The organism is Plasticicumulans acidivorans, from assembly GCF_003182095.1.
In the GTDB taxonomy this organism is placed as follows: Bacteria; Pseudomonadota; Gammaproteobacteria; order Competibacterales; family Competibacteraceae; genus Plasticicumulans; species Plasticicumulans acidivorans.
This window is the reverse complement of the sequence record NZ_QGTJ01000006.1, coordinates 169,176-225,279: the sequence shown is the minus strand read 5'-3', so window position 1 is coordinate 225,279 and position 56,104 is coordinate 169,176. Positions and strand designations below refer to the sequence as shown.

At 69.3% G+C, this 56,104-nt stretch carries 51 protein-coding genes (2 of these 51 only partly in view); 31 read left to right on the top strand and 20 right to left on the bottom strand.

Annotated features, from left to right (window positions below; translation table 11 throughout):
• The 6 genes from C7443_RS12030 to C7443_RS12010 all read left to right on the top strand — a co-directional run.
• Positions 1-1,184: the 3' portion of an eCIS core domain-containing protein gene (locus C7443_RS12030; protein WP_170123601.1), read on the top strand. The gene continues 292 nt to the left of window position 1, outside the view; the window shows 1,184 of its 1,476 coding nt (coding positions 293-1,476); its start codon lies beyond the left edge, outside the window; its stop codon occupies positions 1,182-1,184.
• 14 nt (positions 1,185-1,198) lie between these two features.
• Complete coding sequence (locus tag C7443_RS19910) at positions 1,199-1,543, top strand: hypothetical protein (protein WP_146213297.1); 345 nt, start codon at positions 1,199-1,201, stop codon at positions 1,541-1,543.
• Positions 1,544-1,604: 61 nt separating this feature from the next.
• A complete protein-coding gene (locus tag C7443_RS12025; protein ID WP_146213296.1) occupies positions 1,605-2,972 on the top strand; it encodes an eCIS core domain-containing protein in 1,368 nt (455 codons plus the stop codon).
• Between the two features lie 14 nt (positions 2,973-2,986).
• Positions 2,987-3,298, top strand: a complete 312-nt coding sequence (locus C7443_RS12020; RefSeq protein ID WP_110018862.1) for a hypothetical protein — start codon at positions 2,987-2,989, stop codon at positions 3,296-3,298.
• Between the two features lie 16 nt (positions 3,299-3,314).
• Positions 3,315-5,276, top strand: coding sequence for an eCIS core domain-containing protein (locus C7443_RS12015; RefSeq protein WP_170123600.1), 1,962 nt, complete (start codon positions 3,315-3,317; stop codon positions 5,274-5,276).
• A gap of 80 nt (positions 5,277-5,356) precedes the next feature.
• On the top strand, positions 5,357-7,078 hold the full coding sequence (locus tag C7443_RS12010) for a SulP family inorganic anion transporter (RefSeq protein ID WP_110018860.1): 1,722 nt from the start codon (positions 5,357-5,359) through the stop codon (positions 7,076-7,078).
• Positions 7,079-7,084: 6 nt separating this feature from the next.
• On the opposite strand, the gene C7443_RS12005 is transcribed toward C7443_RS12010, so the two are convergent.
• Positions 7,085-7,486, bottom strand: a complete 402-nt coding sequence (locus C7443_RS12005; RefSeq protein WP_110018859.1) for an acyl-CoA thioesterase — start codon at positions 7,484-7,486, stop codon at positions 7,085-7,087.
• A gap of 208 nt (positions 7,487-7,694) precedes the next feature.
• On the opposite strand from C7443_RS12005, the gene C7443_RS12000 reads away from it, so the two are divergent.
• Entirely contained in the window at positions 7,695-8,678 is a 984-nt protein-coding gene (locus tag C7443_RS12000; protein WP_170123599.1) for a carbon-nitrogen hydrolase family protein, read from the top strand.
• A gap of 31 nt (positions 8,679-8,709) precedes the next feature.
• On the opposite strand, the gene C7443_RS11995 is transcribed toward C7443_RS12000, so the two are convergent.
• From C7443_RS11995 to C7443_RS11985, 3 genes are all read right to left on the bottom strand, one after another.
• On the bottom strand, positions 8,710-9,300 hold the full coding sequence (locus C7443_RS11995; RefSeq protein WP_110018857.1) for an exopolysaccharide biosynthesis protein: 591 nt from the start codon (positions 9,298-9,300) through the stop codon (positions 8,710-8,712).
• 105 nt (positions 9,301-9,405) lie between these two features.
• On the bottom strand, positions 9,406-10,836 hold the full coding sequence (locus tag C7443_RS11990) for an efflux transporter outer membrane subunit (protein ID WP_170123598.1): 1,431 nt from the start codon (positions 10,834-10,836) through the stop codon (positions 9,406-9,408).
• Between the two features lie 264 nt (positions 10,837-11,100).
• Complete coding sequence (locus tag C7443_RS11985; protein ID WP_110018855.1) at positions 11,101-11,838, bottom strand: TetR/AcrR family transcriptional regulator; 738 nt, start codon at positions 11,836-11,838, stop codon at positions 11,101-11,103.
• A 133-nt stretch (positions 11,839-11,971) separates the two neighbouring features.
• Between C7443_RS11985 and C7443_RS11980 the strand changes: the two genes are divergently transcribed.
• Positions 11,972-12,748, top strand: a complete 777-nt coding sequence (locus tag C7443_RS11980; protein WP_246004639.1) for a tRNA threonylcarbamoyladenosine dehydratase — start codon at positions 11,972-11,974, stop codon at positions 12,746-12,748.
• Between the two features lie 160 nt (positions 12,749-12,908).
• The gene (locus C7443_RS11975) at positions 12,909-13,460 is read left to right on the top strand and encodes a hypothetical protein (RefSeq protein ID WP_110018853.1); all 552 of its coding nucleotides are present in this window, start codon (positions 12,909-12,911) and stop codon (positions 13,458-13,460) included.
• Here the strand turns inward: C7443_RS11975 and C7443_RS11970 are convergent.
• A complete protein-coding gene (locus C7443_RS11970; RefSeq protein WP_110018852.1) occupies positions 13,445-14,932 on the bottom strand; it encodes a sigma-54 interaction domain-containing protein in 1,488 nt (495 codons plus the stop codon). The genes C7443_RS11975 and C7443_RS11970 overlap by 16 nt on opposite strands.
• Before the next feature lie 203 nt (positions 14,933-15,135).
• Here C7443_RS11970 and C7443_RS11965 point away from each other — a divergent pair, with 203 nt between their 5' ends.
• A complete protein-coding gene (locus C7443_RS11965) occupies positions 15,136-16,152 on the top strand; it encodes a sulfate ABC transporter substrate-binding protein (RefSeq protein ID WP_110018851.1) in 1,017 nt (338 codons plus the stop codon).
• Between the two features lie 24 nt (positions 16,153-16,176).
• Here C7443_RS11965 and C7443_RS11960 read toward each other — a convergent pair whose 3' ends face one another.
• The 3 genes from C7443_RS11960 to C7443_RS11950 form a co-directional block, all read right to left on the bottom strand.
• A complete protein-coding gene (locus tag C7443_RS11960) occupies positions 16,177-17,541 on the bottom strand; it encodes a type VI secretion system contractile sheath domain-containing protein (RefSeq protein WP_110018850.1) in 1,365 nt (454 codons plus the stop codon).
• A gap of 89 nt (positions 17,542-17,630) precedes the next feature.
• Positions 17,631-18,287, bottom strand: coding sequence for a two-component system response regulator NarL (gene narL / locus C7443_RS11955; protein ID WP_110018849.1), 657 nt, complete (start codon positions 18,285-18,287; stop codon positions 17,631-17,633).
• Positions 18,280-20,103: a histidine kinase gene (locus C7443_RS11950; RefSeq protein ID WP_170123597.1), complete on the bottom strand. Its 1,824-nt coding sequence runs from the start codon at positions 20,101-20,103 to the stop codon at positions 18,280-18,282. The genes narL and C7443_RS11950 overlap by 8 nt, the downstream gene beginning before the upstream one ends.
• Before the next feature lie 386 nt (positions 20,104-20,489).
• On the opposite strand from C7443_RS11950, the gene C7443_RS11945 reads away from it, so the two are divergent.
• The 14 genes from C7443_RS11945 to C7443_RS11885 all read left to right on the top strand — a co-directional run bounded on the left by C7443_RS11945 (position 20,490) and on the right by C7443_RS11885 (position 40,107).
• Positions 20,490-21,815, top strand: coding sequence for an MFS transporter (locus C7443_RS11945; RefSeq protein ID WP_110018847.1), 1,326 nt, complete (start codon positions 20,490-20,492; stop codon positions 21,813-21,815).
• Positions 21,816-21,896: 81 nt separating this feature from the next.
• Positions 21,897-23,309, top strand: coding sequence for a NarK family nitrate/nitrite MFS transporter (locus tag C7443_RS11940; protein ID WP_110018846.1), 1,413 nt, complete (start codon positions 21,897-21,899; stop codon positions 23,307-23,309).
• Between the two features lie 169 nt (positions 23,310-23,478).
• Positions 23,479-25,785 carry a methyl-accepting chemotaxis protein gene (locus C7443_RS11935; protein WP_110018845.1) on the top strand — a complete coding sequence of 769 codons (2,307 nt, stop codon included), beginning with the start codon at positions 23,479-23,481 and terminating at the stop codon, positions 25,783-25,785.
• Positions 25,786-26,136: 351 nt separating this feature from the next.
• Positions 26,137-29,892: a nitrate reductase subunit alpha gene (locus C7443_RS11930; RefSeq protein WP_110018844.1), complete on the top strand. Its 3,756-nt coding sequence runs from the start codon at positions 26,137-26,139 to the stop codon at positions 29,890-29,892.
• 21 nt (positions 29,893-29,913) lie between these two features.
• Entirely contained in the window at positions 29,914-31,461 is a 1,548-nt protein-coding gene (gene narH, locus C7443_RS11925) for a nitrate reductase subunit beta (protein ID WP_110018843.1), read from the top strand.
• Between the two features lie 11 nt (positions 31,462-31,472).
• Positions 31,473-32,168, top strand: a complete 696-nt coding sequence (gene narJ / locus C7443_RS11920) for a nitrate reductase molybdenum cofactor assembly chaperone (protein WP_110018842.1) — start codon at positions 31,473-31,475, stop codon at positions 32,166-32,168.
• A gap of 41 nt (positions 32,169-32,209) precedes the next feature.
• Entirely contained in the window at positions 32,210-32,890 is a 681-nt protein-coding gene (gene narI, locus C7443_RS11915; protein ID WP_110018841.1) for a respiratory nitrate reductase subunit gamma, read from the top strand.
• A gap of 76 nt (positions 32,891-32,966) precedes the next feature.
• Positions 32,967-33,632, top strand: coding sequence for a carbonic anhydrase (locus C7443_RS11910; protein ID WP_110018840.1), 666 nt, complete (start codon positions 32,967-32,969; stop codon positions 33,630-33,632).
• A 56-nt stretch (positions 33,633-33,688) separates the two neighbouring features.
• Entirely contained in the window at positions 33,689-34,453 is a 765-nt protein-coding gene (locus tag C7443_RS11905; protein ID WP_246004638.1) for a peptidylprolyl isomerase, read from the top strand.
• A 117-nt stretch (positions 34,454-34,570) separates the two neighbouring features.
• The gene (locus C7443_RS20130; RefSeq protein ID WP_170123596.1) at positions 34,571-35,500 is read left to right on the top strand and encodes a hypothetical protein; all 930 of its coding nucleotides are present in this window, start codon (positions 34,571-34,573) and stop codon (positions 35,498-35,500) included.
• Positions 35,501-35,609: 109 nt separating this feature from the next.
• The gene (locus C7443_RS11900) at positions 35,610-36,902 is read left to right on the top strand and encodes a cation:proton antiporter (RefSeq protein WP_170123595.1); all 1,293 of its coding nucleotides are present in this window, start codon (positions 35,610-35,612) and stop codon (positions 36,900-36,902) included.
• A complete protein-coding gene (locus C7443_RS11895; protein ID WP_110018837.1) occupies positions 36,899-37,462 on the top strand; it encodes a lipid-binding SYLF domain-containing protein in 564 nt (187 codons plus the stop codon). Before C7443_RS11900 ends, C7443_RS11895 begins: the two co-directional genes overlap by 4 nt.
• Positions 37,463-37,607: 145 nt before the next feature.
• On the top strand, positions 37,608-38,789 hold the full coding sequence (locus C7443_RS11890; RefSeq protein ID WP_110018836.1) for an MFS transporter: 1,182 nt from the start codon (positions 37,608-37,610) through the stop codon (positions 38,787-38,789).
• A gap of 82 nt (positions 38,790-38,871) precedes the next feature.
• The gene (locus C7443_RS11885; protein WP_246004637.1) at positions 38,872-40,107 is read left to right on the top strand and encodes a molybdopterin molybdotransferase MoeA; all 1,236 of its coding nucleotides are present in this window, start codon (positions 38,872-38,874) and stop codon (positions 40,105-40,107) included.
• Positions 40,108-40,110: 3 nt separating this feature from the next.
• On the opposite strand, the gene C7443_RS11880 is transcribed toward C7443_RS11885, so the two are convergent.
• Positions 40,111-41,349 (bottom strand): cation:proton antiporter, encoded by a 1,239-nt coding sequence (locus tag C7443_RS11880; RefSeq protein ID WP_110018835.1) that lies wholly within the window; start codon positions 41,347-41,349, stop codon positions 40,111-40,113.
• Positions 41,350-41,499: 150 nt separating this feature from the next.
• Between C7443_RS11880 and moaB the strand changes: the two genes are divergently transcribed.
• Both moaB and C7443_RS11870 read left to right on the top strand, forming a co-directional pair.
• Positions 41,500-42,030: a molybdenum cofactor biosynthesis protein B gene (moaB, locus tag C7443_RS11875; protein WP_110018834.1), complete on the top strand. Its 531-nt coding sequence runs from the start codon at positions 41,500-41,502 to the stop codon at positions 42,028-42,030.
• Positions 42,031-42,129: 99 nt separating this feature from the next.
• Complete coding sequence (locus tag C7443_RS11870) at positions 42,130-42,540, top strand: hypothetical protein (protein ID WP_110018833.1); 411 nt, start codon at positions 42,130-42,132, stop codon at positions 42,538-42,540.
• Between the two features lie 129 nt (positions 42,541-42,669).
• Here the strand turns inward: C7443_RS11870 and C7443_RS11865 are convergent, their stop codons facing one another.
• The 7 genes from C7443_RS11865 to C7443_RS11835 form a co-directional block, all read right to left on the bottom strand.
• Entirely contained in the window at positions 42,670-43,971 is a 1,302-nt protein-coding gene (locus C7443_RS11865) for a Ni/Fe hydrogenase subunit alpha (RefSeq protein WP_110018832.1), read from the bottom strand.
• Complete coding sequence (locus C7443_RS11860) at positions 43,968-44,753, bottom strand: NADH-quinone oxidoreductase subunit B family protein (RefSeq protein WP_110018831.1); 786 nt, start codon at positions 44,751-44,753, stop codon at positions 43,968-43,970. The genes C7443_RS11865 and C7443_RS11860 overlap by 4 nt, the downstream gene beginning before the upstream one ends.
• The gene (locus C7443_RS11855) at positions 44,750-45,595 is read right to left on the bottom strand and encodes an FAD/NAD(P)-binding protein (RefSeq protein WP_110018830.1); all 846 of its coding nucleotides are present in this window, start codon (positions 45,593-45,595) and stop codon (positions 44,750-44,752) included. The genes C7443_RS11860 and C7443_RS11855 overlap by 4 nt, the downstream gene beginning before the upstream one ends.
• A complete protein-coding gene (locus tag C7443_RS11850) occupies positions 45,592-46,074 on the bottom strand; it encodes a cyclic nucleotide-binding domain-containing protein (RefSeq protein WP_110018829.1) in 483 nt (160 codons plus the stop codon). The genes C7443_RS11855 and C7443_RS11850 overlap by 4 nt, the downstream gene beginning before the upstream one ends.
• Before the next feature lie 28 nt (positions 46,075-46,102).
• Entirely contained in the window at positions 46,103-47,191 is a 1,089-nt protein-coding gene (locus C7443_RS11845) for a 4Fe-4S dicluster domain-containing protein (RefSeq protein ID WP_110018828.1), read from the bottom strand.
• Positions 47,188-47,670: a hydrogenase maturation protease gene (locus C7443_RS11840; protein ID WP_170123594.1), complete on the bottom strand. Its 483-nt coding sequence runs from the start codon at positions 47,668-47,670 to the stop codon at positions 47,188-47,190. The genes C7443_RS11845 and C7443_RS11840 overlap by 4 nt, the downstream gene beginning before the upstream one ends.
• Positions 47,671-47,785: 115 nt before the next feature.
• On the bottom strand, positions 47,786-50,068 hold the full coding sequence (locus C7443_RS11835; RefSeq protein ID WP_170123593.1) for a bifunctional diguanylate cyclase/phosphodiesterase: 2,283 nt from the start codon (positions 50,066-50,068) through the stop codon (positions 47,786-47,788).
• Positions 50,069-50,309: 241 nt separating this feature from the next.
• On the opposite strand from C7443_RS11835, the gene C7443_RS11830 reads away from it, so the two are divergent.
• From C7443_RS11830 to C7443_RS11815, 4 genes are all read left to right on the top strand, one after another.
• Positions 50,310-50,993 carry an ABC transporter substrate-binding protein gene (locus C7443_RS11830; protein WP_246004636.1) on the top strand — a complete coding sequence of 228 codons (684 nt, stop codon included), beginning with the start codon at positions 50,310-50,312 and terminating at the stop codon, positions 50,991-50,993.
• Between the two features lie 30 nt (positions 50,994-51,023).
• Positions 51,024-51,503 carry a DUF3617 domain-containing protein gene (locus tag C7443_RS11825; protein WP_110018824.1) on the top strand — a complete coding sequence of 160 codons (480 nt, stop codon included), beginning with the start codon at positions 51,024-51,026 and terminating at the stop codon, positions 51,501-51,503.
• 76 nt (positions 51,504-51,579) lie between these two features.
• Positions 51,580-52,371, top strand: a complete 792-nt coding sequence (locus tag C7443_RS11820) for an ion transporter (RefSeq protein ID WP_110018823.1) — start codon at positions 51,580-51,582, stop codon at positions 52,369-52,371.
• Between the two features lie 58 nt (positions 52,372-52,429).
• Positions 52,430-52,966: a DUF3617 domain-containing protein gene (locus C7443_RS11815; protein WP_110018822.1), complete on the top strand. Its 537-nt coding sequence runs from the start codon at positions 52,430-52,432 to the stop codon at positions 52,964-52,966.
• Positions 52,967-52,972: 6 nt separating this feature from the next.
• On the opposite strand, the gene C7443_RS11810 is transcribed toward C7443_RS11815, so the two are convergent.
• From C7443_RS11810 to C7443_RS11795, 4 genes are all read right to left on the bottom strand, one after another.
• Positions 52,973-53,335: a hypothetical protein gene (locus tag C7443_RS11810; protein WP_110018821.1), complete on the bottom strand. Its 363-nt coding sequence runs from the start codon at positions 53,333-53,335 to the stop codon at positions 52,973-52,975.
• 71 nt (positions 53,336-53,406) lie between these two features.
• Positions 53,407-54,738, bottom strand: coding sequence for a hypothetical protein (locus C7443_RS11805; protein ID WP_110018820.1), 1,332 nt, complete (start codon positions 54,736-54,738; stop codon positions 53,407-53,409).
• Entirely contained in the window at positions 54,732-55,028 is a 297-nt protein-coding gene (locus C7443_RS11800) for a DUF2249 domain-containing protein (protein ID WP_110018819.1), read from the bottom strand. Before C7443_RS11800 ends, C7443_RS11805 begins: the two co-directional genes overlap by 7 nt.
• 5 nt (positions 55,029-55,033) lie before the next feature.
• Positions 55,034-55,477 (bottom strand): hemerythrin domain-containing protein, encoded by a 444-nt coding sequence (locus tag C7443_RS11795; RefSeq protein ID WP_110018818.1) that lies wholly within the window; start codon positions 55,475-55,477, stop codon positions 55,034-55,036.
• A gap of 157 nt (positions 55,478-55,634) precedes the next feature.
• On the opposite strand from C7443_RS11795, the gene C7443_RS11790 reads away from it, so the two are divergent.
• Positions 55,635-56,104, top strand: the 5' portion of a protein-coding gene (locus C7443_RS11790) for a Crp/Fnr family transcriptional regulator (RefSeq protein WP_110018817.1). 229 nt of this gene lie beyond the right edge of the window; 470 of the gene's 699 nt are visible here — the first part of the coding sequence; its start codon is at positions 55,635-55,637; its stop codon lies beyond the right edge, outside the window.

The window sequence follows — 56,104 nt, the reverse complement described above, 5'->3', positions numbered from 1 at the left end:
CGGCGCGCTTCGGCCGCGATTTCGGCGCGCCGCTGGGGGCGGTGCGCCTGCACGCCGGGCCGCGCGCCGCGGCCAGCGCCGCCGCACTCGGCGCGCGGGCCTGGACCGCCGGGCGCGACATCGTCTTCGCCGCCGGCGAGTACCGTCCGCACAGCGCCGACGGCGCCCGCCTGCTCGCTCACGAGCTGGTGCACACGCTGCAGCAGGGCGCAGCGCGACCGCCCGGTATCAGCGCCGGCCGCCCCGGCGTGCAGCGCAAGATCGCCGTGCACGATGCCAAGGGCGCGCCGGCCGCGGCGCCGGCCGGCACGACCAACGAGTCGATCATCAACGGCTACGTGCAGACGCTGTGCCCGGACTTCGCGGCGACCGGCGGCAAGATCGGGCCGAGCTCGGCGAGCTTCTGCGCCAAGGGCCTGGCGGCCTCGAAGCAGCCGCAGTCCTGTGGCTGCTTCTGCGAGATGCACGCCGCCACCGATACCTGGGAGATCACCCTCGACGACAACGACTGGCCGCACACCGACGAGGCGGCCAAGGTCGTCACCGTGCATTCGCCGTTCTCCGGCGTGCAGTTCGGCTCCTGGGCCAAGGGGCCGCCGGCGCACCGCATCGACACGCCGAACTGGCTGGTGCTCGGTCACGAGCTGTGCGGCCACGCCCTGCTGATGCAGCGCGGCACGCACCCGAGCGGCCCGGCGCCGAGCCACGGCGGACGGCCGTCGCATGACCCGACGGTGGCGATCGAGAACGCCATCGCTGCCGAGCACGGCACCGCCGCCGGCGAGCTGCGCGGCAGCTTCGCCGATCCGCACCACGGGGAATCGCTGGCGCGCGTCAGCGTCGCGGAGTTTCCCACCGGTTCGAGTGCGGTCAGCGCGCTGCCGGCGGCGCAGCAGGCACAGCTCGACATCGCCGAGCACTTCATCAACAGCGCGCCGGTGAAGATGGACGTCATCGGCCATTCCGACCAGCAGGGCGCGGCGAGCGCACAGAACGCGGTGGCGCGGGCACGGGCGCGCGCGGTGCGCAACGAGCTGGTGTCGCGCGGCGTCGACGCGGCCCGCTTCACGGTGGTCAAGGGCGATGGCGCCAGCCAGTGCACGCTCCCCGGCGATGCACCGGGCTGCCGCAAGGTCGACATTTTCATGTATGTCTTTGAAGGCGCCAGCGAAACGCACACCTGAACGGAGGACCGGCGATGGCGATGATCCTGTTGCACCTGCGCGCACCGGCGCCGCAGCCGCCGCACAGCCTCGAACTCGGCGCGCTGCGGGCGCGGCTCGCGGACTGGCCGTGGCCGGAACGGGTGTTCGACACCCGCCTCGGCGATGCGCCATACGTCACCGTGCGCATCAGCGTGCCGGCGATCGACGCGGCGCTGCTCGCCGAACTGCGCGTGCGCTGCGCGGCGCTGGCGCCGCTGCGCTGCGCGCTGTGGCTCGGCGGCAACCGCGAGGCGCCGCCGGTGCAGGTCAGCGTCGCCGAACTGCAGGCCGCCGATGCCGAGCTGGCGCAGCGCCTCGGCGAGACCAACGAAGACTGAACCCGACGGACAGGACGCCGCCAGCGGAACGGTGAAGCACAGGTGCCGGAGGGCAGCAGCGATGCAGACGATGCGCAGGCAGCAGAGCAGGACCGCGGCACACCGGCCGCGGCAGGCCGCGGCAGCGGTCCGCACCCCCGCGCCGGCCGCGGCGCGCACGCGGCAGGGCTGCGCCTGCGGCGGCAGCTGTCCGCGCTGCCGGGCGGCGCAGGCCGCCGGACAGGCCCCGGCGGCGACGCAGCTGGCCACGCACGGCGGCGAGCCGCTCGGCGCCGGCCTGCGCCGCGACATGGAAGCACGCTTCGGCCATGACTTCAGCGGCGTGCGCCTGCACACCGGCGCCGCGGCACAGACCGCCGCCGCGGCGATCGACGCCCGCGCCTACACGCTCGGTCAGCACATCGTTTTCGGTGCCGGCGCCGGCGCACCGCACAGCGCCAGCGGCCGGCGCGTGCTCGCGCACGAGCTGGTGCACACGCTGCAGCAGCGCCACGCCAGCCCCGGCGGCTACCGCCTCGGTGCCGCCGGCGACCCCTGGGAACGCGAGGCCGAGCGCCTGTCGCGTCAGGTGCTCACCGGTGGCGGCGGCGGGCCGGTGACGCCGACGCCGCTGGCCGCGCAGCGCCTGCAGCGCGAGCAGACCGATGCCGGCTTCGAGGGCGACGGCATCGGTGCGGCGATCAGCTCCGGCACGCTGCACAGCGTCGCCGGCGTGCACGGCAGCCGCGTCGAGGCGCGCGACTGCCACGGCCGCAGCGGCTGCCCGATCACCTTCGCCTTCAACAAGGCCTACGTCGGCGACTATGCCTACGCCGCCGCCGGCCGCGACGTGCGCGGCGCCTACGTGCAGATCGATGCCCGCCACGATGCCAGCTGCTGGCACTGCCAGACGCTGGAGATCATGCAGGTGGTGCGCAACATCACCCGCGGCAGCAGCGGCTTCGAAAACGCCGATCCCGGCAACGCCGTGCGCCGCGAACGCTCCGGCTGGAGCGATGCCAGCGCACCGTCGCGCGGCTGGCGCATCGACCGCCTGACCAGCGCGACCGACCCGTACTACTCGCATGGCAGCAGCGCCAATCCCGGCAGCGACTCGCGCCCGGCGCGCTTCTGGGACGCCCCCGGCGACTGGACGAGCGACCGCAACAGCGGCAAGGAACTGCAGACCTGCCTGCTCTGCGCCGCCGCCGGCACCCCGGCGATTCCGCTGGCCTGCGTCACCTGGGGCTATTACATCGACTCGGCCGGGGCGGTGACGATGCGCCCGGCGACACCGAGCGCCGCCTGCGGCACCTCGACCGAGCTGCGTGATGCCGCCGCGCGCTGGGATGCGATCCAGGGCAATCAGTCGACTAATCTCGGCAGTGGCCGCCCGCCGGGCGCGCTCGGCGACTTCAACGCGCCGAGCGGGCCGGACCGGGTCGGCTGAGCGAGGCCGCCGCCATGAGCCGCCGGCCCGACGGTGCCCTGCTCGCCGCGCTGCGCACGGCCGCCCGCCGCGGCCTCGACGCCACGGCAGCCGAACGCCTGCTCGGCTGCCCGGCACTGCTCAACAGCCTGCGCGCCGGTGAACAGTCGCTGGCCGAGCGGGTCGACCTCGGGCTGGAGCCGCCGGAGCGGCGGCTGCCGCGGCACTGGCTGGCGCTGGCTTACTGGGCGCTCGCCGACGATGGCGGCGATCCGCGCGTCGCCGGGCTGGTGTGGGGCCGCAGCGGCCGGGCGCGCCTGTTCCGCGCCCGCGTGCTCACGCCGTGAACGCCGGAGCATGCCGATGAGCCTCGCCCGCCGCCACCGCTCGACCAGCCCGCGCCCGCGCGCAGCACAAGCCGCCGCGCCCCAGGCCGCCGCGGCGCGGACGCGACCAGCCACCGCGCGCTGCGCCTGCGGCGGTGGCTGTCCGCGCTGCCAGGCGGCCCTGAGCACGCCCGGCGATGCCAGCGAGCGCGCCGCCGAGCGCCATGCGGCGCTGGCGCTCAGCGGCGCGCTGCCGCCACCGGCCGTGCTCACGCCGGGCATCGACACGGCGCTCGCGGCCGCCGTCCCGAGCGGCGGCGAGGCGCTCGCACCGGCGCTGCGCCAGGACCTGCAGGCGCGCTTCGGCACCGATCTCGGCGCGATCCGCGTGCATCGCGATGCCGCCGCGGCACAGGCCGCTGCGGGCTTCGCCGCGCGCGCCTATGCGCTCGGCCCGCACCTGGTGTTCGGTGCCGGCCGCTACGCGCCGCACAGCGCCGCCGGCCGCCGTCTGCTCGCCCATGAACTGGCGCATGCGCTGCAGCCGGGGGCCGGCCGGCGCATCGCCCGCGACTGCGATGCGGCGCTCGCCGCGCGCGTGCTGCCGGCCGGCGATTCGCGGCTGCGCGCCCGCGCGCACCTCGACCTCGGCCGCGTACCGGTCGCTGCGGCGCTGTCAGCCGACCTCGGTGGCGACTTCGACCTGCTGATCCACCTGCCGCGCGCACTGCAGCAGGATCTGGCCGGCGGCGCTGCGGCCGGCGGCCTGGCCGGCCTGCTCGGCGGCATGCAGGTCAGCGCCGACATCTCGGCACAGATCGGCACGCCGCTGGCACCCGGCGGCGGTGGCGGCGCGCTGTGCCTGTTCGTCAGCTTCCATGAGGACACGCCGGGTAGCCACGCCTGGTTCGCCGATCTCACGGTGCTTGGCGGCGGTCATCTCAACGTGCCGCTGCAGCTCAACACCGGCACGCCGACGACGGCGCCGGCCACCGGCACGCTGGGCAGCGTAGGCCCGCTCGGCATCGGCCGGCCGAGCGGTGCGCTGCGCATCGATCTGGCGCTCGCCGAGGACCTCAGCGCCAGCCTCGGCCCGCTGCAGCTGCCGGGCGGCGGTGGCGTCAGCGCGGTGTGGACGGCGCTGCGCGCGCAGCTGCGCGACTTTCTGGCGCTGCGCGTGCGCGGCATCGCGCTCAACGAGCTGACGCGCATCCGCGGCGCGCTCAGCCTGCCGCTGACGCTGGGCACGCCAGCCCCCGGTGCGGAGCCGACGACGATCCCGCTCGACGTGCTCGGCAACATCCCGCTCAGCGTCAGCCTGAGGCAGGACACCGGCCGCTTCAGCCTGAGCCTGCGGCCCGAGCTGACGGCGAGCGCCTTCGGCGGCCTGCTCTCGCTCGATCTCAGCGGCCACGGCCAGCTGTCGGCACCGCTGCCGTCGAGCCTGCGCTTTGCCGACCTGCAGGGCGACTTCTTCCGCCAGCTGCTGGCGCAGGGCGAAGGCAGCGCCGGCCTGCGCGGCCGGCTGACGCTCGCCGGACTGCCCGGCGGCCGCCTGCAGGCCGACTTCACGCTGCGCGATGGCGTGCTCAGCGGCGAAGGCACGGCGCTGACGCCGGTCGGCGTCGGCGGCGGGCGCTTGCGTTACAGCCTCGGCGGCGGCTTGCGGGCCGAGGCCGGTGCGCTCGGCCTGACGCGGCTGATCATCGCGCCGGTCGACGAGCGCCCGGAGGCGGCGCGCTGGTTCGGGCCGTACCGCGAATACGGCTTCGGCGAGACGCTCTACGGCCTCGGCGCCAGCGGCGCGCTGCTGCGCCCGGGGCTGGCGCAGACGCTGTCGGTCGGCGTCGCGCCGCAGTTCATCGACGAGCCCAAAGGCAGCCATGCCGACATCGCCGGCAGCGTGCGCCTGCCGCTGACCGACACACCGGTCGGCATCTACGCCGGTTTTACCTACACGCTGCAGACCGATTTCGGCTGGCTGGCAGGACGACGCTAAGGCTTTCGTATATACATCGTCTACCATCCACGACGGGCCGTGCGCCGGCGCCGCCCGTGCCGGTTCCGAGGAGCCCGATCTTGAACCCAGCCCTCCGCGCCCGCCTCGCCCGCTTCGCGCCCGGCCTCGCCGCGCTGAGCCGCTACCGCCCGAGCGATCTGCCGCACGACCTTGCCGCCGGCGTCTCGGTGGCGGCGGTGGCGTTGCCGGTCGGCGTCGCCTACGCCCAGCTCGCCGGCTTCGAGCCGATCTACGGCCTGTACGCCAGCATCCTGCCGCTGCTGGCCTATGCGCTGTTCGGCACCTCGCGCCAGCTGATCGTCGGCCCCGATGCGGCGACCTGCGCGATGATCGCCGCGGCGATCACGCCGCTCGCCGGCGGCAATGCCGAGGTCTACCTGTCGCTGTCGATCACGCTGGCCTTCATCGCCGGCGTGTTCTGTATCGGCGCGAGCTTCCTGCGCCTCGGCGCGCTCGCCGATTTTCTCTCGCAGCCGATCCTGATCGGCTTTCTCAACGGCATCTCGCTGAGCATCCTGCTCGGGCAGATCGGCAAGGTGTTCGGCTTCAGCATCGACTCAGGCGGCATCGTGCCGCGCCTGCTCGAATTCGCCGGCAAGCTCGAACACACCCATCTGCCGACGCTGGCCGTCGGCTGTGCCTGCTTCGCCGTGCTCTGGCTCGGGCCGCGCTGGCTGCCGCGGGTGCCGGCGGCGCTGCTGGCGACCGTGGTCGCCGCCGCGCTGGTCGCCGGCTTCCAGCTCGACGCGCACGGCGTGGCGGTGCTCGGCCGGGTGCCGGGGGGCCTGCCGGCGCTGCACTGGCCGAGCTTCTCGCCGGACCTGCTGGAGGAGCTGTTCGGTGCCGCCGCCGGCGTGGCTCTGGTGAGTTTTTCCAGCGCGATGCTGACGGCGCGCAGCTTCGCCGCGCGCAACCATTATGAGATCGACGTCGATCGCGAATTCGCCGCGCTCGGCGCCGCCAACATCGCCGCGGCGCTGTCGCAGAGCTTCGCCATCAGCGGCGCTGATTCGCGCACGGCGATGGCCGATGCCGCCGGCGGGCGCTCGCAGCTGACCGGCGTGTTCGCCGCCGCCTGCATCGCCGTGGTGCTGCTGTTCTTCACCGAGCCGCTGGCCTATGTGCCGGTCGCCGCGCTCGGCGCGGTGCTGATCAAGGCCTCGCTGTCGCTGCTCGATCTGCACGGCCTGCGCGAGCTGTGGCGGCTCGACCGCCTGGAGTTCGGTCTGTCGCTGCTGACCACGCTCGGCGTGGTCGCCGTCGGCGCGATCGACGCGATCCTGATCGCCGTGGTGCTGGCGCTGCTGCGCTTCATCCACATGGTGGCGCGGCCGCGCGACGAAGTGCTCGGCGAGGTCGACGGCCTGCCCGGCCTGCATTCGATCGAGCGCCACGCCGGCGCGCGCACCTTTCCGGGGCTGGTGATGTTCCGCTTCGACAGCCCGCTCACCTTTTTCAACGCCGGCTGGTTCCGCCAGCGCGCGCTGCGCGCCGCCGAGGCGGCCGGGCCGCCGCTGCAGTGGTTCATCATCGACGCCATCCCGATCAGCCAGATGGACGTCACCGGCCTGTTCGCGCTGCGCGCGCTGCGGCGCACGCTCAACGCGCGCGGCGTGCGCCTGGTGCTGGCCGGGCGCCGCGCCGAGATCCTCGACTGGGTCGATGCGCGCGGCCTGCGCACGCCGGAGCTCGACGCCAATCTGTTCCCGACGCTGCGCCAGGCACTGAAGGCCTACCAGCGCGAAACCGCGCCGCTCAGTGCACCGAAGCTGGAGGACTGAGCCGGCTCAGGGCTGCGGCAGCGGCGACGGCCGGCCCTCGGGGTCGACCTTGACGTAGGTGATCACTGCTTCGGTGACCTTTTCGCTCGGCGGCGTGGCGCTGCGCTGGTGGCGGCGCACATGGACGTCGATGCGCACCGTCACCGAGGTGCGGCCGCTGCGCTCGATCTCGGCATAGCAGCTGAGCAGGTCGCCGACGTGCACCGGTGCGTGGAACGCCATCGACTGCACGGCGACCGTCGCCACCGGGCCGTCGGCACGCTCGACGGCGATGATCGAACCGGCCAGATCCATCTGCGCCATGATCCAGCCGCCGAAGATGTTGCCGGTGGCGTTGGTGAACTCCGGCATCGCCACCACGCGCACCGTCGGCTGACGGTCATCCGGGTAGAAATCGGTGGCGCTCATGCCATCGCTCCGGCGCTGGAGCGCGCGGGCAGGTTCGGCTGGGTCATGGTCGTCTGCTCCTGGTAACGGGGAAAATTCCACATGCGCATGGTGGCGCCGCGGCCGGCGGCACGGTAGTCGCCGCGCTGGACAGCTGCAATGCACTGGCATTGGCGGTGTGCGCATCCTTCAATGGAAGAGCGTACGCAACGACCCGCAGGGACGCCCCATGAACACGGATGCACTGACCGTCGCCACGATCCAACTGGCCTGCCAGCCCGGCGCACGCACGGGCAATCTCGCCACCGCGCGAGCCCTCGTGACCAAGGCCGCGCGCGAAGGCGCCCGCCTGGTGCTGCTGCCCGAGCTGACGCCGGGCGGCTACACGCTGAGCGAGGCGCTGTGGGACAGCGCCGAACCCTTCGACGGGCCGTCGCTGCGCTGGATGAAAACCCTGTCGCGGCGCCTCGGCATCTATCTCGGCACCAGCTTTCTCGAAGCCGACGGCGAGGACTTCTACGACACCTTCGTGCTCACCGGCCCGGCGGGCGAGGTGCTCGGCCGCGTGCGCAAATGCCCGCCCGCCTCCTTCGAGGCCTATCTGTTCACGCGCGGCAGCGATCCGCACTGGTTCGATACGCCGATCGGCCGCATCGGCGTCGGCATCTGCTTTGAAAATGCGCTCTATGAACGCTATACCGAGCTGCAGCAGGCCGGCATCGATCTCTACCTGCGGCCGTTTTCCGGCGCCTCCTTCGAGGCCCGCTTCCCGATCCGCCAGCGCGACGCCGATGTGCTCAACGTCGCCCTGCGCGACGGCACGGCGCAGACCGCGCAGCTGATGGGCATTCCGGTGCTGATGGCCAACAAGGTCGGTCGCCTGCAGACGACACTGCCGGCCGGCTTCCCGGCGCAGGACATTGAGTTTCCCGGCTACAGCGCCATCGCCGACAGCGACGGCAGGCTGCTCGGCCAGCTCGGCCCGGGGCAGGCCGGCGTGGTACTGGCAACGGTCCATCTCCGGCCCGAACGCAAGCGCCGCGAGCGGGTGCCGCGGGCCTTCGGCCGCTGGACCGCACGCATGCCGTGGTGGGCATTCATCTGGCTGCTGACGCAGCGCATGGGCGAGAAGTCCTACGCGAAAAACGCCTCGCGCAAGGCCCGCGCGCGGGCGATTTCACAGGCCGCCGGCCCGGCGGGCGGCGCCTCCTGAAGCCTTGCCTCCGGCCGCCGCGGAGGCGGCTTCAGGCCAGACCGACCATGCCGACGGCGAGACGGATGACGCCGAACACCGCGACGCCGCAGAACAGCCCGAGCATCACCGGCAGGCCGTCGCGTTCGAGCAGGCCGAGCGCGACCATCGCGATCACCGCCGAGGGCAGCATGTTCGAGCCGGGAAACGGGATCAGCACCAGCAGCGCCATCAGCAGGCAGTAGGCACCGAGCAGGCGCGCGGCAAACGGGCCGGTCAGCCAGCGCAGCCGTTCGCACAGCAGGTTCTCGATGCGCCGCAACCACGGCAGCGCCTTGTGCACGATGCGTTCGAAGCTGGCGCGGTTGAGCGAGCGCCGGCGCAGCCAGTGCGGCAGCCACGGCTGGCCGCGACCGCAGGCCAGCTGCGCGGCGAGCAGCACCAGCGGCAGTCCGAACAACGAGGACACGCCGGGTGGCAGCGGGATCAGGTTCGGCAGCGCGAACAGCAGCAGCAACAGGCCGAACGAGCGCGAACCGAGCCGGTCGAGCAAGGCGCCGAGGCTGATGCGTTCGTCGGTATGTCCGTGCAGGCAGTCTTCGAGCAGCTGGGAAACGCGCGAACGGACGACGGCAACACTCATTCAGGGTTCTCTCGGCAGGATGTGGGCGACGGTCAACGTGCGGACCCATCGGCAGTTGGGCTGCCGATGGGTCGCTAAGTTCAGTCTGCCCGTCGCCCGCCGACGCTACCAGCCGTGACCGAGCGCTTTGTGCAGGCGCACCTGGTCGGCAGCGACTTCACGGTCGGCGCGCGCCAGTTCGGTCTCGGCGAGGAACAGCGTGCGCTGGGCATCGAGCACGTCGAGGAAGCTCGCCAGCCCGGCGCCGTAGCGGTCATTGGCATGGCCGAGCGCGCGGCGGTTGGCTTCCTGCGCGGTCAGCAGCGCGCTGCGCCGGGCCTGCGTCTCGCGCAGCGCCGCAGCGGCGGTCTCGACCTCGCCGACGGCGCTGAGCACGGTCTGCTCGTAGCTCGCGCGGGCGGCGTCGACGCCGGCCTCACGCGCCTTGACCGCGCTGCGCAGGCGCCCGCCCTCGAAGATCGGCAGTGACAGCGCCGGGCCGAAACTCCAGGTCTTCGAGGCGTAATCGCTGAGATTGCCGGTGCTGATCGAGGCCAGGCCGAGCGAGCCGCTCAGCGTCAGTTTCGGGTACAGCTCGGCTTCGGCGACGCCGACCCGCGCGGTCGCCGCCGCCAGCTGGGCTTCGGCGCGCAGGATGTCGGGGCGCCGGCGCAGCAGCTCGGCCGGCACGCCTTCCGGCGGCGTCGGCCAGTTCGGCGTGGCCAGCGGCGCGGCTTTCAGCAGCGCCTCGGTATCGCTGCCCGGCGTTACCCCGCGCAGCACGTCGAGCCGGTAGGCGGCCTGGCGCGCGGCGGCGCGCAGCGGCGGCAGTGCCGCCGAGGTCGAGGCCACCTGTGCCTCGGCGCGGGCAACGTCGAGATCGGCGGCGAGGCCGGCGCTGCGGCGGTCGCGCACCAGCCGCGCGGTGGCCTGCTGCGAGCCGAGGTTGCGCTCGACGGCGGCCAGCTCGCTGGCGTAGCCGCGCAGGTCGAACCAGGCGGCGGCGGTATCGGCGGCGACGGCGATGCGGGTGGCGACGCGCGCCGCCTCGGCGGCGGCGGCATCGGCCTGTGCCGCCTCGACATTGCGGCGGATGCCGCCGAACAGGTCGATCTCCCAGCTGGCATCGACGCCGCCGCGGTAGAGATCGTTGGTCAGGTGCTCGCCGGCCCGCTGCAGGTTGAGGCCGGTCAGCGTGTTGCCGCTCTCGCCGCTGCGCACGGCGCTGGCGCCGAGGCCGACCGAGGGCTGCTCGCCACCGGCGGCGACGTCACGCAGCGCCCGCGCCTCGCGCACGCGGGCTTCGGCGACCGCCAGCTCGCGGTTGGCAGCCAGCGCCTCGCTGACCAGGCGGTCGAGCTGCGGATCGCCGAAGCGTTTCCACCAGGCGGAGAGTTCGGCATCGCTGCTCGCGGTCTGCGCGCTGCGCTCATGCCAGGCGGCCGGCATCTGCGGTTCGGGGGCGACGAAATCGGGACCGACGACGCTGCAGCCCGCCGCCGCCAGGGCGATCAGCAGGGCCGCCGTGCGGCGTGGAAACAGGTGTGTGGACTGCATGGTCATGCCTCTTCAGCCGCCGTGCGCGGCTTTGCTGAACACGTCGGCGCGCCGGCCGGACGGTTGCGGGAACTGTGAGCGTTTTTGCTTCGGTATATCGCCTGCCGCGCCCGTGTGTCGACGCACCGGCGGGTATCGCCGCTCAACGACCCGGGTGGAGCAGTCGACCGCTCGGGGGTGTCATGTCTCAAAGTCCAGAATTGACCAATAGTCAAATTTTTTACATGCACTGACATTCCGGACCCGTTTTTCAGACATTGGATTCTAGACATCGAGCCAGCTGGCTTCCGGGAACACCTCGGCGCGGATGCGCCGGTCCACCGCGGCCATGTCGTATTCGCTGCGCAGCGGCTTCCAGCCACAGCCGTCGAGCAGCAGGCTCTGGTTTTCCCGGACCACCGCCGCCAGGTTGTCGATGCCGGCAAGCAGGCGCAGTTCCGGCAGCCGCCCCATGATCTCGCTGCCGACACTGACCGAAGCCAGCGCGAAAGCGATGCGCTCCGGGGCCAGGTGCGCGTGCGCCGGCAGATCGCCCAGATGCAGCGCCGCCTGCACGATGCCCTGCACGCAGCGAAACCCCCGCCCGACCGCCAGGCCGAGCTGATTGCGGCGGAGCTCGCTGGCACGCAGCGCAAAGCTCGACAGCTTGACCAGAGTTTCGACCTCGAAATAGTCCGGAAAGGCGTGGCAGAACTGGCCGGCGGCAACCGAGATCGCCTGCACGCACTCGCGCGTATTGGCACCGCGAAACCCCAGCGCCCGCTCGAACAACCCGGCACGCGCCTGCAGGCCGCGCACCGCGATCGCCATCACCAGGTCTTCCTTCGAGCTGAAGTGCTGGTAGAGCGTGCCCTTGGAGTACTCGACGCGACGGGCCAGCTCGTCGAGGTTGAGATCGAGGTAGCCGCTTTCGGCGAGCATGCGCCGGGCCTGCTCAAGGATCAGCTCCTCGCGCGCGGCGCGTTCACGCTCCTTGCGGGCCATCGTCGGTGTGGTGCTCATAGGTGGCACGCTAGTCCTGTTTTGACTGCCAGTCAAACTTCAACCATGCGTGCACTCAAAACCGACGCGGATGCCCGCCGCGCGCCGATGCGCTACCTTGGCGCCCCGTCGTTTCAGCACCCGAGTCCGCACCGTGAGCAGCGCCGCCTCCCCCGTCGATTTCGAACGCCGCTTCGGTGGCATCAGCCGGCTGTACGGTGCCGGAGCCCTGGCCCGGCTCGAACCTGTCCGCGTCGCCGTGGTCGGCGTTGGCGGCGTCGGCAGCTGGGCGGTCGAAGCGCTGGCGCGCAGCGCCGTCGGCGGCCTGCGGCTGATCGATCTCGACATGATCCACGAGTCCAACGTCAACCGGCAGCTGCACGCCCTCGATGGCGCCTTCGGCGCGGCCAAGGTCGAAGCCCTCGCCGAGCGCATCGAGCGCATCAACCCGCACTGCCGCGTCGAGTGCATCGAAGACTTTCTGACGCCGGAGAACACCGCCGAGCTGCTCGACGGCTGCGATGCGGTGATCGACGCCATCGACAATGTGCGCGCCAAGGCGGCGCTGGTGGCCTGGTGCCGGGCGCAGGGCGTGGCGCTGGTGGTCTCCGGTGGCGCCGGCGGCAAGACCGATCCGACGCGCATCCGCCTTGCCGACCTGGCGCGCACCGAGCAGGACCCGATGCTCGCCAAACTGCGCCAGCGCCTGCGCAAGGACTACGGTTTTCCGCGTGACCCGAAGCGCCGCTTCGGCATCGATTGCGTGTATTCGAGCGAGCCGCTGACGCGGCCGACGGCCGCCTGCGCCAGCGAACTCGGCCTCGCCGGTCTCAACTGCGCCGGCTTCGGCGCGGCGATGGCGGTCACCGCGAGCTTCGGCCTGTTCGCCGCAGCGCGCACGCTCGATCGCCTGCTCGGGCGCTGCGGCTGAAGACCGGCCGCGATGTCGACGACTGATCAAATTTTACCCAATCGCACAAACCCATGATGAATCTGAAAAATATCGCGCATTACAGAAACTCATCCACGGATTTTGTGGATAAACTGATAAATCCGGCAGCCGCCGGCCACCTCATCACGGTGCAGCGGTGATGTCGACACCACAACCGCACCGCAGCCGCTGGCGCCGCTGGCTGGTCAGCCCGCTGGCGCTGCTGGCCGCCCTCGTACTGCTGTTCGAAGAATGGGGCTGGCAGCCGATCGCACGGGCAATGGCGGCCCTCGGCCGCCTGCCGGCGGTGCGGGCGCTGGAAACCCGCATCGCGGCGCTGCCGCCGTGGGGCGCAGCGACCGCCTTCGTCGTGCCGGCGCTGCTGCTGCTGCCATTCAAACTCGCCGCGGTGTGGCTGATCGCCCGCGGCGCGCTGCTGCCGGGGCTGCTGACGATCATCAGTGCCAAGCTGGTCGGCACCGCGGTCGCCGCGCGGCTGTATGCGCTGTGCGCGCCGGCGCTGCTCAGCCTCGGCTGGTTCGCCTGGGCGCACGACAAGCTGCTGCGTTTTCACCGCTTCGTGCACGACTGGCTGCAGCGTCAGCCGCTGTGGCAGGCGACGCATGCGCTGCTGCGCAAGCTGCGACGGCTGCGCGAGGGTTTTTTCAGCCGTGTCTGGCGCCGTCTGCTGCGCCGTCAGAGCGGCCGGTAGCGGCGCCAGTCGAGGCCGAGCCGGCGCATGCGCGCGCGCAGCGTATGCGGATTGATGGCGAGCGCCGCCGCCGCACCGTGCGGCCCTTCGATGCGTCCGGCGCAGGCGGCGAGCGCGCGGGCGATATGCTCGCGCATCGCCGCATCGAGGGTCGCCAGCGGCGGTGCCGCATCGGCCGCGCTCGGTACCGCCGGCGGCGCACTGGCGGCGGCGGTGCCGAGCGCGGTGGCCACGTCGAGCCGCCGGCCCTCGCCGAGCAAAATCGCGCGATCGATGACGGCGGCGAATTCGCGCACGTTGCCGGGCCAGTCATAGGCGGCGAGCCGGGCCAGGTCCGCCGGCAGGATCGGCGGCACGGCGACACCGAAGCGGTGCGCGGCGCGACGCACGCAATGCGCTGCCAGCGCCGGCAGGTCCTCGCGCCGCTCGCGCAGCGGCGGCAGCACGATCGGGAAGGTCGACAGCCGGTACCAGAGATCCTCGCGAAAGCGCCCGTTCTGCGCCATCGCCGGCAGGTCGCGGTGGGTCGCCGCGACCACCCGCACGTCGAGCTGCACCGTCGCCTCGCCACCGACGCGCTGCAACTGGCCGTCCTGCAGGATGCGCAGCAGGCGCACCTGCGCCGCCAGCGGCAGCTCGCCGATCTCATCGAGGAACAGCGTGCCGCCGTCGGCCTGCTCGAACCAGCCGCGCCGGCTGGTGGTCGCGCCGGTGAAGGCACCGCGCTCGTGGCCGAACAGCGCCGAGTCGATCAGTTCCGGTGGAATCGCGCCGCAGTTGACGCGCACGAAGTCGGCGGCGGCGCGCGGCGAGTGGTCGTGAATGGCGCGGGCGATCACCTCCTTGCCGGAGCCGGTCTCGCCGAGCAGCAGCACCGGCACGTCGGTCGACGCCACCAGGCGCACCCGCTCCAGCACCTGACGCAGCCCGCCGTCGGCACCGACGATCGCTTCGCCGCTGACCGGGCGATGCGCGACCGGCTGCTCGCGCAGGCGCTCGCTGAGCGCTTCGAGATCCTCGATGCGCCGGCGCTGGCGCGCCAGCTCGACGGCCAGCGCGAGCGGTTCGGCCAGCGCCGCCCATTGCGCGCGGCGCGCGGCATCAACCGTGCCGGCGGTCGCTGTGAACAGCGCCAGCGCCGGCGGCTCGCCGTCGAGCGCCAGCACCCAGCTGCCGGCGGCATCCAGTGGCAGCCAGGGCAGCTCCGCCAGCGCCTGCGGCGTGCGCGCCGCGTGGTGACACCAGTCCGCCAGCCGCTGCAGCCGGTCGGCATCGAGCGCCAGCGCGGCACAGGGCTGGCGCGCACGCTGACACAGCAGTTGCTGCGTCGGCGCATCGACGCCGCACAGCCCGACATCCTCCAGCCCCAGCAGGCGGCGCAGCGGCTCCAGCAGGCTGGCGAGCGGCTGTGCCCGCGGCAGCAGGCGCCAGACGGCGAGCAGCAGATCCGGTGAAAGCGCAGGCTCAAACATGAATGATCCGTCACATATGATGGGATCAGGCCATCATATCTCATGGGTATTCCATCAAATATCACGGACGCAATGTCTGATGAAATCCGGTAAATACCACTAACCGGTGATTAATCAAGCGATTGAAGACACAGCGCGGGCTCTGGCACGGCGTCTGCGTAGGACCGGGCATTCCCCCATCGGGTGCTACCGGAGTGTTTCCGATGTGTCTGTCCCCACGCTACCGCGCGCTGCTCACCGGCCTGCTGTGCGCCTTCACGCTGAGCAGCTCTGCGGCCGAGCTGACACTGCTCAATGTCTCCTACGATCCGACCCGTGAGTTCTACCAGGCCTACAACGCCCAGTTCACACGCTACTGGCAGCAGCAGCACCCCGGCGACCGCATCACCATGCGTCAGTCGCACGGTGGCTCCGGCAAGCAGGCACGCTCGGTGATCGACGGGCTGGAAGCCGACGTGGTGACGCTGGCGCTGGCCTACGACATCGACGCCATCGCCCAGTCCGGTCTGATCGCCGCCGACTGGCAGCAGCGCCTGCCGCACCAGTCGGCGCCGTACACCTCGACGATCGTGTTCCTGGTGCGCAAGGGCAATCCGAAGGGCATCCATGACTGGGGCGATCTGGTCAAGGACGGCGTCGAGGTGATCACGCCGAATCCGAAGACCTCCGGCGGTGCGCGCTGGAACTACCTCGCCGCCTGGGGCTGGGCACTGCGCCAGCCGGGTGGCAGCGAGGCGAGCGCGCGCGAGTTCGTCGGTCGTCTGTTCCATCACGTGCCGGTGCTCGATACCGGTGCCCGCGGCGCGACGATGACCTTCCTGCAACGCGGCATCGGTGATGTGCTGCTGGCCTGGGAGAACGAGGCGCTGCTGGCGCTGCAGACGGCCGGCGCCGATGCCGTGGAAATCGTCACGCCGCCGCTGAGCATCCTCGCCGAGCCGCCGGTGGCGCTGGTCGACAAGATCGTCGAGCGCCACGGCACGCGAGCCGTCGCCGAGGCGTATCTGCAGCATCTGTACAGTCCCGAGGCGCAGCAGCTGGCCGCCGAGCACTTCTACCGGCCGAGCGATGCAACGGTGGCGGCGCGCTATCAGCAGCGCTTCCCGCAGCTCAGGCTGTTCACGCTGGCCGATGACTTCGGCAACTGGCAGCAGGCGCAGGCCCGTCATTTCGCCGACGGCGGCGAGTTCGACCGCCTCTACCAGCCCGGCGCGCGCTGACACGCGCCGGCGGTCCCGGGCACCTCAGCCGCGCCAGCGTCCGCGCAGCGCGCCGGCCAGCGAGCGGAAACGGAACAGCCGCACCGCATTGCGCTCGCGCCGACTGATGAGCGGCATCAGGCCAAGGGCATCGATGGCCTCGGCCGCCGCGTCACTGAGAAAGCGTTCGGCGCAGGGCAGCATCGCCACATCCCCCGCCTGCGGGTACAGCGCCAGCGGCAGGTCCAGCAGTTCGAGCTCATTGTCCGGCGCGAAGTCCCAGCCCTCGGCGGCAAGGAAGCCACGGCCGATCAGCAGCGCCAGCCCCCAGGCCGGACTGCCCCACAGCGCGCGACACGGCTGCCAGTCGGCGTCGATTTCCTCGAAGTCCAGCGTGTCCAGCGGATCGGAACGCTTGCCGTAAGGCCGGCGCAGCAGCAGGCGCGGCAGCGCCAGACCGAGACGGGCCGCCCCCGGCGTGCGTGCCAGCGCATGCAGCAGGGTGGCTCCTTCACTTTCGGCGAAGGCCGCCGGATCGGCAGCGAGCTGCGGATCGAAGCCGGCGAGCAGCGGCGCACCGAGCGCATCGGCCATGCCGCCGAGCGCGGCGAGCAGCAGCACGTCCTCGCGGCTGGCGGCGAAGCCGAAATCGCAGACGATCATCGCGTATGGCGCACCGGCTTCTGCCGCCGCGGAGAACAGGCCCGGCAGACAGGGCGCCGGAGCCATCAGGTCGGCGGCCAGCTCCTCCCGCGACAGCTCGAACACGTCGACCTGCGTGCCGGCATCGGCGTCGAGCTCGGCCAGCAGCCAGCCGAGGCCGCGCCAGGCCGCTTCCAGACGCTGGAAGCGCGGTTCGTGCAGCAGCGCGCGCAGCAGCTGCGCGCGCGCCAGATCGGCCGCGGCGCCGAGCACCTGATGGCGCGGATCGGCGGCCGGCGTACCGACCGGGCCGAGCAGTTTGCGGATGAAGTCATCGGCACCGCGGCGGGCGGCTTCGCCGATGTCGCCGCCGAGCAGCGCGGCGAACGGGTTGTCCTCCTGGGCCGGGCGGGACGGCGTGGCCGCCGCCGGCAGCGCCGCGGCGAGCTGCGGCGCCGCCTGCGCCAGCTGCGCGAACAGCGGCACGCGCGCCAGCAGTGCATCGGGGTGAAAATCGTCGATGCAGCGGAAATCGAGACTCAGCGCCGGCAGCCGCTCCTGCCCGCTCAGCTTCAGCTGCGGGGCGAACAGCGAGCAGGCGCGGTCGAGCGTGTCGTGGGCGATCGGGTACAGCGAACGTTCAGCCAATGGCGGGCGCTGCGCATCGGCGCGCAGATCGGCCAGCACCAGGATGCGACAGCACGGTGCATCCGCTGCGCGCCGGGTGCTGCGCGAGGGCTGTAGTTCGAAATCAAGGCGTCCGGGCATCGTGGTTCTCCTTGGGACAGGCCGCAATCGTCATGCAGCTGCGTCGAGCGTAGTCCAGCCACGTGCGCGAACGATATGTCACCCCACACTCAGGCCCGCGGAGCGATGCCGGTCTTCACCGCCCAGACCGCGGCTTCGACGCGCGAGCGCAGGCTGAGCTTCTTCAGCAGGTGCTTGACGTGGACCTTGACGGTGCCCTCGGTGATGTTGAGCTCGCGGGCGATCAGCTTGTTGCTGCGCCCGGCGGCGATCTGCAGCAGGATCTGATGCTCGCGGTCGGTGAGGTCGCTGACCGGCGTGGCGCCGACGGCCTGCTCGCTGCGCAGCGAACGCGCCAGCAGCTCGGTGATCGGTGCCGACAGCACCAGCCGTCCGCGCGCGGCCAGACGCAGCGAGTTGAGCATTTCCTCGGGTTCCATGTCCTTGAGCAGATAACCGTCGGCCCCGGCCTGCAGCGCGGCGAGCACGTCTTCTTCGGCGTCGGAGACGGTGAACATGATCACCCGTGCATCCAGATCGAGCGCCTTGATGGCCTTCAGCGTCTCCAGGCCGTCGACGCCGCGCATCTGCAGGTCGAGCAGGATCAGGTCGGGGTTGAGCTCGCGAGCCAGGCGCAGCCCCTCACTGCCGTCGGCGGCTTCGCCGATCAGTTTCATCTCCGGCTCAAGTGCGACGAGCTGGGAGACGCCTTTACGCAGCAGCGGGTGATCGTCGATCACCAGCAGGGTTTGCGGGCTGTCAGACATGGGGCAAATACTCCTCGGCGGGGTGATCGGCGGCCGTGGCAGCCGCCGGAAAGTCGATTTCGACACGGCAGCCGTGCGGTTCGTGGTTGGACAGGCGGATCTCGCCGTGCAGGCTGCGGGTGCGCTCGCGCATGATGGTCAGGCCGTAATGGCGTTCGCGCTCGGGCTGCTGCGGCAGGCCGACGCCATCATCGTCGATGGTGACGCGGATGAACTCGCCGACGCGCTGCAGGCTGACGCGGGCGGTTTCGGCGCGGGCGTGATGGACGATGTTCGACAGCGCCTCGCGCACGATCTGCAGCACGTGAATCTCCTGGTGCGGACTGAGCAGGTGGCCGCCGAGGGCGTAGTCGAGTTCGGTGTGGATGGCACCGCGAGTGGCGAATTCCTTCAGCGCTTTTTCCAGCGCCGGCTGCAGGCCGGTTTCTTCCATGGTGATGCGGAAGGTGGTCAACAGCTCGCGCAGTTCGCGGTAGGCGCTGCTGAGCCCCTCGCGCAGCTCGCCGAGCACCTCGCCGACCACCGGTGGCTGCTCCGGCGGCAGGGCGCCGCTGAGGCGGCTGACCTGGATCTTCAGGTAAGACAGCGACTGCGCCAGCGAGTCGTGCAGCTCACGGGCGATGACGTTGCGTTCTTCGAGCAGGGCCAGCCGGCGCTTGGACACCTCCTGCTGGCGCGCGCGCAGGCTGGCGGCGATGTGACGGGCGACGGTTTCCAGCAGCTGGCGCTCGGCGCTGTCGCCGCTGCCGGGGCGCGGGCTGGCGAGCAGCAGCACGCCGTAATGCTGACCCTGATCCAGTACCGGGATCGACAGCGTGCCCGGGCGCTGCGCCAGCGGCTCGATGCAGCCGCGGCCGACGCAGCGGCTGTAATGCGGCGGCACCTCCGCGGCGGCGCCGTCCTTGTGGCTGGCATCGACCAGACACAGGCTGCTGGCCTCGGCGCCGGTGAAGCGCTCGACCTCGTCGAGTACGTCCAGCAGCACGGCGTCGGTCGGCGGCGTGTCATTGAGCCGGCGGGTGGTCGCGTAGAGCAGCTCCAGCGCGCGGTTGGAATGGCGCAGCGCCCGCGTCTGCTGTTCGACGCGGCTTTCGAGGTCTGCATACATCTTCGACAGATCACTGGCCATGGCGTTGAAGGCATGACCGAGCACGCCGAATTCGTCATTGCCGACATGCGCGGCGCGGCCGCCGAAGTCACCGTGGCGCACCCGCTCGGCCAGCGCCAGCAGGTCATACAGCGGTGGCAGCACGCAGCGGCGCACCTGCGCCCAGGCCAGCAGCGCCAGCAGCACCGCCACCGTCAGCGCCGAGCCCTGTACCACGCGCAGCCAGCGCAGCTTGGCCTCGGCGTGCTGTTCGAGGCGGGCGACGAAGTCATTGAGATCGGCGACGAAGCCATCGAAGGTGCTCAGCGCGCCGCTCAGACGCTCGCCCGGCGGCTGCGTCGACAGCGTCTGCGCCAGCGGCCGGATGTCCTGCTGCCAGCGCGTCTCGATGCCGGCCAGCGCGATGCGGCGGTCGTCCCCGCCATCGCGCGGCACCGCCCCCTGCAGCGCCGCGCTGTGCAGCCGCCGCTCGAAGGAATCGAGTTCCGGGCTCAGCGCGGCGCCGTCGCGGGCAGCTTCCAGCCGGGTGGCGATGCGGTAGGTCTGCATGCGCAGCGAGCCGGCGATGTTGATCGCCGCGGCGTCGCCGGAACTGGCCTGCACGATGAGGATCGCGCTGCTCATCGCCACCAGGGCCAGCATCACGATGCCGCCCAGCAGCAGGCCCATGCGCAGGGTCAGCGAGTCGCGCAGCGATGGTCGGGTCATGCCGGAAATCCTCTTGCCGGTCGACGGTGAACTACAGCGTGGCAGAGCCTCGGGAGCCCCGCTGCAGGTGCACATGATGTTGCTCAAGAGTGGCCGCAGGTGCACGCACGCGGTGGCGGTAATCGCGCGGGGGTAGCCCGCCGCCCGCACACCATCGCCCGCGGCGCAGCGGAGGGATACCCGTACCGTCGTCGCCGCCGCCCTGCTCGGCGGCAAGGCACGGGCGATCAATGACTTGCACGCCGAAAACGGCTCACCCGAAAGTGGTAGAGGGTTGCCACAAGCCCCCTACCACCAATCTAAGCATCTGATTTAAATCAAGTAATTAGCCATGTTCGATGCTCAGCATGCACCGCGTTTTCCAATGGCAGCGGGAGTCCCCGATCATGACGATTGCCAAGTCCAGACAAACCCGAGCGCTGGTGATGTCCACGCTCGCCTTCACCATCTGTTTTGCGGTGTGGACGATCTTTTCGATCATCGGCATCCAGATCAAAAAGCAGCTTGGCCTCAACGATACCGAATTCGGCCTGCTGGTCGGCACGCCGATCCTGACCGGCTCGCTGGTGCGTCTGGTGCTCGGCGTGTGGACCGACCAGATCGGCGGCCGCATCGTCTACGTCGCGGTGATGCTGGCGGCGGCGGTGGCCACGATGCTGCTGACCTTCGCCACCACCTACGAGATGTTCCTGATCGCCGCACTCGGCGTCGGCGTCGCCGGCGGCTCCTTCGCGGTCGGTGTGGCCTACGTCTCCAAGTGGTACCCGGCCAGCCAGCAGGGCACGGCGCTCGGCATCTTCGGTGCCGGCAACGTCGGCGCCGCGGTGACCAAGTTCTGCGCACCGTTCGTGATGGTCGCGCTCGGCTGGAAGGCGGTGGCGCTGGTGTGGGCCGCGGCGATCGCGATCATGGCGGTGGCCTTCTGGTTCATGACCGAGGATGACCCGAGCCTGGCCGAGCGCCGCCGTCACGGCCACAAGGCCGTGCCGTTCATGAAGCAGCTCGAACCGCTGCGTCATCTGCAGGTCTGGCGCTTCTCGCTGTACTACTTCTTCGTGTTCGGTGGCTTCGTCGCGCTGGCGCTGTGGCTGCCGCGCTACCTGACCGGCAACTACGGCATGGCGATCACCACCGCCGGCATGATCGGCGCCGCCTACTCGATCCCCGCCTCGGTGTTCCGTGCGCTCGGCGGCTGGCTGTCCGACCGCTACGGCGCCCGCTCCATCATGTACGTGACCTTCAGCGTCAGCGCGCTGGTGCTGTTCATCCTCTCCTACCCGCCGACCGACTACGTCGTCCACGGCATGAACGACACCACCTTCAGCTTCTCCATGGCGACCGGGCCGGCGCAGTTCACCCTGCTGGTGTTCGTCCTCGGCTTCTTCATGTCGCTCGGCAAGGCCGCGGTCTACAAGCACATCCCGGTCTACTACCCGGATCACGTCGGCTCGGTCGGCGGCATGGTCGGCATGATCGGCGGTCTCGGCGGCTTCATCCTGCCGATCCTGTTCGGTGCCCTCAACGACCTCACCGGCATCCGCCAGAGCTGCTTCATGCTGATGTTCGTGATCGTCGTGGTGTCCCTGCTGTGGATGCACTTCGCCATCCGCCGCATGGAAAAACGCCAGATCCCCGAGCTGCGCGGCCCGAAGGATCTGCCGGAACTCGCCGAACACGGCACGCCGGCCACCCACGCCGCCAGCCAGGCCTGAGCCATCCCGTATCGCCCGCCGCCCGTCTCCTCCCCCCGCGGCGCGACCGCCCCGGTCGCGCCGAACGACAGGTAAAATCCCATGACCACCAAAGTCTTGAACTCACCCGTGAAATCTCACGTGCTGCAGGACTGGCGCCCGGAGGATGCGCAGTTCTGGGAGCAGGAAGGCAAGCGCATTGCCGCGCGCAACCTGTGGATCTCGATCCCGGCGCTGCTGCTCGCCTTCGCCGTGTGGATGGTGTGGAGCGCCGTGACCGTGCGCCTCAACGGCATCGGCTTTCAGTTCTCCACCAACCAGCTGTTCTGGCTGGCAGCGCTGCCGGGGCTGTCCGGGGCGACGCTGCGCATTTTCTATTCGTTCATGGTGCCGATCTTCGGCGGCCGGCTGTGGACCACGCTGAGCACCGCCTCGCTGCTGATCCCGGCGCTGTGGATGGGCTTTGCGGTACAGGACACCGCAACGCCGTACACCACCTTCGTCGTCATCGCACTGCTGTGCGGCTTCGGCGGCGGCAACTTCGCCTCGTCGATGGCCAACATCAGCTTCTTCTACCCGAAGAGTCAGCAGGGCACGGCGCTCGGCCTCAATGCCGGACTCGGCAACCTCGGCGTCTCGGTGATGCAGTTCCTGGTGCCGCTGGCGATCACCGGCGGCATCTTCGGCGGCCTGGCCGGCGATCCGCAGACCTTCACCAAGGGCGAGCTGCACAGCCAGCTGTGGCTGCAGAACGCCGGCTTCATCTGGGTGCCGTTCATCGTGCTGTGCACGCTGGCCGCCTGGTTCGGCATGAACGACGTCGCCTCGGCGCGCGCCTCGTTCCGCGAGCAGTCGGTGATCTTCAAACGCAAGCACAACTGGCTGATGAGCTGGCTGTACATCGCCACCTTCGGTTCGTTCATCGGCTACGCCGCCGGCTTTCCGATGCTGATCAAGACCCAGTTCCCGGGGATCGACGCGCTCAAGTACGCCTTCCTCGGCCCTCTGGTCGGTGCGCTGATCCGTCCGGTCGGCGGCTGGCTGGCCGACAAGCTCGGCGGTGCCCGCGTCACGCTGTGGAACTTCGTGGTGATGATCGCGGCGGTGTTCGGCGTGCTTTACTTCCTGCCCTCGGGCACCCGTGGCGGCGACTTCTACGGCTTTCTGGCGATGTTCATGCTGCTGTTCGTCACCACTGGCATCGGTAACGGCTCGACCTTCCGCATGATCCCGATCATCTTCCGCACCGAGCGCAGCCGCGAAGTCGCCGGTCAGGGTGAGGCGGCACTGGCCCAGGCGCTGAAGGACGCCGGCAAGGAATCGGCCGCGGTGCTCGGCTTCAGCTCGGCGCTCGCTGCCTACGGCGCCTTCTACATCCCCAAGGCCTATGGCAGTTCGATCGAGCTGACCGGCGGCCCGGAGGCGGCGCTGTACTGCTTCGCCGCCTACTACGTCAGCTGCATCCTGGTGACCTGGTGGTGGTACGCGCGCAAGGGCGCCGAAGTCCCCTGCTGAAACACCACCGCAGTTGACACCCTGCCGCAGGCCCCGCGAGCTTCTTCACGCGGGGCCTGCGGCTTTTGTCTAGGCTGGGCCCTGAGGTGTCACCCCGGTGGCTGGCCTGCGTCTTGCTGGACAACGGCGGCTTTACCGACTTTCGCCCCCCTAACATTCCGGGACCGCCATGAAAATACGCTCCCTCCAGCTCAAGATCGCCGGACTCGCCGGTCTGTGCCTGCTCGGAACCGCCATCGCGCTGGTCGGCTATTCCACTTTTGCGACGCAGCAGTCGCAACATGCCGTGCAGGAGCGCGTCGGCGAATTGCTGCGCCGGTCAAGCGGTCAACAGCTGCAGGCGCTGGCCAGAGCCCAGGCCGGCGTCATCCGCGCGGAACTGGATACTGCCTTCGGCGCAGCACGCAACATGGCCCGGGCCTTCGAGCAGATCGCGGTCGACGCCGGCGGCTCACCGGTCGGCGAGCGCCGTCGCCAGCTCAACGCCATCCTGCTCAGCGTGCTCAAGGACAATCCGCGCTTCAACGGCACCTACAGCGCCTGGGAGCCGAATGCGCTTGACGGCGCCGACGCCGATTACGTCAACCGCCGCCTGCTCGGCTCGGATGCCAGCGGACGCGTGTTGTCGTACTGGACCCGTGACAGTACGGGACACATCGCGGTACAGCCGCTGGTGGAATATGACAGCCGCGAGCGCCATCCCAACGGCCTGGTCAAGGGCGCCTGGTACCTCGGCCCGCAGACCAGCGGCCTGGAAAGCGTGCTCGGCCCGCTGCCCTACATCGTGCAGGGCAAGCACGTGTACCTGGCGACGATGTCGGTACCGATCCTCATCGAGGGCAAATTCCGCGGCGTTGCCGGTGCCGACTTCGATCTCGCCTTCGTGCAGCAGCTCGCCAACAAGGCCGACGAGATGATCCATGCCGGCAACGGCGAAGTGGCGATCGTCAGCAACGAGGGCCTGGTGGTGGCCGCCAGCGACCATCCCGAGCTGATCGGCAGCTCCTACGAGCCCCTCGACCCGGAATGGGCGCGGGATGCCGAGATCGTGCGCAGCGGCCAGAGCCAGCTGATCGACAACGAGAGCAGTCCGCTGATTCGCGTCTTCGAGCCAATCCTGCTCGGCCGCACCAAAACGCCGTGGTCGGTGGTGATGACGGTGCCGCGCGCGGTGGCGATGGCCGAGGCCGCGCACCTCGCCACCACGCTGCAGGAGCGTGCACGCTCCGACATGCTGGTGCAGATGCTGGTGGCGCTGGCGATCCTGGTGCTCGGTGTCGCCAGCATGTGGTTCGCCGCGCGCACCATCGCCCGGCCGATCATCGCCAGTACGCGCTTCGCCGAAGGCGTCGCCGCCGGCCGCCTCGATCAGCAGCTCGAAGTCACGCAGGAGGACGAAACCGGCCAGCTCGCCGCGGCGCTGCGCAAGATGTCGGCCGATATCGCCGAGGCCGAGCGCGAGCGCCTGCGCCTGCAGGAACAGGCCGAGCGTGAACGCCATGAGCGCCAGCGTCAGGCCGAGGCAGAACGCGCCGAACGCGAACGCCAGGCCGAAGCCGAGCGCGCCGAGCACCAGCGCCAGGCCGAGGCAGAACGCGAGGCCAACCGCCAGCGCCTGGAAAGTGAACGCCGCGCGGCGCTGGCACGCATGGCCGATGAGCTGGAAACCGGCATCCGCGGCGTGGTCGAGGCGCTGACGCAGGCGGCACGCGGCATGAGCAGCGCCTCCGCCGGCCTCAGCCGCGCCGCCGATCAGACCCGCGAACAGGCGACGCAGGCGGCCGATGCCTCGGCCCGCGCCAACGAGAGCACGCAGACGGTGGCCTCGGCCTCGGAGGAGCTGTCGGCCTCGATCCGCGAGATCGCCCGTCAGGTCGGCAAATCCACCGAAATCACCCAGCAGGCGGTGCAGTCGGTGGCCAAGGCCGATCAGCAGGTGCTCGGCCTGACCTCGGTCGCCGACAAGATCGGCGCGGTGGTCGATCTGATTTCGGCGATCGCCGCGCAGACCAACCTGCTGGCGCTCAACGCCACCATCGAGGCCGCACGGGCTGGTGAAGCCGGCAAGGGCTTTGCGGTCGTTGCCAATGAGGTCAAGAGTCTGGCCAGCCAGACCGCTTCGGCGACGCAGGACATCGCCCAGCAGGTCGCCGAGGTGCAGCGCGTGGTGCGCGATACCGCCGGCGAGATCCGCAACATCGGCGGCGTCATCAGCGATACCCGCGAGGTGGTGACCACCATCGCGGCGGCGGTCAAGGAGCAGAATACCGCCACCGCCGAGATCGCCCACAGCGTCAACGAAGCCGCCGCCGGCACGCGCGGCGCCGCCGATGGCATCGGCGTGGTCTCGCGCACCACCGAGCAGACGCGCGCCGCCGTCGCCGAAGTCGATCGCGCCGCCTCGGCGCTGTCGAGTGAAGCCGCGCGCCTCAACGACATCGTCGAGGACTTCCTGCGGCGCATGCGCAACGCCTGATTTCTCCTGCCTCGCCCTCCCGCGCCAGGCCCCGCTCGTCGGGGCCTTTTTTTCGTCGGCACATTGGAGGTAGGCGGCGCCTCTACCCCCAATGCGCCGTTCCAGCTTTTTGCGCAATGCGGCATGACCGATAAATCCTGCCCCGGCGCGGGCTTAGCTCCATGCTCCCGGTGATCCGCAGGTGGTAGTCACGCGGCCGTGCCATATCCCTCTTCCGGTCTGCATTGATGAACGTCAATTTCCTTGTGCTTCATGCAGTTAGTGTTTGCGGCAGCCCCGCAGCGAGCCACCCGGCGACAGCGGACACGACGGCATCAACGCATGGGCGAGCCCCCCGAAGAGGATGACAAGATGAGTCACTTCCTGGATCGCCTGAACTTTTTCAACCGAGTTCAGGACACGTTTTCCGGCGATCACGGCGTCGTCACCGCCGAAGACCGCGGCTGGGAGAACGCCTACCGTGCGCGCTGGCAGCACGACAAGATCGTGCGCTCGACGCACGGCGTGAACTGCACCGGCTCCTGCAGCTGGAAGATCTACGTCAAGAACGGCCTGGTCACCTGGGAAACCCAGCAGACCGACTACCCGCGCACCCGCGACGACCTGCCCAATCACGAGCCGCGCGGCTGCCAGCGCGGCGCCAGCTACAGCTGGTATCTGTACAGCGCCAACCGCGTGAAATACCCGATGGTGCGCGCGCGGCTGCTGGCGCTGTGGCGCGAGGCGCGCAAGGGCCGCGATGCGGTCGATGCCTGGGCCAGTATCGTCGAAGACCCGGCCAAGGCCGCCGAATACAAGCGCCAGCGCGGCCTCGGCGGCTTCGTGCGCGCGCAGTGGGATGAAGTCAACGAGATCATCGCCGCCGCCAACGCCTACACCATCCGCCGCTACGGCCCGGACCGCATCTTCGGCTTCTCGCCGATTCCGGCGATGTCGATGGTCAGCTACGCCGCCGGCAGCCGTTACCTGTCGCTGATCGGTGGCAACTGCGGCTCCTTCTACGACTGGTACTGCGATCTGCCGCCGGCCTCGCCGATGGTCTGGGGCGAGCAGACCGACGTGCCGGAATCGGCCGACTGGTACAACTCCACGTTCCTGATGATGTGGGGCTCAAACGTACCGCAGACGCGCACGCCCGACGCCCACTTCATGACCGAGGTCCGCTACAAGGGCACCAAGACCGTGGTGGTCTGCCCGGACTACTCGGAAGCCTCCAAGTTCGCCGACCTCTGGCTGCACCCCAAGCAGGGCACCGATGCCGCGCTGGCGATGGCGATGGGCCACGTGGTGCTGCGCGAGTTCCACGTCGAGCGTCAATCGGAGTACTTCACCGACTACGTGCGCAGCAAGACCGACTTCCCGATGCTGGTACGCCTCGATGCGCGTGCCGACGGCCGCTATGTCAACGGCCGCTTCCTGCGCGCCAGCGACCTCGCCGGCGAGGCCGGTCAGGCCAACAACCCGCAGTGGAAAACGCTCGCCTTCGATGAGCTGAGCGGCAACCTGCTGGTGCCGAACGGCTCGATCGGCTTTCGCTGGGGCGAACAGGGCGAGCTGGTCGGCAAGTGGAACCTCGAAGCCAGAGAAGCGCTGACGGGTGCCGAGACGCGGCTGCGGCTGTCGGTCAACGACATCCGCGACGAGGTGGTGGCGGTCGCCTTCCCCTACTTCGGCGCCACCCGCCACCCGCACTTCGCCTGCACCACGCACGACGCCGTGCAGCTGCGCAACGTGCCGGCCAAGCGGGTGACGCTGGCCGACGGCTCCAGCGCGCTGGTGGCGACGGTCTACGACCTGACGCTCGCACAGTACGGCATCGACCGCGGCCTCGGCGGTGGCAACGTCGCCGCCAGCTTCGATGACGACGTGCCCTACACCCCGGCCTGGCAGGAAAAGATCACCGGCGTGCCACGCGATCAGGTCATCACCGTCGCCCGCCAGTTCGCCGACAACGCCGAAAGGACGCACGGCAAGTCGATGGTCATCATCGGCGCGGCGATGAACCACTGGTACCACATGGACATGAACTACCGTGGCGTCATCAACCTGCTGATGATGTGCGGCTGTGTCGGCCAGAGCGGCGGCGGCTGGGCGCACTACGTCGGCCAGGAGAAGCTGCGCCCGCAGACCGGCTGGACCGCGCTGGCCTTCGCGCTCGACTGGAACCGCCCGCCGCGGCACATGAACTCGACATCGTTTTTCTACGTGCACACCAGCCAGTGGCGTCACGAGAAGCTGGCGATGAGCGAGATCCTCTCGCCGCTCGCCGATCCCAAGGACTGGCAGGGCACGCAGATCGACTACAACGTGCGCTCGGTGCGCATGGGCTGGCTGCCGAGCGCGCCGCACTTCGACGCCAATCCGCTGCAGATCACCGCCGACGCCGCCGCGGCCGGACAGGCACCGGCCGACTACCTCAAGCAGCAGCTGCTCGACGGCAGGATCAACTTCGCCTTCGAAGACCCGGACAACCCGGAGAACTTCCCGCGCAACATGTTCGTCTGGCGCTCGAACCTGCTCGGCTCCAGCGGCAAGGGCCACGAGTACTTCCTCAAGTACCTGCTCGGCACCACGCACGGCGTGCAGGGCAAGGATCTCGGCGAGGAAGGCGGCGAGAAGCCGCAGGAAGTGAAGTGGCGCGAGGCCGCCACCGGCAAGCTCGACCTGCTGGTGACGCTGGACTTCCGCATGTCGACCACCTGCCTGTACTCCGACATCGTGCTGCCGACGGCCACCTGGTACGAGAAGAACGATCTCAACACCTCGGACATGCACCCGTTCATCCACCCGCTGTCGGCGGCGGTCGATCCGGCGTGGGAGTCGCGCAGCGACTGGGAGATCTTCAAGGGCATCGCGCGCAGCTTCTCGGAGGTCTGCAAGGGGCATCTCGGCGTCGAGAAAGACCTGGTCGCCGCCCCGACGCTGCACGACACGCCGGCCGAACTGGCGATGCCGGACGTGCTCGACTGGAAGAAGGGCGAGTGCGATCTGATCCCCGGCAAGACCGCGCCGAACTTCATCGTCATCGAACGCGACTACCCCAACACCTACCGCAAGTTCACCTCGCTCGGCCCGCTGATGGATAAGCTCGGCAACGGCGGCAAAGGCATCGGCTGGAACACGCAGGATGAGGTCGCCGCACTCGGCACGCTCAACTACACGGTGCAGGAGGCCGGCGTCAGCCAGGGCCGTCCGCGCATCGAGACCGACATCGACGCCGCCGAGACCATCATGATGCTGGCCCCGGAGACCAACGGTCACGTCGCGGTCAAGGCCTGGGCGGCGCTGTCGAAGATCACCGGCCGCGACCACACACACCTGGCACGGCCCAAGGAGCACGAGAAGATCCGCTTCCGTGACATCCAGGCGCAGCCGCGCAAGATCATCTCCAGCCCGACCTGGTCCGGCCTCGAAGATGAAAAGGTCAGCTACAACGCCGGCTACACCAACGTCCACGAGCTGATCCCGTGGCGCACCGTCACCGGCCGCCAGCAGTTCTATCAGGACCATGCGTGGATGCTCGGCTTCGGCGAGGCGATGTGCGCCTACCGCCCGCCGGTCGACATGAAGGCCGCCGAACCGCTGCTCGGCCAGCGCAGCAACGGCAACCCGGAAGTGGTGCTGAACTTCATCACCCCGCACCAGAAGTGGGGCATCCACAGCACCTACACCGACAACCTGCTGATGCTCACGCTCTCGCGCGGCGGCCCGATCATCTGGATCTCCGAGATCGACGCCAAGAAGGCCGGCATCGAGGACAACGACTGGATCGAAGCCTTCAACCTCAACGGCGCCATCGCCGCCCGCGCCGTGGTCTCTCAGCGCGTGCCCGAGGGCATGTCGATGATGTACCACGCGCAGGAAAAGATCGTGAACACGCCCGGCTCCGAGATCACCGGCACCCGCGGCGGCATTCACAACTCGGTGACGCGCTGCGTGCTCAAGCCCACGCACATGATCGGCGGCTACGCCCAGCAGAGCTACGGCTTCAACTACTACGGCACCGTCGGCGCCAACCGCGATGAGTTCATCGTCGTGCGCAAGATGGCGAAGGTCGACTGGATGGATGACGAATCCGCCGACGCGACCGCGGCAGCGGCCCACTGAGCCGGGCGAGGACAACAGCAAATGAAAGTTCGTGCACAGATCGGCATGGTCCTCAATCTGGACAAATGCATTGGCTGCCACACCTGCTCGGTGACCTGCAAGAACGTGTGGACCAGTCGCGAGGGCATGGAATACGCCTGGTTCAACAACGTCGAGACCAAGCCCGGCATCGGCTATCCGAAGGACTGGGAAAACCAGAAGCGCTGGAACGGCGGCTGGGTGCGCAAGAGCAGCGGCAAGCTCGAACCGAAGATCGGCGGCAAGTGGCGTGTGCTGGCGAACCTGTTCGCCAACCCCGACCTGCCGGACATCGGCGATTACTACGAGCCCTGGGACTACGACTACGCCCACCTGCAGAACGCGCCGGAATCGAAGACCATGCCGGTGGCGCGGCCGCGCTCGGTGATTTCCGGGCAGCGCATGGAAAAGATCGAATGGGGGCCGAACTGGGAGGAAATCCTCGGCAGCGAATTCGCCAAGCGTTCGCAGGACTACAACTTCGAGAACGTGCAGAAGGACATCTACGGTGAGTTCGAAAACACCTTCATGATGTACCTGCCGCGGCTGTGCGAGCACTGCCTCAACCCGGCCTGCGTCGGCAGCTGCCCGTCGGGCGCGATCTACAAGCGCGAGGAAGACGGCATCGTCCTCATCGATCAGGACAAATGCCGCGGCTGGCGCATGTGCGTCTCGGCCTGCCCGTACAAGAAGATCTATTACAACTGGAACACCGGCAAATCCGAGAAGTGCATCTTCTGCTACCCGCGCATCGAGGCCGGCCAGCCGACGGTGTGCTCGGAGACCTGCGTCGGCCGCATCCGCTACCTCGGCGTGCTGCTCTATGACGCCGACCGCATCGAGCAGGCCGCGGCGACCCGCGACGAGAAGGATCTCTACCAGGCGCAGCTCGACATCTTCCTCGACCCCTTCGACCCGCAGGTGCAGGAAGAAGCCCGCAAGGCCGGCATCCCGGAGGCCTGGATCAGCGCCGCGCAGCAGTCGCCGGTGTACAAGATGGCGATCGACTGGAAGATCGCCTTCCCGCTGCACCCGGAGTACCGCACGCTGCCGATGGTCTGGTACGTGCCGGCGCTGTCGCCGATCCAGGCCAAGGCCGCCAGCGGCGAGCTGGGCCTGAACGGCATCATCCCCGACGTCGACAGCCTGCGCATTCCGCTGCGCTACCTCGCCAACCTGCTCACCGCCGGGGATGAAAAGCCGGTGGCCCAGGCGCTCAAGCGCATGCTGGCGATGCGTGCCTACATGCGTGCCAAGACCGTCGACGGCGAGATCCGCGAGGACGTGCTCGATGCCGTCGGCCTGCGCCTCGATCAGGTCGAGAGCATGTACCGCTACCTGGCGATCGCCAATTACGAAGACCGCTTCGTCATCCCGACCTCGCACCGCGAGTACGCCAGCGCCACCTACGACGCCTTCGGCGAGCGCGGCGGCTGCGGCTTCAGCTTCGGCAACGGCTGCTCCGGCGGCACCAACCCGACCAATCTGTTCGGCGGCAAGAAGCAGACGACGCGCAAGGCCATTCCGATCCGTGTCGAGCCGCAGAAGTGAGGGCCGCCAGCATGCGCATCCTGAAACTGATTTCCGCTCTGCTCAGCTACCCGACGCAGGCGCTGCTCGATGCCGTTCCGGAACTGGAACAGGCCGTGCGCGAGGACCGCAGCCTGCCGCTGCACGAACGTGAACGGCTGTTCGACTTCCTCGAAACGCTGGAGGACGCCGACATCTGGACGCTGCAGGCCGCCTACGTCGAGCAGTTCGACCGCGGCCGCAAGTTCAGCCTGCACCTGTTCGAGCACGTGCACGGCGAGTCGCGCGACCGCGGCCAGGCGATGATCGACCTGCTGACGGTCTACCAGCGCCACGGCTTCGAGCTCAAGGCGCGGGAACTGCCGGACTATCTGCCGCTGTTCCTGGAGTTCCTCGCCAGCCTGCCGGACGCCGAAGCCCGCGAACTGCTCGACCAGGCGATGCACGTCGTCGCCCTGCTCGGCGAGCGGCTCAGCGCCCAACACAGCCCCTACCACGTGCTGTTCGATGCGCTGCTCGCGCTCGGCACGACACCACAAACGCTCGACGCGATCCGTGAACAGGTCGCCGGCGAAGGCCCCGATCGCAGCATCACCGAGATGGACAAGATCTGGGAGGAAGAGCAGGTCACCTTCCTCGCCAGCGGTCCCGGTGGCTGCGGCGCCAGCCAGCCGGCGCAACAGACCGTGCACTTCGTGCGCCGGCCGCAGGCCGCCGCGCCGCTGTAAGCGCCGCGGCCCCACTCGATCACGCATCAGGACCTACGACCATGTCCCACCTGAACGATCTGCTGTTCGGCGTCTACCCCTACGTCGCCGGTACCGTGTTTCTGCTCGGCAGCCTGCTGCGCTTTGAGCGCGACCAGTACACCTGGAAGGCGCATTCGAGCCAGATGCTGTCCAGCGCCGGCTTCCGCCGCGCCAGCAATTTCTTCCACATCGGCATCATTGGCATCTTCCTCGGCCACTTCGTCGGCCTGCTGACACCGCCGGCGGTGTGGCATGCGCTCGGCGTCTCGCCGTCCTTCAAGCAGGGCATCGCCATCGTCGCCGGCGGCGCGCTTGGCACGCTGTGCTTCATCGGCCTGACCGCGCTGGTGCGCCGCCGCCTCTATGACCCGCGCGTGCGTGCCAACTCCAGCCGCATGGACATCGTCATCCTGCTGGCGATCTATCTGCAGCTGATCCTCGGCCTGCTGACCATCCCGGTGTCGCTGTTCCACCTCGATGGCGGCAACATGCTGGCGCTGATGGCCTGGGCGCAGAACATCGTCACCTTCGACGGCCCGGCCGCCGCACAGATCGCCGCCGGCTTCGGCTGGCTGTTCAAGCTGCACCTGCTGCTGGGCATGACGATCTTCCTGCTGTTCCCGTTCAGCCGCCTGGTGCACATCTGGAGCGTGCCGATCGGCTACATCAAGCGGCCCTACCAGGTGGTGCGCCAGCGCTGATGCGCCCGCCCCCGCCGTCCGCGGCCACGCGGCGGGGGCGCTCCCGCAGACAGATGGCCGCCAGCGGGCCACGATCATGCGCGACCTCGAAAAATTCATCGCCGGTTTCAGCCGCTTCCAGGAAAACTACTGCCGCGAGGACGGCCTGTTCCAGCAGCTGCGCGAATCGCAGCACCCGTCGACGCTGCTGATCGGCTGCTGCGATTCACGCGTCGACCCGGCGCTGCTCACCGGCAGCGACCCCGGCGAGCTGTTCGTCGTGCGCAACATCGCCAACATCGTGCCGACCTGCACGCCCGACGCGCCGCCCGGTGTCAGCTCGGCGATCGAATTCGCGGTGTGCTCGCTGCAGGTCGAGCGCGTCATCGTCCTCGGACACTCACGCTGCGGCGGCATCCGCGCGCTGATGGACGATGTCGTCGTCGATGCCGAGACCGATTTCGTCAGCCGCTGGATGCGCTTCGCCGCCCGCGCCAAGGCTCAGGTGCGCCGCGAGCTGGCGCACAAGACGCCGCAGCAGCAGCGCCGCGCCTGCGAGATGGCCAACATCCTCTGCTCGCTCGACAATCTGCTGAGCTACCCGTGGCTGCGCCGGCGCGTCGAGGCGCAGCAGCTGTCGCTGCACGGCTGGTATTTCGATCTAGAAGAAGGTGCGCTGCTCGCCTACTCACCGCGCCAGCAGGCATTCCTGCCGCTGGTCTGCCCGCTCGACCGCACCGTACACATCGGCCATCGCGGCTGAGACAATCGCCGCCCCGCCCGCGGGCCCGTCTTTTCGCCACTTTTCAGGAAATGCCCATGTCTCCGATCACCGTTAACGGCGTCTCGATCAGCGCCGACGCCATTCGCGACGAAACCGCCCACCACCGCGCCGCCACCCCGGAACAGGCGGAACAGGCCGCAGCCACCGCTCTGGTGCTGCGCGAGCTGCTGCGTCAGGAAGCGCTGCGCCTCGGCATCGAAGCCACCGATGAAGATGCCGCCGTCGATGCGCTGATCGCCCGCGAAGTGCAGGTGCCGGCCGCCGACGAGGACACCTGCCGGCGTTTCTTCGAGGCCAATCGCGATTTTTTCCGCACGCCGGCGCTCTACGAAGTCGACCACATCCTGTTCGCCGCTGCGCCCGGCGTGACGCCGGATCGCGAAGCCGCACGCAGCGCAGCGCAGTCGGTGCTCGCCGAGCTGCAGACTGCGCCGGACCGCTTCGCCGAGCTCGCCCGCAGCCACTCCGCCTGCCCATCGAAGGAACAGGGCGGCAACCTCGGCCAGATCGGCCCCGGCCAGACGGTGCCCGAGTTCGAGCAGGCGCTCGAACAGATTCCCGCCGGCAGCATCGGCGCGGAGCCGGTCGAAACCCGCTTCGGCTTTCACCTCATCCGCGTCAACCGTGCCTATCCGCGGCGTCCCCTGCCCTTCGAGTCAGTGCAGCAGAAGATCGGCGAATATCTGGAAAGCAGCGTGCGGCAGACCGGCGTGCGCCAGTACCTCGGCATTCTGATCGGCCGGGCGACGATCACGGGAATCGATCTGGGGGCTGGCGACGGTTCGCCGCTGGTGCAGTGAAGACGGTTGGTGTTTGATGTTTTTTGAGGAGTTGGGAGGAAAAATTTGGTTTGGGTGTATGGAGAAAATATGATGATATAAAAACCATCGTATTCAGATCATGCAGGCAGACCGCTCATGGACAGCGCGCAACGCATCACCCTGCTCGAATGCTTTCACCGCATGCAGGACGCAATCGAAGATCTCGCCGATGCCATCGAGGCTGACAACGAGCGGGCGGCCTGGCTGGCCAGCACGCCGGCGCCGCTCGCAGCCCGCCGGCGCACCGCCGTGCTGCTGCGCGACATCTGGCACCGTGAAGGCGCCGGCGACCCGCGGCAGACGCTCAACGACATCGGCCTGATCGGCTGCGACCCGCACACGCGCACCCTCGCCGCCCGCTGCAACGAGGCCAAGGATGCGTTCAAGGCCGCAGTGCAGGCACTCAAAGTGCAACCGACGCGGCGCCAGCGCCTGCTCGCGGAAATGGCACGCGAGGCGCACGTGCGCGATCGCGATGTCGCCCGCGCCCTGGCCGCCGGCGGCATCGGCCGGCTGCATCTGCTGCAGGCCTACCGCCACGTGCCGCTGCTCGCTGAGACGCCGGCGCGGGTGGGATTTTCCTGGGCCAGCGGCTCGCGCTCGATCCGCTCACTGAGCCGTGATGAAGCGCTGGCGCTGGTCGAGGCGATGCCCGATCCCCACCCGGCAAAAGCGCCCTACCGCCAGCTGCTGCTGGCGCAGCCCGAGCACGAGCGCGTCGCGCAGATGCGGGTGCTGGCACCGAATCTGGTCGCCAATCTGGTGTTCGTCGACGGCCACGAGACCGTCGAGCGCACCCGCGGCGGGCGCACGGCGCCGGCGCGGCGCGAGATCGTGCGCCGCCAGCTGATCCATGTGCATCTGCCGATCCTGTTCCCGCTGGCGCCCGGCGAAGCGCTGCCGCGGCATCCGCTGGCCGCGCCGGAACCGCGCGCCGGTGGCCGCCTCGCCCGGGCCGATCGCCAGATCGAGGACGAACCGCTGCTGCCGGCACTGCGCATCTACCGCTACCGCCCGCTCGCCTGAGCGGCGTCCGTGGCAGGCCAGGCGGGCCTCGACCATACTCGGCGACCGCGGGGCCTGTCCCTGCTCCGCAACGCCGGCGCCGCCGCGCCGATCCCTGCGAGTGACAACGATGTCGCGACGCCTGCGCTTATGGATCCTGCTCATCGCGGCCCTGATGGCCGCCGCCTACCTGCTGCCGCAGTGGACGCCGGCGCACCTGCTCGATTACTTCCGCCACGGCACACCGCTCGACCGCTTCACGCTGCTGCTGGTCGCGGTATTCCTGATGCCGCCGCTGTTCGAGCACCTGCATCTGCCGGGGGCGCTCGGCCTGCTGGTCGCCGGCGTGCTGTTCGGCCCCTCGGCGCTGGCGATCGGCAACCCGGAAGGCAGCGCCGTCGAGCTGTTCCTCAGCATCGGCCGCGTGTTCCTGATGTTCATCGCCGGCCTGGAGGTCGATCTGCGGCTGTTCCAGGCCACGCGGCTGCGCTCGTTCGGCTTTGGCCTGGTCACGTTTGCGCTGCCGCTCGCCGCCGGGGTGCTGGTCGGCTGGAGCTTTGATTTCGGCTGGAATGCCTGCTTTCTGATCGGCTCGCTGCTGGCCTCGCACACCCTGCTCGGCCTGCCGATCGCCAGCCGTCTCGGCCTGTCGCGCTCCGAGGTCGTCACCGTCACCCTCGGCGCCACCGTGTTCACCGACGTCGCCTCGCTGCTGGTGCTCGCCGTGTGCATCTCGGTGCATACCGTCGGCTTCAGCTGGCTCAGCCTGCTGGTGCAGCTGAGCGAGCTGGCGGTGTACGCGGTGCTGGTGCTGATCGGCCTGCCCTGGCTCGGCGTGCGCTTCGTGCGCCGCTTCCGCCATCGCGAGGTGCCGATGTTCCTGTTCACCGTGCTCTGCCTGCTGTTCGCGGCGATGGGCGCCAAGGCGATCGAGCTGGAGGACATCGTCGGCGCCTTCTTCGCCGGGCTGGCGGTCAACCGCGTCATCGGTCACGGCAGCGTGCGCAGCAAGATCCAGTTCCTCGGCGAATCGCTGTTCATCCCGTTTTTCTTTGTCATCATCGGCTACCGCCTCGACGTGCCGGTGTTCGCCGCCACGCTGCAGAGCAGCCTGCCTTTCGTCGCCGCCATCGTCGCCGCGCTGCTGCTCGGCAAACTCGCCGCAGCCCTCATCAGCGGCGAACTGTTCGGCTACCGCCGCACCGAAACCCTGATGATGTGGTCACTATCGCTGCCGCAGGTGGCGGCAACGCTCGCGGTCGCGCTGACCGCCTACAACACGCTGAACGCCGATGGCGAGCGGCTGATCACCGAGACCGTGCTCAACAGCGTCATCGTGCTGATGGTCGCCACCTCGGTGCTCGGCCCGCTGCTCACCGAACGCTTCGCCAGCCGCCTGCAATCGACCGGAGATTCCGCATGAGCCGCCTGCGCGCCCTGCTCCCCCTGCTGCTGAGCCTCGCTCTGGGCCTGCCCGCCGCAGCCGCGGATGCCCCCTCGGCCGCCGACACCCGCGCCGCGATCCGCGAGATGCGCACCAGCACCCTGAAGGCGCTGTACACGCTGGAGCCCAAGGCGAAGACGCTGGTACGCGGCTCGGCCGGCTACGCGGTGTTCAGCAGTACCGGCGTCCACGTGCTGTTCCTCGGCGGCGCCGGCGGCCGCGGTGTGGTGCACGACAACCTCACCGGCAAGGACACCTATATGCGCTCGGCCAGCGTCGGCGTCGGTCTCGGCGTCGGCTTCAAGGACATGAGCCTGGTACTGGTCTTCCGCAAGCGCGACACGCTCAAGCAGTTCATCGACCAGGGCTGGACCTTCGGCGGCAACGCCACCGCCACGGCACAGACCGGCGGTGTCGGCGGCAACGTCACCGACGTCGAGTCGCGCGACGGCATTCTCATCTACCCGCTGAGCAAGGACGGGCTGATGGCGAAAGGCGCTGTCGAGGGTACGAAATACTGGGTGGATCCAGATCTGTGAGCGCTGCGTAGAAGGTTGGTGAGGGTTTATTCGCTGAAAAAATGATGATGATATAAAAACGGTCAAGCCAGCGATTTCCCCGCATTCTGGCGCCGGCAGCCGCCATCCGCCGGTCCATCACCACAATGACAACGAGCCCACCACCATGCCCAGTGACGAACGCCCCCGGCACATCCTGCCGGTCATCATCCTTGCGCAGTTCTTCGGCACCTCGCTGTGGTTCGCCGGTAACGCGATCCTGCCGGAGCTGCAGCGCGACTGGGGACTGGCCGCCTCCGCTCTCGGCCACGTCACCAGCGCGGTGCAGCTCGGCTTCATCAGCGGCACGCTGTGCTTCGCGATCCTGGCGCTGGCCGATCGCCTCTCGCCGCGGCAGGTGTTTTTTGGCTGCGCGCTGCTCGGCGCCGGTGCCAATCTGGCGCTGGTGGCGCTGCCGCCGAGCCTGGAGGCGCTGCTGCTGCTGCGCTTTGCCACCGGCTTCTGCCTCGCCGGCATCTATCCGGTCGGCATGAAGATCGCGGCCGGCTGGTTCGCCAGCGGCCTCGGCCGCGCGCTCGGCTGGATGGTCGGCGCGCTGGTGCTCGGCACGGCGTTTCCGCATCTGCTGCGCGGGCTGGGCACCACGCTGCACTGGGGCGGCGTGCTGGCGGCAGTGTCACTGGCGGCGGCGCTCGGCGGGCTGGCGATGTTCCTGCTGGTGCCGGACGGCCCGTACCTGCGCAAAGGCGCCCGCTTCGATCCGCGCGCGGTACGCCAGATCTTCGGCGGCCGCGAGCTGCGCGCCGCAGCCTTCGGCTATTTCGGCCACATGTGGGAGCTGTACGCCTGGTGGGCCTTCGTGCCGGCGCTGCTCAAGGCCTGGGCGCTGCAGCACGACGTCGCCCTCAACGTGCCGCTGTGGAGCTTCACCGTGATCGCCGCCGGCCTGCTCGGCTGCGGCATCGGCGGCGAGCTGAGCGGGCGCCTGGGCAGCGCCCGTGTCGCCTACTGGCAGCTCAGCGTTTCCTGCGGCTGCTGCCTGCTGGCACCGCTGGCGATCGGCTGGTCGCAAAGCGCTTTTCTGGCTTATCTGCTGCTGTGGGGCATTACCGTGGTCGGCGATTCACCGCAGTTCTCGACCTTGACCGCGCGCGCGGCACCGCCGGCGCTGCTCGGTTCGACGCTGACCTGGGTCACCGCGATCGGCTTCACCATCAGCATCGGCAGCATCCAGCTGCTCGGCTCCCTCGTAAGGGATTACCCGATCGGGGAATTGCTGCCGCTGCTTGCACCGGGTCCACTGTTCGGACTGTGGGCGATGCGCCGGTTGCTGCCCGCCCGCGCCTGACGGACGTGATGACCGTCACGGAGCGGCACGCACAGCCGCTCCGACAATGCCGCCGTTTCCCCGTCCCCCCGAGGATTTTCCGATGAGCGATTGTGATTGCGCGCAAGCCGCGCCCGCCATGCTCGATGCCGAGCGGGCACTTGAGCGCCTGCTCGCTGATGTCGTGCCACTGAGCGAGATCGAAACCCTGCCGCTCGATGCCGCGCTCGGCCGTGTGCTGGCGCGCGAGCTGTATTCCCCGATCTGCCTGCCGCCGGCCGACAACAGCGCGATGGACGGCTATGCCGTGCGCTGCGCCGACGTCGGCGACGGCCCGACCTGGTTGCCGGTGAGCCAGCGCATCGCTGCCGGCCATCAGGGCAGCCCGCTCGCCGCCGGCAGCGCGGCGCGCATCTTCACCGGCGCCGCCGTGCCGGCCGGAGCCGATGCGGTGGTAATCCAGGAACTGTGTGAAACCGACGGTGAGCGCGTCTGTCTGCGCGGTCCGCTGCGTCCCGGCCAGAACATCCGCCGTGCCGGCGAGGAACTCGACCGCGGCGCGCATGTGCTCGCGGCCGGCAGCCGGCTGCGGGCGCAGGAGCTCGGCCTTGCCGCGAGCATCGGCCTGGCGACGCTGCCGCTGCTGCGCCGGCCGCGGGTGGCGATGCTCGTCACCGGCGACGAGCTGATCGAACCCGGCGAGCCGCTGCGCCCCGGCTGCATCTACAACGCCAACCGCTCGACGCTCACCGCCCTGCTGCGTGCGCTCGGCTGCGAGCCGATCGATATCGGCGTCGTTGCCGATACCCGCGCCGCGACCGTCGAGGCGCTGCGGGCAGCGGCCGAGCAGGCCGACCTGATCATCAGCAGCGGCGGCGTGTCGGTCGGTGAGGAGGACCACGTCAAGCACGCCGTGCAGCAGCTCGGGCGCATCGATCTGTGGCGGGTGCGCATCAAGCCCGGCAAGCCGCTGGCCTGGGGCCGCGTCGGCGAGGTGCCGTTCCTCGGCCTGCCGGGCAACCCGGTGTCGATGTTCGTCACCTTCCTGCTGTTCGCCCGGCCGCTGCTGCGCAAGCTCGCCGGTGCGCGCGAGGTCGCCAACAGCCGACTGCGCGTGCGTGCCGGCTTCGACTGGCCGCAGCCCGACCGGCGCCCGGAATATCTGCGGGCGCAGGTCGAATTCGGTACCGAGCTGGTGGCGACCATCCCGGAGCGTCAGGGCTCGGCGATGCTCAGTTCCGCCTGCGCGGCCAATGGCCTGCTGTGCATGCCGGCCGACACGCCGGTCCGCGCCGGCGATACGCTGGAGTTCCTGCCCTTCGCCGAGTTCGGCCAGTAGGGCTCAGGACGCGGTGCCGATGGCGTAGCGCGTCACCCGGCCGATCGACAGCCCCTGCACCAGGATCGAGAAGACGACGACGGCATAGGTCAGCGCCAGCACCAGATCGCGCTCGGCGCCGACCGGCAGCGACAGCGCCAGCGCCACTGAAATACCGCCGCGCAAGCCGCCCCAGGTCAGCACCTTCCATGAACCCGCCGGCAGCCCGAAGCGCCGCCGGCACAGCCCCGCCGGACAGGACACCGACAGCAGCCGCGCCGCCAGCGTGATCAGCACGGTGACCAGCGCCGCCACCAGCACGCCGGCGTTGAAGCTGACGAGGATGACCTCCAGGCCGATCAGTACGAACAGCACGGCGTTGAGGATTTCGTCGAGCAGCTCCCAGAACAGATCGACGTGGTGGCGGGTGCGCTCCGACATCGCCAGCGCGCGGCCGTGGTTGCCGATCAGCAGACCAATCACCACCATCGCCAGCGGCCCGGACACGTGCAGGCGATTGGCCAGCGCGTAGCCGCCGAGCACCGTCGCCAGCGTGATCAGGACTTCTTCCTGATAGCTGTCGATGCTCTTGAGCAGACGGTAGGCGATGTAGCCGAGCAGCAGGCCGAAGAGGATGCCGCCGCCGGCCTCGTGCAGCAGCAGCAGGCCGGCTTCCTGCCAGTGCGGCGCCACGCCGCTGTGCAGCGTCGCCAGCAGCATCGCGAACAGCACGACGCCGACACCGTCGTTGAACAGCGACTCGCCGGCGATCAGCAGTTCGAGGTTCTTCGGTGCGCCGGCCGACTTGAGGATGCCCATCACCGCGATCGGGTCGGTCGGTGAGATCAGCGCACCGAACAGCAGGCACCAGACCAGCGACAGCGACAGACCGAGCCACGGCAGCACCAGCCACAGCGTGAAGCCGACGAACAGCGTCGACAGCAACGTGCCGAACACCGCCAGCAGGCCGACCTGCCAGCGCAGCGAACGCAGCTTGCTCAGATCGACGTGCAGCGCACCGGCGAACAGCAGCAGCGACAACATGCCCTGCATCAGCACCTCGGTGAAATCGATGCGCGCGAGCAGCGACTCTTCGTAATCGCGCAGCACGCCGACACCCACCGCATCCAGCCCGATCAGCAGCAGCGACAGGCCGAGCGCGATGATCATCACGCCGATCGTCGTCGGCAAACCGATGAAGCGGTGATTGACGTAGGCCATCAAAGCCGTCGCCACCAGACAGATGACTGCCACCTCGAACATGCGAAACCTCTTCAAATCCGGTGAATGCGCCCGCAGGCAGGCGGCACCCTACCTCTGAAGAGGCAGTCGCGATAGCGAGTTGACGCTCATCAAAGGCGGCCGCGCCCGCGCACCGAACAATCGCCAACCGTTCCGTGCCGAGGTCTCCCGATGCCCCACCATTGCCCGAGCGGCGTGTTCCGCCCGCTCAACATCGCCGTGCTCACCGTCTCCGACTCGCGCGGCCTCGACGAGGACGGCTCCGGCGCGCTGCTGGTCGAACGCCTGCTCGACGCCGGCCACAGCCTGGCCGCGCGCGCGCTGGTGCCCGACGACATCTATCGCCAGCGCGCGGTGCTCAGCGGCTGGATCGCCGACGAGGCCGTCGAAGCCGTGCTGATCACCGGCGGCACCGGCCCGACCGGGCGCGATCGCACCCCGGAGGCGCTGCGCCCCCTGCTCGACAAGGAACTCGAAGGCTTCGGCGAGCTGTTCCGCCAGCTTTCGTATCAGGAGATCGGTGCCGCGGCGGCGTTTTCCCGCGCGCTGGCCGGCGTCGCCAACGGCACGCTGCTGGTGGCGCTACCCGGTTCGACCGGCGCCTGCCGCACCGCCTGGGACGGCATCCTCGCCGAGCAGCTCGACAGCCGGCGCGGGCACTGCAATTTCGTCGCGCTGATGCCACGGCTGCGCGAGCACTGAGACCACGGGCACGCACGACCAGCCGTTCGACGAGGCTCGACGCCCGCGGCCCGAGGCGAAACAATCGCGCTTTTCGCTTCCAGACCGGAGAGCCCGCCGATGCCCCGCCGCCTCACCACCTGTCTCGCGCTGCTGCTTCTCGCCGGCTGCGCCGCCAATATGCGCCCGGAAGGCACCCCCACCGACGCGCTGACCTTCACCGGCGGCGGCCTGCGCGGCGGCTCGGCCTACGCCGTCGCCATCCACCTGACCGACGACGGCCGTGGCACCGTCGCCCTCGACAGCGACTGCCGCAACGGCGCGCGCATCGAACCGAGCACCATCAAGCACGGCGACGCCGGCACGCTGAGCTTCCGCGCCTTCGGCTGTGGCGGACGCACCGTCGGCGTCGAAATCCAGCACCTCAAGCTCATCGCCGGCAAGATCGAGTCCGGCGAACTGGTGTTCCTGCAACGCCGCGACAACCTCATTACCACGGTCGGCCAGCCGATGCTGCTGTCGGACAAATAGCCCGCGCGCCGGCAGGCTCTCTCCCCGCCCGCGCCACCGGAGGAAAAAGGCTGCCAGCGCCCGGAGTCCTTCTCCGCGTGGGAGAAGGACTCCGGGCGCTGTTGTTGCAGGGGAATGCAGCCGCCCCGCCTACAGCCTCACCCGCCGCAGGTCGAGGAAGTGGGTCGAGCAGGAAATGCAGGGGTCGTAGTTGCGGATCAGCTGTTCGCAGCCGTGGCGCAGGGTGTCGTCGTCCTGGTCGAGGCGGACTTCCGCGAAGTGGAACAGGTCGGCTTCGATCTGGCGCTGGTTGACCGAGGTCGGCGCGACGATTTTGGCGTCTTCGATCAGGCCGGCGGCGTCGATGGTGTAGCGGTGGTAACAGATACCGCGCGGCGCTTCGGTGGCGCCGTAGCCGGTGCCGGCGCGCGGTGTGACGTCGAGCGCCGCCGCCTCGGGCTCACGGTAGTGCTCGATCAGGCGCGCGGCCTCCTGCAGCGCGTACAGCACTTCGATGCCGCGGGCGAGGATCGCCTTGAACGGGTTGCCGCACATCTCACCGAGGCCGACACGCTCGGCGAGCTCGGCAAGTTCGCCGGGCAGCCGGTCGCGATTGAGGTTGACGCGGGCCAGCGGGCCAAAATGCACCGGCGTGCCGCTGTCGCTGCGCCGGCTCTGCAGCGCCGTGGAATGGCGCACATGCGTCTCGGTGAGCAGTTCGTCGTAGCCGCCGGCAACCGGCAGATCGACGCCTTTGGAACTGAGCAGGCGGCCTTCGGTGATCGGGTACTCGTCGGCGTGGCGCAGGCTGACGAATTCGTAGTCGGTGTTGAAATCCGGGAAGTCGAGGCCGGCCAGGCGATCGAGCGCGTCGCGCATCGCACCCAGGCTCCAGTCGATTTCCGGCAGCAGCGCGCGCAGCGCGGTCCGCCCGGGGGCGCGGTAGAAACCGCCGACGCGCAGGTTGACCGGGTGGATCTCGCGGCCGCCGACCACGCGCATGATCTCGTTGCCGAGCTTTTTCACGCGCAGCGCGGCCTTGACCAGCTCGCCGTGCGTTGCCGCCAGCGCGACGGCATCGGGCACGCCGAGGAAATCCGGCAGGTGCAGCAGGAACATGTGCAGCACGTGGCTTTCGATCCACTCGCCGCAGTAGATCAGCCGGCGCAGCTCGCGCAGCGTGCCGTCGACGTGGACACCACAGGCCATTTCCATCGCCTGCGAAGCGCCGAGCATGTAGGCGATCGGGCAGATGCCGCAGATGCGCGCGGTGACGTCCGGCGCCTCGCGGAAATCGCGCCCGCGCAGGAACGCCTCGAAGAAGCGCGGTGGCTCGTAGATGCGGAATTCCGCACTGAGCAGGCGCTCGCCGTGGATGCGCAGGGTCAACGCGCCCTCGCCCTCGACGCGGGCGAGCGTGTCGACTTCGATCGTGCGGGTCTTGCCGCTCATGCCTCACCCGCCTTGCGGAAGGCATCCGCGCCGGCGTTGAAGGTGTGATACAGCCGCGTGCGCGCCGCCGCATCGACGCCGAGCGTGGCCAGCTGGGCCGACAGCGCCGCGGTGTTGGGTTCTTCCTTCGGCCCGAAGCAGCCGTAGCAGCCGCGCGAGCAGCCCGGACACAGGGCACCGCAGCCGGCCTGCGTCACCGGCCCGAGGCAGGGCGTGCCGTGGGCGACCATCACGCAGACATGGCCCAGGCGTTTGCACTCCTCGCAGACGCTGTAGCGCGGCAGCGGCGGCCGGCGGCCATGCAGCAGCGCCGCCAGCGTGCCGAGCAGCTGCTGCTTGTCGATCGGACAGCCGCGCAGCTCGTAGTCGACGCGCACATGGGCGGCGATCGCCGTCGAGGTGGCCAGCGTGTCGATGTATTCCGGCCGCGCGTAAACGATACGGGCGAACTCGGCAACGTCGCGGAAATTGCGCAGCGCCTGAATGCCGCCGCTGGTGGCACAGGCACCGATGGTCACCAGCACGCGGGCCTGGCGACGGATCTGCTGGATGCGCTGGCGGTCGTGCGGCGTGGTGATCGAGCCCTCGACCAGCACCAGCTCGTAGGGGCCGGGCTGCATCGTCGAGGTGGCTTCCGGGAAGTAGGCAATGTCGACGGCGTCGGCCACGGCGAGCAGCTCGTCCTCGCAGTCGAGCAGCGACAGCTGGCAGCCGTCGCAGGAGGCGAACTTGAACACCGCGAGCCGCGGCTTGCGCGGTGCATCCAGGTGTTTCTTGCTCATAACTCGTCCACCGCGAGCAGGGATTCGATCGCGTCGAGCCGGAACACCGGCCCGTCCTTGCAGACGAAATGCGGGCCGAACTGGCAGTGACCACAGAGGCCGACAGCGCACTTCATATTGCGTTCGAGCGATAGATACATGCGCTCGCGGGCCACGCCGCGGGCTTCGAGGGCGCGGGAGGTGTAGCGCATCATCACCTCCGGCCCGCACATCAGCGCCACGGTGTGCAGCGGGTCGTAACCGCCGCCCTCGACCAGCCGGGTGACGACGCCGACCTTGCCGGCCCAGTCGCGGGTGGCGCGATCGACGGTGACTTCCACCAGCATGTCGAACTCACCACGCCAGCGCTTGAGTTCGGTCTTGAAGAGGATGTCGTCCGGCGTGCGGGCGCCGTAGAACACGCAGACCCGGCCATAGCGGCGGCGATGGCGCAGCGCGTGGTAGATCGCCGGGCGCAGCGGCGCCAGGCCGACGCCGCCGGCGACGATCACCAGATCCATGCCCTCGGCATCGGCCACCGGCCAGTGACTGCCGAACGGGCCGCGCACGCCGATCTCATCGGCCGGCTGCAGCGCGCGCATCGCCTCGGTGACCGGGCCGACGGCGCGGATGGTGTGCACCAGCGGGCCGATCGCGTCCGGGTCGCCGCTGATGCTGATCGGTACTTCCCCAAGGCCGAAGGCATAGAGCATGTTGAACTGCCCCGGGCGAAACGCCGGCATCGCCTCGCCGTCGGCCGGCAGCAGCTCCAGCGTGAAGGTATCGGACAGCTCACGCTTGCAGCGGCTGACCCGATACGGACGCGGCAGCCACAGGCCGGGATCGGCAGCGGCGGTGCTCATCGGCAGGCCTTCACCGGGCGGGCGTACAGGTCAGCGAGCTGCATGCGCGCGGCCATCAGCCGCCGCCCCATCACCGGCACGAAGCGGCGATACAGCTCGTAGCCGAGCGCCGGATCGGCCTCGGCCTTGCTGCGCAGGCAGGCAGCATCGAAAGCCAGCGCACGCACCACGGTCATCGCGTGCGCATCCATGTTCCAGCGATACGGCGGCAGCAGCCACGACCAGCCGAGTACGTCGCCGTCATAAAGGGTGTCGATCAGCAGTGCTTCACGGCCGGGTGAGCGTATTTCCAGCGACACGGTGCCGTAGCGCAGCAGGTAAAAATGCTGGGCCGGCTGGCCGTCACGAAAAATGATCGAGTCCGCGGCGAACATGCAGTTGCTGGCACAGCCGGCCAGGGTTTCCAGCACGGACTCCGGCAGCTCGCCGAGAAACGGGTGCTCACCCAGCATTTGATGGATACGCACAATATCGCCCATGGTCTTTTCCTCCTGTGGTGGGGCGTGCTCAGGCCTGACGTAGCGCAGCGGCTTCCGCTGTGATGTCGATGCCGACCGGACAAGCAGTGATGCAGCGCCCGCAGCCGGTACAGCCGGACACGCCGAACTGCGTCTCCCAGTGTGCGAGCTTATGGGTCAGCCACTGCCGGTAACGTGCGGCGGTACTGGTGCGCACCGTGCCGCCGACGACGTAGGAATGTTCGAGATTGAAGCAGGAGTCCCAATGGCGCACGCGCTCGGCCTCGCTGCCGTCGAGGCTCATGCGGTCTTCGACCTCGGCACAGAAACAGGTCGGACAGACCAGCGTGCAGTTGGCGCAGCCGAGACAGCGCTCGCCGACCTTCTGCCAGTAGGGATGATCGAGGTGCTCGCGCAGCGCGGCAGCCAGACCCTCGTGTTCGATGCGGCGCCCCATCTGCCCGCGGGCGCGGGCGAGACCGGCTTCAAGGGCTTCGTGGTCGGCGGCCGTGGCCTCGACGGCATCGAGCGTATCGAGCAGTGTGGCGCCCACCTGCGAACCGGCCTCGACCAGAAACCGGTGCTGGCCGTCACCGCACAGCTCGGTCAGCGCCAGATCGAAGCCTGCTCCGGCGCGCGGTCCGCTGCCCTGCGAGACACAGAAACAGGTGCCGCCCGCCTCGGTGCAGTTGACGGCGACGATGAAGCACGCCGCCCGCCGCGCCTGGTAGCCGGGGTCATGCACGAACACGCGATCCTGCACGGCGATCGCCGCCAGATCGCAGGCGCGCACGCCGATGAACGCCCGCCGCGGCGCCTCCACGGTCGCGGCTTCGATGCGCATGCCCTGACCGAGACGGCGGGCGCGCAGCAGCACTTCCTGCGGCGGGAACAACCAGCGCTTCCAGCCCTGCGGGCCGGTGACGTAGCCGAAGCGTGCATCGTCACCGCGCGCGGCGACGCGGTAGTGGCCACCGTCCTGCTCGCGGTCGGTCCAGCCGATCGGCAACTCGGCGGCGGATTCGAGTTCGTCGAGCACGATCGCACGATCGCGCAGCCGCGGGCCGATCAGCGTGTAGCCGGCACCGCGCAGCGCGCCGAACAGGGCATCGAGTCCTTCGAGATGCAGACGCTTCATGCTTCCTCCCGCACGCCCTGCGGCGGCGTCAGCCCGAACGCTGGCAGCTCGCTGCGGGCCAGCCCCGCCGCCAGACGCTGCACCGCCGCCCGCACCGCCGCACTCGCCGGCGCGCCCAGCGTGAAATCGGCACCGACGATGGCGAGCAGTTCGAGCCGCGCCGGCAGGCCGCCGAGGACCCGCCCGAGGCGGATCGCTTCAGCCAGCCCACCGGCATGGGTCGACACCGTTGCCGTACTCGGCAGCACTGCGCTCAGTGCATCGAGGCGTAGCAGGCTGCCCGGCGGCAGTGCCGCCCGGGCGGTATCGACGACGAGCACCGCCGCGGCGTCCTCACACAGCGTCAGCAGCTCGCCGCACTCCCCGTTCGCCGCACACAGCTGCCAGCCGGCCGCTGCCCTGTGCTGCAGGGCACGCAGCAGCAGCAGCCCGGCGGCGTCGTCGCCCCGCCAGTCGTGACCGATCCCGATGAGCCGCATCGCGCAAACCATGCCGCATTACGCTAGCCCGCTTGCGTACAGGTGACCAGCCGTCATTCAGCGAAATTCTTTTCGCTTGCGACAGATCAAAACCTGCCGTGTACGTGAATGCTGCTCAGTGGGTCGACTGGCTCAGATGCGGCAGACGCAGCACCGGTGGGCGGTAGTAGCGGAAGGCGCCACGCCCGGCGCTCTTGGCCAGATACATGGCGCTGTCGGCGTTCTGCAGCAGTGTCTCGCAGTCATCGCCGTCGTCGGGCGCCAGCGTGATGCCGATGCTGGCACCGCACTGCACGCTGTGCCCTTCGATGTCGAGCGGCTGCATCAGCGAGCGCAGGATGCGCTGGGCGCTGAACTCGGCGAACTCCGGCGCCTGCAGGTCGGAGAGCACGATGACAAATTCATCACCGCCGAAGCGGCCGACGGTATCGCAGGCGCGCACCGCGTCGCACAGGCGTTGCGCCATGCGGCACAGCAGCTCATCGCCGGCGGCATGACCGAGGCCGTCGTTGATTTCCTTGAAGTGATCGAGGTCGACGAACATCACCGCCACCGCGGTGCGCGTGCGCCGGGCGCGAATCAGCTCGTGCAGCAGGCGGTCGAGCAGCAGCACGCGGTTGGGCAACCCGGTCAGCGCATCGAAGCTCGCCTGGAAGCGCAGTTTTTCTTCGAGGCGCTTGCGCTCGGTGATGTCTTCCTTGATCGCCATGTAATGGTGAATGCGGCCGTCGGCACCGCGGATCGCCGAGATCGAGGCGTATTCCCAGTACATCTCGCCGTTCTTGCGCACATTGTGGAACTCGCCGTGCCATTCGCCGCCGGCACTGATGGTCTGCCACAGATCGGTGTACTGCTCGGCGCGCGTGTAGCCGGACTTGAGCAGGCTCGGCTTGCGGCCGATGACTTCCTCGCGCGAGTAGCCGGTGACCAGCTCGAACTTGCGGTTGACGAATTCGATGTTGCCGCCCAGATCGGTGATCACCACCGAGGCCGGGCTCTGCTCGACGGCCAGCGACATCATGCGCAGCGTGTCTTCCTGCGCTTTGTACTCGGTCAGATCGGTCATCACGCCGACCAGGCCGATGATCTGGCCGTCGTCGTCGCGGTACGGCGCCTTGCGAAACAGCACGTGATGCGTCTGCCCGTCGGCATAGTCGACGCGGCTTTCATAGGCCGAGGAATCTTTGCTGCCTTCGAACAGCGCCGAATCGGCGAGCGTATGCGGCGCCGCCTGGCTGGCACGCGGCAGCAGCTCGTTGACGGTCATCTGCTGCAGATCGCGCTCACTGACGCCGAACGCCACCTCGAAGGCCGGATTGCAGCCCTGGTAGCGCCCCGCGGCATCCTTGTAATAGACCGGACTCGGCATCGCGTTGAGCAGCCCGCGCTGCAGCGCCAGCGCGGCCTTCAGGCGCGCACCGATGCGCTCGCGGCGGCGTACCTGCATGAACAGCGAGCGGGCAAACACCAGCAGGACCAGCAGGGCGCCGCCGGCGACGATGCCCTGCTCGCGCAGCGTCGCGTACCAGTCGGCCAGCGCGGCTTGCTTGCTCTGAGCGACGCCCAGCATCACCGGCCACTGCATCGTCGCGCGGAAGCTGATCAGCTGCACGCTGGACTCGGCCGGCGAGTCCCACTCGACGACACCGTGACCGAGCCCGGTACGGGCCTCGCGCACCGCCGGCCACTGGGCATCGCGAAAACCCGGCGGCAGCGCCGCATCGTTCGGCTCGCGCACCAGCAGCGTGCCATCGATCAGCCACAGCGAGATGCGCAACGGCCGATCGTGACCGAGCGGAGAAAAAAAGCGGCGGAAGTAGTCTGGATTGAGCGCCGCCACCAGCACGCTGCCGGAGAAGCCTTCGCCGCGCAGGCCGGCGGCCATCGGTACCAGCCACAGACCGCTGCTCTCCGCGATCTCAGCGTTTTCACCGAAATAGCGGCCACGCTCCGGACGCGCCAGACGCACGCTGCCCGGCGCCTCGTGGGCCAGCACGAACCAGTCGCGCGTGCCCAGCCCCTCGACCTCGCTGGCGCGCGAACGCGGCGCTGAATCACCGAGCACGCGGCCGCTGCCGTCGAGCAGCAGCAGCTGGCGCACCAGCGGCGCGTCAACGATGCGTTCGCGCAGCAGTGCATCGATCGCCGTGCGCTCCGTCGGCCGGGTCGTGCGCTGCAGCAGTTCAGCGGTGCTGTTGAGCATCAGTTCCACGCTGTCGAAGGAGTGGCGAGTGTGCTCCTCCAGCAGCTGAGCGACCTGCGCCTGGTTGCGCAGGGCGTCATTCAGCGTCTGTCCATAGCCGATATACAGGTTGCGCCCGAGCATCACCGCGGCGATGAGCACGACGAACGTGCAGAAGACGATGGTTGCGGTGCTGGCTTTATGCAGCAAGCGCATGGGATTGGGCATCGGCGGGCACTGACTGTTGAAGATTAGGCATCGGCGCTATCGTCTGCGGCCAGGCACTCGCTGCGCGGGTGTGCGCGTGGCGGCGGATTATAGTTTTGGAAGGTGCACTCCAGTGACGGTATTTAAAAAACAACTGATTCACATGGCCGCGGGACTGCTGCTCACCTTGAGTGGCGTAGCAGCCGCGGCATCGCATCTCGAGCGAGTCCTCGCAACCAAGGAGCTGCGCGTGTGCATCTGGCCGGACTATTTCGCCGTCACCTACCGTGACCCGCGCACTGGCATGCTCGGCGGCATCGACATCGACCTGGCCCGTGAACTGGCACATGAACTCGACGCCCAGCTGACCTTCGTCGATTCGAGCTTCGCAACGCTGATCAGTGACCTGCAGGCCGATCGCTGTGACGTGGCGATGTTCGGCATCGCCACCACGCTGCGCCGGGCGCGCGACCTGACGTTCACGCAGCCGCACCTGAGCTCCGGCATCTATGCCATCGCCACCCGCACGCAGACGCGCATCCGCCGCTGGGAGGACATCGACCGCAAGGGCGTGATCGTCGCCGTGCAGGCCGGCACCTACATGCAGCCGGTGATGCAGCAGACGCTGAAGAACGCCACGCTGTCGGTCGTCGACGGTCCGCTGGCACGCGAGCACGAGGTCCAGGCCGGCCGCGCCGACGTGTTCATGACCGACTACCCGTACAGCCAGCGCATGCTCGCCACCTACGACTGGGCACAGCGCATCGAGCCGGCACAGCCGTTCGCGCCGACCCCCTACGCCTGGGCCATCGCCCGCGGTGACTTCGACTGGCTGAACTACCTCAACCTGTTCATCGCCACCATCAAGCACGACGGCCGCCTCGCCGCCGCGGCCGAGCGCAACGGCCTGAGTGCCATCGTCATCCACGACTGAACGCCCTTCGTCACCGCCCGGACAGTGCCGATGCCACACACCTCCCCTCTGCTGCCGCTGCTGCTGCTCGTCGCCGGCACCGCCAGCGCCGGCGAACTGCCCGCACGCCGGCCCGGCCTGTGGGAAACCACCGTGTCGATCGCGTCGATGGCGGGCAGTGCGCCGGCCATGCGCATGTGCATCGACGCCGCCACCGACGATCTGCTGTCCCGCGACGAGAGTCGCGGACAGCGCTGCCAGCGCGTCGAAGTCCGACGCGAGGGCGAGCGCTACCGGATCAGGGCGGTATGCCGGCTCGCCGCGACGACGAGCACCACCGAGGGCTTTTTCGAAGGCGACTTCAACCGCCGCTACCACGGCGAGCTGCAGACGCACTACACGCCGGCGCAGCACGGCATGGCGCCCACGAAGGTGCTGCTCGACGGCCGCTGGCTCGGCCCCTGCCCGGCCGACCTGCGCCCCGGCGACATGCTGCTGCCCGACGGCCGCCGCGTGCAGCTGCATCCCTGAAGGCCGCGTGGACGGTGCGGCGCCGATCCGGGCTAAGCTTCGGGGCCCGACCCACGCCGCGAACGGAGCAAGACACATGGCTCTGCGCCTGTCACGACACGACTGGGACGACAGCGACCTGTCGCCATACGAACTGTTCATGCTGGCGCTGTGTCTGTATGCGCTGGCCTCGCTCGGCCTGGAAACCTTCCTGCCGCTCGACACGGCCACGGTCGAGATCCTCGATGTCGGCGACAACGTGCTCTGCGTGTTCTTCTTCGCCGATTTTCTGATGAACCTCGCCCGCACGCAGGCGCGCTGGCGCTACCTGCGCACCTGGGGCTGGATCGACCTGCTCTCCAGCATCCCGGTCAGCGACGTGCTGATGATCGGCCGCGTGGCGCGGGTATTCCGCATCCTGCGGGCGATCCGCGCCGCGCGCGCGGTGATGAGCTTCGTGCTGTCGAAGCGCCCGAACGCTGCCTTCCTCGCCGTCGCCTCGGTCTCGCTGCTGCTGATCTTCGCCGGCGCCGCCGCAGTGCTGCGCTTCGAAGCGGCCAGCGCCGACGGCAACATCCATTCGCCGGCCGATGCGCTGTGGTGGGCGGTGGTGACGGTGACCACCGTCGGCTACGGCGACCGCTATCCGGTCAGCGACGGCGGACGCATCGTCGGTGCGCTGCTGATGTTTGCCGGCGTGGGCCTGTTCGGCACGCTCTCCGGCCTGATCGCCGCCTGGCTGCTCGGCCCGTCGAGCGCCGGCGAAAACGAAGAACTGGCAACGCTGCGCCGCGAGATCGGTGAGATCCGCGCCACACTCGACCGGCTCGCGCCCGGCCGCGACAGGCCCGCCGAAACGCCGCCGAGCCCGAGCGAACCAAAGCCGTGAACTCCGCCGCCCGCCGCACGCCTTAGTCACCATCGTCACCCTGCAGGAGTCCTTTCCCATGCCAGCCGCCTTTCGTCTACCGCTGATCGCCACCCTGCTCGCCTGCACACCGAACGCGTTCGCTGCCGAACTGCCCGCCGACATGCCGCAGCGCAAATCCGGCCTGTGGGAAGTACAGGCGACGATGGCCGGCATGCCGATGCCGCTGCCGGCGGCCCAGATCTGCGTCGATCAGCAGACCGACCGCATCTGGGAGCAGCAAGGCCGCCAGCATGCACGCCGCGATTGTCAGAAGATCGACATCCGTCGCGAAGGCAACCGTTACCTCGTCGACACCGTCTGCAAGGTGCAGCAGTCGACGGCCACCACGCACGGCTACTTCGAAGGCGCCTTCGACACCCATTACCGCGGCGAGATGCAGACCACCTTCGCGCCGCCGCTGCACGGCCGCGAGCAGATCGCGATGCAGATCGACGGCCGCTGGCTCGGTGAATGCAAGCCCGGGCAGAAACCCGGCGAGGTCAGCGTGCCGGCGCTCAAAGGCATGGACGTGCAGCAGCTGCAGCAGATGATGAAGCAGTACCAGCAGCACTGAGGCGCGTCAGGGCGCGAAGGCGAACAGCTCGGGCTGGCTCTCGCGATGCACGCGCAGCCAGCTCAAGGTCTCCACCACCAGCACGTTGAGCGCCTGCCACAGCGCCAGTCGCTCCTGCGCGGCATCGGCGCCGTCACCGAGAATCAGCGCCGTGCGCGCCCAGTCGTTCCAGGCCAGCTCCGGCAGCCGCTCGCGCAGCAGCGGCGGTGCGCCGGCCAGCGTCGAGGCCAGCAGGCAGACCTGGCGGCGCACCTCCTGACGGGTCAGCCGCGAGCGGAAGAATTCCTCTTCGCTCAGTCCCTCGACGATAGTGAGGATATCGGTCCCCGTCCGTTCGACGAGGCTCAGCAATGCCGCGCTTTCCAGCATGGTGTGTCGCTCCACGAAATCGCCCCAGCAAGCCGCTGACCGCCCGGTGTGCCGGGCGGCCGCCACTCGCTTCAAGCACGCGACGTGCCAGCCGACGGCGACGGCATCGCATCCAGCTCGCGCCGCCACCTCCGCCAGGTACGCAGCGCCGCCAGCAGGTTGAGCCCCAGCCCGATCCAGGCGAACGCCCAGAGCAGTCCGGCGATTCGTGTCAGTGCCGGCCACAGCACCGCGAGACAGAGCAGCAGACAGGCCAGCGCGTGCAGCCGCCAGTGGCCGCGCATGCGGGCGGCCGGCACCAGCTCGCGCAGGTTCGGCGGCTGGCGGCCGCGGGCGACGGCGCGCACGCGGGCCGACAGATCGAGCCAGATCAGGAACGCAACGATGCGCTGCAGCATGCCGGCCATCAGCGTCGGCGCGAACACCGCCAGCCACAGCACACCGAGCAGCAGCTCGTAGCGCGGATCGGCCCACAGCGCCGGCCACAGATAGCCGAGCAGCCCGCCGGCGGCCGCCAGCGCGGCGGCGGCAAGCGCCAGCTTCCAGTAATCGAGCCAGACATCGGGCAGCTTGCGCCGGCGCGTGTGCTGCAGCCACAGCGTGCTGGCGGCGAAGGCGATGACCGCCAAGGCCGCCAGCGCAGCAAGCAGCAGACGCACGGCATACGGCAGCGGCCACCAGGCCCCGAGGCTGGCGACCGTGAGCACGCCGAACAGCGTCGGCGCCAGCGCACGGCGCTGCCAGAGCGGATACGGCGCGCAGACCGAAAACATCGGCACCACCTGATAGGCGACGGCGATCACCAGCAGGCCGACCCAGCCGAGCGCGGCCCAGCCGGCATGCAGATCGGTCAGCGAGCGATACAGCGGCCACCAGCCGGCATGCCCGCCGGCCAGCGCAAAGCCGAGGCCGAGCGTGAGCAGCAAAGCCAGCGCCGCCAGCACCATCGCCTGCGCCGTCTCCCCGCTGCGCGGTGCACGCAGAAAACCCGGTGCCGCCGCGGCCACGAACAACGCCAGCGCCACCGCCAACGCCAGGGCGCCGGCCTGCAGCAGGGACGGCTGCGTGAGCGCAAAACCCGTCACCAGCAGCAGCGTGCCGCCAACCAGCGCGGCGTGGATCAGCGGCGCCCACAGGCCGACGCGGCGCACGCGCGCGCCGAACAGGACCGGCAGCATCTGCAGCAGCGAACCGAGCATGCCGGTCATCAGCACGCCGAGCGCCAGCAGGTGCACCCAGGCCAGCGTCAGCGGCTGCCAGCGGCTGACCACCAGCGCCGACCCGCCCGCGAGCAGCAGGAGCGCGGCCAGCACGCCGAACAGCGGCACGCTGAGCAGAAAAAGCAGCGGCAGGCGCAGCGGTGGCGAGGCGCCGAGATCGAGTGCCGCGGCGTTCATCAGCATGACCCTGACAGCGGATTGTCGTGGCTGGCGGCGCAGGCGGCACTGGCGAGCGGATCGCTGAGATGCCAGAGCAGCGCCTCGTAGACGCCGGCGCCGTTGCGCAGGATGCGCCAGGCACACTGCCGCTCCAGCAGATGGGCATACAGCGGATACGGTTCGCGGCGATGGATCAGGTGCAGGTATTCGCCGGCCTGCAGCGCATCGAGCGCATCGAGCGCGATGAACAGCGGCTCCGGCGCCTCCAGCTCGCTGACGTCGAGCCGGCATTCACGCGCGCGCGGCGTCGACATCGTGCTCAGCTCAGCTTGAGCGCGCGCAGGCGCTCGCACAGCGGTTCGAGCTCCGCCGCCAGCAGACGCTCGGCCATCGGGTAGAGCACCTGTTCTTCTTTCATGTTGTGCTGCTGCAGCAGGATCATCAGCGTGTCGGCGTAACCGAGCCAGGCGTCGCCGTCCTCGCGCTCGGTGGCGGCCTCCAGCGCCTCAAGCAGCTCACGCACCTGGTCGTGCTCGTCGCGCATGACCGCCGTCGGCCCCTGACTGATACCGCTGGCGCTCTCGAACGCCGGGAACAGCACCGCCTCCTCGCGGGCGAAGTGGGTCAGCACCTCGCTGCTGTAGCGGGCCAGCGGCGGGCGCACGGCCGGCCAGTCGCCCTGCGCAACGGCGCTCTCGGCAATGGCGAAAGCAGCATCGCAGTGACGGTGTTCATGTATCAGGTATTCGCTGAGGTTCGGCATCGCCGGCATCTCCACGGGCAGGTTCACAGGCAGGTGGCGATGCTCGGTGCTGGCGGCGGCGGGCTCCTTAACCTGCATCAAGACGCGGCCGCCACCCCGCGGCCCGCGGCCCGGTGGTAATAATCAGCCACTGCACCCGAGCCACGGACCCGCCGCAATGAATCAGCCGTCCCTGAATCCCGCAGACCTCGACCACCTGCTGCGCCAGACGCATCTGTTTTCCAGCCTCGACGACGCACAGCTGGCGCAGGTGCGCGGCGGCCTGCGCGTGCTGCAGCTCGACGAGGGCCAGCGCCTGTTCGACGCCGGGCAGAACGCCGAGCGCTTTTTTCTGGTCGCCAGCGGCCGCATCAAGCTCTACCGCGTCTCCGCCGACGGCAATGAGAAAGTCGTCGAGCTGATCGGTCCCGGGCAGACCTTCGCCGAGGCGGTGATGTTCATGCAGCGCCACGACTACCCGGTCAGCGCCGCGGCGCTGGCGGCATCGCAGGTGGTCTCCTTCGACGGTCGCGGCTTCTACGCGCTGCTCAGCGACTCGCCGCGGCTGTGCCTGACGATGCTCGGCGAGATGAGCATGCGCCTGCACGCCCGCATCAACGAGATCGATCACCTGACGCTGCAGAACGC

Excerpts from the sequence above, each read along its gene's own strand:
- C7443_RS11885 (WP_246004637.1), top strand. The coding sequence starts at position 38,872 with ATGAGCGATTGTGATTGCGCGCAAGCCGCGCCCGCCATGCTCGATGCC.
- C7443_RS11965 (WP_110018851.1), top strand. The coding sequence starts at position 15,136 with ATGTGTCTGTCCCCACGCTACCGCGCGCTGCTCACCGGCCTGCTGTGC.
- C7443_RS11795 (WP_110018818.1), bottom strand. The coding sequence starts at position 55,477 with ATGCCGAACCTCAGCGAATACCTGATACATGAACACCGTCACTGCGAT.
- narL (WP_110018849.1), bottom strand. The coding sequence starts at position 18,287 with ATGTCTGACAGCCCGCAAACCCTGCTGGTGATCGACGATCACCCGCTG.
- C7443_RS12025 (WP_146213296.1), top strand. The coding sequence starts at position 1,605 with ATGCAGACGATGCGCAGGCAGCAGAGCAGGACCGCGGCACACCGGCCG.
- C7443_RS11855 (WP_110018830.1), bottom strand. The coding sequence starts at position 45,595 with ATGAGCACCGCCGCTGCCGATCCCGGCCTGTGGCTGCCGCGTCCGTAT.
- C7443_RS11935 (WP_110018845.1), top strand. The coding sequence starts at position 23,479 with ATGAAAATACGCTCCCTCCAGCTCAAGATCGCCGGACTCGCCGGTCTG.
- C7443_RS11860 (WP_110018831.1), bottom strand. The coding sequence starts at position 44,753 with ATGAGCAAGAAACACCTGGATGCACCGCGCAAGCCGCGGCTCGCGGTG.
- C7443_RS11960 (WP_110018850.1), bottom strand. The coding sequence starts at position 17,541 with ATGCCCGGACGCCTTGATTTCGAACTACAGCCCTCGCGCAGCACCCGG.
- C7443_RS11975 (WP_110018853.1), top strand. The coding sequence starts at position 12,909 with ATGTCGACACCACAACCGCACCGCAGCCGCTGGCGCCGCTGGCTGGTC.
- C7443_RS11835 (WP_170123593.1), bottom strand. The coding sequence starts at position 50,068 with ATGCGCTTGCTGCATAAAGCCAGCACCGCAACCATCGTCTTCTGCACG.
- C7443_RS11945 (WP_110018847.1), top strand. The coding sequence starts at position 20,490 with ATGACGATTGCCAAGTCCAGACAAACCCGAGCGCTGGTGATGTCCACG.
- C7443_RS11800 (WP_110018819.1), bottom strand. The coding sequence starts at position 55,028 with ATGTCGACGCCGCGCGCGCGTGAATGCCGGCTCGACGTCAGCGAGCTG.
- C7443_RS11905 (WP_246004638.1), top strand. The coding sequence starts at position 33,689 with ATGTCTCCGATCACCGTTAACGGCGTCTCGATCAGCGCCGACGCCATT.
- narJ (WP_110018842.1), top strand. The coding sequence starts at position 31,473 with ATGCGCATCCTGAAACTGATTTCCGCTCTGCTCAGCTACCCGACGCAG.
- C7443_RS11850 (WP_110018829.1), bottom strand. The coding sequence starts at position 46,074 with ATGGGCGATATTGTGCGTATCCATCAAATGCTGGGTGAGCACCCGTTT.
- C7443_RS11930 (WP_110018844.1), top strand. The coding sequence starts at position 26,137 with ATGAGTCACTTCCTGGATCGCCTGAACTTTTTCAACCGAGTTCAGGAC.
- C7443_RS11880 (WP_110018835.1), bottom strand. The coding sequence starts at position 41,349 with ATGTTCGAGGTGGCAGTCATCTGTCTGGTGGCGACGGCTTTGATGGCC.
- narH (WP_110018843.1), top strand. The coding sequence starts at position 29,914 with ATGAAAGTTCGTGCACAGATCGGCATGGTCCTCAATCTGGACAAATGC.
- C7443_RS11890 (WP_110018836.1), top strand. The coding sequence starts at position 37,608 with ATGCCCAGTGACGAACGCCCCCGGCACATCCTGCCGGTCATCATCCTT.
- C7443_RS11900 (WP_170123595.1), top strand. The coding sequence starts at position 35,610 with ATGTCGCGACGCCTGCGCTTATGGATCCTGCTCATCGCGGCCCTGATG.
- C7443_RS11940 (WP_110018846.1), top strand. The coding sequence starts at position 21,897 with ATGACCACCAAAGTCTTGAACTCACCCGTGAAATCTCACGTGCTGCAG.
- C7443_RS11910 (WP_110018840.1), top strand. The coding sequence starts at position 32,967 with ATGCGCGACCTCGAAAAATTCATCGCCGGTTTCAGCCGCTTCCAGGAA.
- C7443_RS11820 (WP_110018823.1), top strand. The coding sequence starts at position 51,580 with ATGGCTCTGCGCCTGTCACGACACGACTGGGACGACAGCGACCTGTCG.
- C7443_RS11805 (WP_110018820.1), bottom strand. The coding sequence starts at position 54,738 with ATGCTGATGAACGCCGCGGCACTCGATCTCGGCGCCTCGCCACCGCTG.
- C7443_RS12020 (WP_110018862.1), top strand. The coding sequence starts at position 2,987 with ATGAGCCGCCGGCCCGACGGTGCCCTGCTCGCCGCGCTGCGCACGGCC.
- C7443_RS11870 (WP_110018833.1), top strand. The coding sequence starts at position 42,130 with ATGCCCCGCCGCCTCACCACCTGTCTCGCGCTGCTGCTTCTCGCCGGC.
- C7443_RS19910 (WP_146213297.1), top strand. The coding sequence starts at position 1,199 with ATGGCGATGATCCTGTTGCACCTGCGCGCACCGGCGCCGCAGCCGCCG.
- C7443_RS11995 (WP_110018857.1), bottom strand. The coding sequence starts at position 9,300 with ATGAGTGTTGCCGTCGTCCGTTCGCGCGTTTCCCAGCTGCTCGAAGAC.
- C7443_RS11815 (WP_110018822.1), top strand. The coding sequence starts at position 52,430 with ATGCCAGCCGCCTTTCGTCTACCGCTGATCGCCACCCTGCTCGCCTGC.
- C7443_RS11985 (WP_110018855.1), bottom strand. The coding sequence starts at position 11,838 with ATGAGCACCACACCGACGATGGCCCGCAAGGAGCGTGAACGCGCCGCG.
- C7443_RS11950 (WP_170123597.1), bottom strand. The coding sequence starts at position 20,103 with ATGACCCGACCATCGCTGCGCGACTCGCTGACCCTGCGCATGGGCCTG.
- C7443_RS12005 (WP_110018859.1), bottom strand. The coding sequence starts at position 7,486 with ATGAGCGCCACCGATTTCTACCCGGATGACCGTCAGCCGACGGTGCGC.
- moaB (WP_110018834.1), top strand. The coding sequence starts at position 41,500 with ATGCCCCACCATTGCCCGAGCGGCGTGTTCCGCCCGCTCAACATCGCC.
- C7443_RS11825 (WP_110018824.1), top strand. The coding sequence starts at position 51,024 with ATGCCACACACCTCCCCTCTGCTGCCGCTGCTGCTGCTCGTCGCCGGC.
- C7443_RS11865 (WP_110018832.1), bottom strand. The coding sequence starts at position 43,971 with ATGAGCGGCAAGACCCGCACGATCGAAGTCGACACGCTCGCCCGCGTC.
- C7443_RS11895 (WP_110018837.1), top strand. The coding sequence starts at position 36,899 with ATGAGCCGCCTGCGCGCCCTGCTCCCCCTGCTGCTGAGCCTCGCTCTG.
- C7443_RS11990 (WP_170123598.1), bottom strand. The coding sequence starts at position 10,836 with ATGCAGTCCACACACCTGTTTCCACGCCGCACGGCGGCCCTGCTGATC.
- C7443_RS11840 (WP_170123594.1), bottom strand. The coding sequence starts at position 47,670 with ATGCGGCTCATCGGGATCGGTCACGACTGGCGGGGCGACGACGCCGCC.
- C7443_RS11810 (WP_110018821.1), bottom strand. The coding sequence starts at position 53,335 with ATGCTGGAAAGCGCGGCATTGCTGAGCCTCGTCGAACGGACGGGGACC.
- C7443_RS12015 (WP_170123600.1), top strand. The coding sequence starts at position 3,315 with ATGAGCCTCGCCCGCCGCCACCGCTCGACCAGCCCGCGCCCGCGCGCA.
- C7443_RS11845 (WP_110018828.1), bottom strand. The coding sequence starts at position 47,191 with ATGAAGCGTCTGCATCTCGAAGGACTCGATGCCCTGTTCGGCGCGCTG.
- C7443_RS12000 (WP_170123599.1), top strand. The coding sequence starts at position 7,695 with ATGAACACGGATGCACTGACCGTCGCCACGATCCAACTGGCCTGCCAG.
- narI (WP_110018841.1), top strand. The coding sequence starts at position 32,210 with ATGTCCCACCTGAACGATCTGCTGTTCGGCGTCTACCCCTACGTCGCC.
- C7443_RS20130 (WP_170123596.1), top strand. The coding sequence starts at position 34,571 with ATGGACAGCGCGCAACGCATCACCCTGCTCGAATGCTTTCACCGCATG.
- C7443_RS11970 (WP_110018852.1), bottom strand. The coding sequence starts at position 14,932 with ATGTTTGAGCCTGCGCTTTCACCGGATCTGCTGCTCGCCGTCTGGCGC.